The sequence below is a fragment of the Nocardioides oceani genome, assembly GCF_030412965.1.
Taxonomy (GTDB): domain Bacteria; phylum Actinomycetota; class Actinomycetes; order Propionibacteriales; family Nocardioidaceae; genus Nocardioides; species Nocardioides oceani.
Genome location: NZ_JAUHJQ010000001.1, coordinates 1 through 55433, shown reverse-complemented (window position 1 = coordinate 55433; position 55433 = coordinate 1). Strand labels below are relative to the sequence as shown.

The 55433-nt window shown below is 72.4% G+C and carries 59 protein-coding genes and 1 pseudogene (1 of these 60 running past the window's edge); 34 read left to right on the top strand and 26 right to left on the bottom strand.

All coding sequences use genetic code 11. From position 1 onward, the window contains the following. Both QWY28_RS00295 and ilvA read left to right on the top strand, forming a co-directional pair. Positions 1–308, top strand: partial view of an AI-2E family transporter gene (locus QWY28_RS00295; RefSeq protein WP_300950303.1) — the 3' end only. 1066 nt of this gene lie to the left of the window's left edge; 308 of the gene's 1374 nt are visible here — the last part of the coding sequence; its start codon lies beyond the left edge, outside the window; its stop codon occupies positions 306–308. Next, the gene (gene ilvA, locus QWY28_RS00290) at positions 305–1525 is read left to right on the top strand and encodes a threonine ammonia-lyase (RefSeq protein WP_300950302.1); all 1221 of its coding nucleotides are present in this window, start codon (positions 305–307) and stop codon (positions 1523–1525) included. Before QWY28_RS00295 ends, ilvA begins: the two co-directional genes overlap by 4 nt. A 198-nt stretch (positions 1526–1723) precedes the next feature. Here ilvA and greA read toward each other — a convergent pair whose 3' ends face one another. Beyond that, entirely contained in the window at positions 1724–2227 is a 504-nt protein-coding gene (greA, locus tag QWY28_RS00285) for a transcription elongation factor GreA (RefSeq protein WP_300950301.1), read from the bottom strand. Between the two features lie 207 nt (positions 2228–2434). After that, entirely contained in the window at positions 2435–2839 is a 405-nt protein-coding gene (locus QWY28_RS00280; protein WP_300950300.1) for a DUF4307 domain-containing protein, read from the bottom strand. A 57-nt stretch (positions 2840–2896) separates the two neighbouring features. On the opposite strand from QWY28_RS00280, the gene mca reads away from it, so the two are divergent. The 5 genes from mca (at position 2897) to QWY28_RS00255 (ending at position 7257) form a co-directional block, all read left to right on the top strand. Next, positions 2897–3790, top strand: coding sequence for a mycothiol conjugate amidase Mca (gene mca, locus QWY28_RS00275; RefSeq protein WP_300950299.1), 894 nt, complete (start codon positions 2897–2899; stop codon positions 3788–3790). A gap of 13 nt (positions 3791–3803) precedes the next feature. Further along, positions 3804–4178 carry a hypothetical protein gene (locus QWY28_RS00270; protein WP_300950298.1) on the top strand — a complete coding sequence of 125 codons (375 nt, stop codon included), beginning with the start codon at positions 3804–3806 and terminating at the stop codon, positions 4176–4178. Positions 4179–4278: 100 nt separating this feature from the next. Then, positions 4279–5175: an endonuclease/exonuclease/phosphatase family protein gene (locus QWY28_RS00265; RefSeq protein WP_300950297.1), complete on the top strand. Its 897-nt coding sequence runs from the start codon at positions 4279–4281 to the stop codon at positions 5173–5175. Between the two features lie 64 nt (positions 5176–5239). Further along, positions 5240–6163: an endonuclease/exonuclease/phosphatase family protein gene (locus QWY28_RS00260; protein WP_300950296.1), complete on the top strand. Its 924-nt coding sequence runs from the start codon at positions 5240–5242 to the stop codon at positions 6161–6163. A 26-nt stretch (positions 6164–6189) separates the two neighbouring features. After that, positions 6190–7257 (top strand): endonuclease/exonuclease/phosphatase family protein, encoded by a 1068-nt coding sequence (locus QWY28_RS00255; protein ID WP_300950295.1) that lies wholly within the window; start codon positions 6190–6192, stop codon positions 7255–7257. Positions 7258–7266: 9 nt separating this feature from the next. Here QWY28_RS00255 and QWY28_RS00250 read toward each other — a convergent pair whose 3' ends face one another. Then, positions 7267–7953 carry a class I SAM-dependent methyltransferase gene (locus tag QWY28_RS00250; protein WP_300950294.1) on the bottom strand — a complete coding sequence of 229 codons (687 nt, stop codon included), beginning with the start codon at positions 7951–7953 and terminating at the stop codon, positions 7267–7269. A 116-nt stretch (positions 7954–8069) separates the two neighbouring features. Between QWY28_RS00250 and QWY28_RS00245 the strand changes: the two genes are divergently transcribed. Continuing rightward, a complete protein-coding gene (locus tag QWY28_RS00245; RefSeq protein WP_300950293.1) occupies positions 8070–8573 on the top strand; it encodes a CAP domain-containing protein in 504 nt (167 codons plus the stop codon). Positions 8574–8641: 68 nt separating this feature from the next. Here the strand turns inward: QWY28_RS00245 and QWY28_RS00240 are convergent, their stop codons facing one another. Next, positions 8642–9019 (bottom strand): thioredoxin family protein, encoded by a 378-nt coding sequence (locus QWY28_RS00240; protein ID WP_300950292.1) that lies wholly within the window; start codon positions 9017–9019, stop codon positions 8642–8644. 228 nt (positions 9020–9247) lie between these two features. Between QWY28_RS00240 and QWY28_RS00235 the strand changes: the two genes are divergently transcribed. The 4 genes from QWY28_RS00235 to QWY28_RS00220 all read left to right on the top strand — a co-directional run bounded on the left by QWY28_RS00235 (position 9248) and on the right by QWY28_RS00220 (position 13705). Then, positions 9248–10624: an ABC transporter substrate-binding protein gene (locus QWY28_RS00235; RefSeq protein WP_300950291.1), complete on the top strand. Its 1377-nt coding sequence runs from the start codon at positions 9248–9250 to the stop codon at positions 10622–10624. Positions 10625–10765: 141 nt separating this feature from the next. Beyond that, a complete protein-coding gene (locus QWY28_RS00230) occupies positions 10766–11728 on the top strand; it encodes a carbohydrate ABC transporter permease (protein ID WP_300950290.1) in 963 nt (320 codons plus the stop codon). Beyond that, positions 11725–12660, top strand: coding sequence for a carbohydrate ABC transporter permease (locus QWY28_RS00225; protein WP_300950289.1), 936 nt, complete (start codon positions 11725–11727; stop codon positions 12658–12660). The genes QWY28_RS00230 and QWY28_RS00225 overlap by 4 nt, the downstream gene beginning before the upstream one ends. A gap of 22 nt (positions 12661–12682) precedes the next feature. After that, positions 12683–13705 (top strand): LacI family DNA-binding transcriptional regulator, encoded by a 1023-nt coding sequence (locus tag QWY28_RS00220; RefSeq protein WP_300950288.1) that lies wholly within the window; start codon positions 12683–12685, stop codon positions 13703–13705. 33 nt (positions 13706–13738) lie between these two features. Here QWY28_RS00220 and trhA read toward each other — a convergent pair whose 3' ends face one another. Further along, a complete protein-coding gene (trhA, locus tag QWY28_RS00215) occupies positions 13739–14476 on the bottom strand; it encodes a PAQR family membrane homeostasis protein TrhA (RefSeq protein ID WP_300950287.1) in 738 nt (245 codons plus the stop codon). A gap of 92 nt (positions 14477–14568) precedes the next feature. Between trhA and QWY28_RS00210 the strand changes: the two genes are divergently transcribed. The 3 genes from QWY28_RS00210 to QWY28_RS00200 all read left to right on the top strand — a co-directional run bounded on the left by QWY28_RS00210 (position 14569) and on the right by QWY28_RS00200 (position 17825). After that, on the top strand, positions 14569–15345 hold the full coding sequence (locus QWY28_RS00210; RefSeq protein ID WP_300950286.1) for an isoprenyl transferase: 777 nt from the start codon (positions 14569–14571) through the stop codon (positions 15343–15345). Positions 15346–15720: 375 nt separating this feature from the next. Continuing rightward, positions 15721–17001: an RNA 5'-3' helicase PhoH2 gene (gene phoH2 / locus QWY28_RS00205; protein WP_300951283.1), complete on the top strand. Its 1281-nt coding sequence runs from the start codon at positions 15721–15723 to the stop codon at positions 16999–17001. Positions 17002–17147: 146 nt separating this feature from the next. Further along, positions 17148–17825, top strand: coding sequence for an aggregation-promoting factor C-terminal-like domain-containing protein (locus QWY28_RS00200; protein WP_300950285.1), 678 nt, complete (start codon positions 17148–17150; stop codon positions 17823–17825). Positions 17826–17902: 77 nt separating this feature from the next. On the opposite strand, the gene QWY28_RS00195 is transcribed toward QWY28_RS00200, so the two are convergent. Then, complete coding sequence (locus tag QWY28_RS00195) at positions 17903–19315, bottom strand: class II fumarate hydratase (protein ID WP_300950284.1); 1413 nt, start codon at positions 19313–19315, stop codon at positions 17903–17905. Then, positions 19312–20022 carry a spermine/spermidine synthase domain-containing protein gene (locus QWY28_RS00190; RefSeq protein WP_300950283.1) on the bottom strand — a complete coding sequence of 237 codons (711 nt, stop codon included), beginning with the start codon at positions 20020–20022 and terminating at the stop codon, positions 19312–19314. Before QWY28_RS00190 ends, QWY28_RS00195 begins: the two co-directional genes overlap by 4 nt. A gap of 81 nt (positions 20023–20103) precedes the next feature. Between QWY28_RS00190 and QWY28_RS00185 the strand changes: the two genes are divergently transcribed. Then, complete coding sequence (locus QWY28_RS00185; protein WP_300950282.1) at positions 20104–20535, top strand: hypothetical protein; 432 nt, start codon at positions 20104–20106, stop codon at positions 20533–20535. Positions 20536–20592: 57 nt separating this feature from the next. Then, a complete protein-coding gene (locus QWY28_RS00180; protein WP_300950281.1) occupies positions 20593–20793 on the top strand; it encodes a hypothetical protein in 201 nt (66 codons plus the stop codon). Between the two features lie 477 nt (positions 20794–21270). On the opposite strand, the gene QWY28_RS00175 is transcribed toward QWY28_RS00180, so the two are convergent. Continuing rightward, positions 21271–22959 (bottom strand): fumarate hydratase, encoded by a 1689-nt coding sequence (locus tag QWY28_RS00175; RefSeq protein WP_300950280.1) that lies wholly within the window; start codon positions 22957–22959, stop codon positions 21271–21273. 149 nt (positions 22960–23108) lie between these two features. On the opposite strand from QWY28_RS00175, the gene QWY28_RS00170 reads away from it, so the two are divergent. The 6 genes from QWY28_RS00170 to QWY28_RS00145 all read left to right on the top strand — a co-directional run bounded on the left by QWY28_RS00170 (position 23109) and on the right by QWY28_RS00145 (position 28861). After that, entirely contained in the window at positions 23109–24230 is a 1122-nt protein-coding gene (locus tag QWY28_RS00170; RefSeq protein ID WP_300950279.1) for an ABC transporter substrate-binding protein, read from the top strand. A gap of 137 nt (positions 24231–24367) precedes the next feature. Further along, positions 24368–25138, top strand: a complete 771-nt coding sequence (locus tag QWY28_RS00165) for an ABC transporter permease (protein ID WP_300950278.1) — start codon at positions 24368–24370, stop codon at positions 25136–25138. Then, positions 25135–25911 carry an ABC transporter permease gene (locus QWY28_RS00160; protein WP_300950277.1) on the top strand — a complete coding sequence of 259 codons (777 nt, stop codon included), beginning with the start codon at positions 25135–25137 and terminating at the stop codon, positions 25909–25911. Before QWY28_RS00165 ends, QWY28_RS00160 begins: the two co-directional genes overlap by 4 nt. 2 nt (positions 25912–25913) lie before the next feature. After that, the gene (locus QWY28_RS00155) at positions 25914–26969 is read left to right on the top strand and encodes an ABC transporter ATP-binding protein (protein ID WP_300950276.1); all 1056 of its coding nucleotides are present in this window, start codon (positions 25914–25916) and stop codon (positions 26967–26969) included. 22 nt (positions 26970–26991) lie between these two features. Further along, a complete protein-coding gene (locus tag QWY28_RS00150) occupies positions 26992–27678 on the top strand; it encodes a DUF1707 SHOCT-like domain-containing protein (protein ID WP_300950275.1) in 687 nt (228 codons plus the stop codon). A gap of 100 nt (positions 27679–27778) precedes the next feature. After that, positions 27779–28861 (top strand): ABC transporter ATP-binding protein, encoded by a 1083-nt coding sequence (locus QWY28_RS00145; RefSeq protein WP_300950274.1) that lies wholly within the window; start codon positions 27779–27781, stop codon positions 28859–28861. Positions 28862–29047: 186 nt separating this feature from the next. On the opposite strand, the gene QWY28_RS00140 is transcribed toward QWY28_RS00145, so the two are convergent. Continuing rightward, a complete protein-coding gene (locus QWY28_RS00140; protein ID WP_300950273.1) occupies positions 29048–29980 on the bottom strand; it encodes an alpha/beta fold hydrolase in 933 nt (310 codons plus the stop codon). 83 nt (positions 29981–30063) lie between these two features. On the opposite strand from QWY28_RS00140, the gene QWY28_RS00135 reads away from it, so the two are divergent. After that, positions 30064–30900 carry an esterase/lipase family protein gene (locus QWY28_RS00135; RefSeq protein WP_300950272.1) on the top strand — a complete coding sequence of 279 codons (837 nt, stop codon included), beginning with the start codon at positions 30064–30066 and terminating at the stop codon, positions 30898–30900. Here the strand turns inward: QWY28_RS00135 and glpX are convergent. From glpX to QWY28_RS00110, 5 genes are all read right to left on the bottom strand, one after another. Then, positions 30865–31869, bottom strand: coding sequence for a class II fructose-bisphosphatase (gene glpX, locus QWY28_RS00130; protein ID WP_300950271.1), 1005 nt, complete (start codon positions 31867–31869; stop codon positions 30865–30867). The two genes, QWY28_RS00135 and glpX, sit on opposite strands and share 36 nt — an antisense overlap. A gap of 79 nt (positions 31870–31948) precedes the next feature. Continuing rightward, the gene (locus tag QWY28_RS00125; protein ID WP_300950270.1) at positions 31949–32986 is read right to left on the bottom strand and encodes a sulfate/molybdate ABC transporter ATP-binding protein; all 1038 of its coding nucleotides are present in this window, start codon (positions 32984–32986) and stop codon (positions 31949–31951) included. Continuing rightward, positions 32983–33765 carry an ABC transporter permease gene (locus QWY28_RS00120; protein WP_300950269.1) on the bottom strand — a complete coding sequence of 261 codons (783 nt, stop codon included), beginning with the start codon at positions 33763–33765 and terminating at the stop codon, positions 32983–32985. The genes QWY28_RS00125 and QWY28_RS00120 overlap by 4 nt, the downstream gene beginning before the upstream one ends. Further along, positions 33762–34553: a molybdate ABC transporter substrate-binding protein gene (modA, locus tag QWY28_RS00115; protein WP_300950268.1), complete on the bottom strand. Its 792-nt coding sequence runs from the start codon at positions 34551–34553 to the stop codon at positions 33762–33764. The genes QWY28_RS00120 and modA overlap by 4 nt, the downstream gene beginning before the upstream one ends. Next, the gene (locus QWY28_RS00110) at positions 34550–34945 is read right to left on the bottom strand and encodes a TOBE domain-containing protein (protein WP_300950267.1); all 396 of its coding nucleotides are present in this window, start codon (positions 34943–34945) and stop codon (positions 34550–34552) included. The genes modA and QWY28_RS00110 overlap by 4 nt, the downstream gene beginning before the upstream one ends. A 120-nt stretch (positions 34946–35065) precedes the next feature. Here QWY28_RS00110 and QWY28_RS00105 point away from each other — a divergent pair, with 120 nt between their 5' ends. Continuing rightward, positions 35066–35635 carry a DUF4245 family protein gene (locus QWY28_RS00105; RefSeq protein ID WP_300950266.1) on the top strand — a complete coding sequence of 190 codons (570 nt, stop codon included), beginning with the start codon at positions 35066–35068 and terminating at the stop codon, positions 35633–35635. A 9-nt stretch (positions 35636–35644) separates the two neighbouring features. Here the strand turns inward: QWY28_RS00105 and QWY28_RS00100 are convergent, their stop codons facing one another. Both QWY28_RS00100 and xseA read right to left on the bottom strand, forming a co-directional pair. Continuing rightward, positions 35645–35854: an exodeoxyribonuclease VII small subunit gene (locus QWY28_RS00100; RefSeq protein ID WP_300950265.1), complete on the bottom strand. Its 210-nt coding sequence runs from the start codon at positions 35852–35854 to the stop codon at positions 35645–35647. Beyond that, positions 35847–37097: an exodeoxyribonuclease VII large subunit gene (gene xseA / locus QWY28_RS00095; protein WP_300950264.1), complete on the bottom strand. Its 1251-nt coding sequence runs from the start codon at positions 37095–37097 to the stop codon at positions 35847–35849. Before xseA ends, QWY28_RS00100 begins: the two co-directional genes overlap by 8 nt. Positions 37098–37142: 45 nt before the next feature. Between xseA and QWY28_RS00090 the strand changes: the two genes are divergently transcribed. Beyond that, positions 37143–38147 (top strand): 4-hydroxy-3-methylbut-2-enyl diphosphate reductase, encoded by a 1005-nt coding sequence (locus tag QWY28_RS00090; protein WP_300950263.1) that lies wholly within the window; start codon positions 37143–37145, stop codon positions 38145–38147. On the opposite strand, the gene QWY28_RS00085 is transcribed toward QWY28_RS00090, so the two are convergent. After that, the gene (locus tag QWY28_RS00085; protein WP_300950262.1) at positions 38122–40044 is read right to left on the bottom strand and encodes a cellulose biosynthesis cyclic di-GMP-binding regulatory protein BcsB; all 1923 of its coding nucleotides are present in this window, start codon (positions 40042–40044) and stop codon (positions 38122–38124) included. The genes QWY28_RS00090 and QWY28_RS00085 overlap by 26 nt on opposite strands. 132 nt (positions 40045–40176) lie before the next feature. On the opposite strand from QWY28_RS00085, the gene QWY28_RS00080 reads away from it, so the two are divergent. Then, positions 40177–40800 carry an L-threonylcarbamoyladenylate synthase gene (locus tag QWY28_RS00080; protein WP_300950261.1) on the top strand — a complete coding sequence of 208 codons (624 nt, stop codon included), beginning with the start codon at positions 40177–40179 and terminating at the stop codon, positions 40798–40800. Positions 40801–40966: 166 nt separating this feature from the next. Here the strand turns inward: QWY28_RS00080 and QWY28_RS00075 are convergent, their stop codons facing one another. Together QWY28_RS00075 and QWY28_RS00070 are read right to left on the bottom strand one after the other, a co-directional pair. After that, positions 40967–41395, bottom strand: coding sequence for a DUF6542 domain-containing protein (locus tag QWY28_RS00075; RefSeq protein ID WP_300950260.1), 429 nt, complete (start codon positions 41393–41395; stop codon positions 40967–40969). A gap of 41 nt (positions 41396–41436) precedes the next feature. Continuing rightward, complete coding sequence (locus QWY28_RS00070) at positions 41437–42465, bottom strand: DNA recombination protein RmuC (RefSeq protein WP_300950259.1); 1029 nt, start codon at positions 42463–42465, stop codon at positions 41437–41439. A gap of 147 nt (positions 42466–42612) precedes the next feature. Between QWY28_RS00070 and QWY28_RS00065 the strand changes: the two genes are divergently transcribed. After that, positions 42613–43083 carry a hypothetical protein gene (locus tag QWY28_RS00065; protein ID WP_300950258.1) on the top strand — a complete coding sequence of 157 codons (471 nt, stop codon included), beginning with the start codon at positions 42613–42615 and terminating at the stop codon, positions 43081–43083. Positions 43084–43101: 18 nt separating this feature from the next. On the opposite strand, the gene QWY28_RS00060 is transcribed toward QWY28_RS00065, so the two are convergent. Next, positions 43102–43878: an exodeoxyribonuclease III gene (locus QWY28_RS00060; RefSeq protein ID WP_300950257.1), complete on the bottom strand. Its 777-nt coding sequence runs from the start codon at positions 43876–43878 to the stop codon at positions 43102–43104. Positions 43879–43912: 34 nt separating this feature from the next. On the opposite strand from QWY28_RS00060, the gene QWY28_RS00055 reads away from it, so the two are divergent. After that, complete coding sequence (locus tag QWY28_RS00055) at positions 43913–44626, top strand: CDP-alcohol phosphatidyltransferase family protein (protein WP_300950256.1); 714 nt, start codon at positions 43913–43915, stop codon at positions 44624–44626. Positions 44627–44628: 2 nt separating this feature from the next. Here QWY28_RS00055 and QWY28_RS00050 read toward each other — a convergent pair whose 3' ends face one another. Next, positions 44629–45834: a cysteine desulfurase-like protein gene (locus QWY28_RS00050; protein WP_300950255.1), complete on the bottom strand. Its 1206-nt coding sequence runs from the start codon at positions 45832–45834 to the stop codon at positions 44629–44631. Between the two features lie 88 nt (positions 45835–45922). Here QWY28_RS00050 and QWY28_RS00045 point away from each other — a divergent pair, with 88 nt between their 5' ends. Then, positions 45923–46117, top strand: coding sequence for a hypothetical protein (locus tag QWY28_RS00045; RefSeq protein WP_300950254.1), 195 nt, complete (start codon positions 45923–45925; stop codon positions 46115–46117). Positions 46118–46187: 70 nt separating this feature from the next. Then, positions 46188–47264 carry a redox-regulated ATPase YchF gene (gene ychF / locus QWY28_RS00040; RefSeq protein ID WP_300950253.1) on the top strand — a complete coding sequence of 359 codons (1077 nt, stop codon included), beginning with the start codon at positions 46188–46190 and terminating at the stop codon, positions 47262–47264. A 42-nt stretch (positions 47265–47306) separates the two neighbouring features. On the opposite strand, the gene QWY28_RS00035 is transcribed toward ychF, so the two are convergent. After that, on the bottom strand, positions 47307–48422 hold the full coding sequence (locus QWY28_RS00035; protein WP_300950252.1) for a tyrosine-type recombinase/integrase: 1116 nt from the start codon (positions 48420–48422) through the stop codon (positions 47307–47309). Positions 48423–48776: 354 nt separating this feature from the next. On the opposite strand from QWY28_RS00035, the gene QWY28_RS00030 reads away from it, so the two are divergent. The 3 genes from QWY28_RS00030 (at position 48777) to QWY28_RS00020 (ending at position 51683) form a co-directional block, all read left to right on the top strand. After that, the gene (locus tag QWY28_RS00030; RefSeq protein ID WP_300950251.1) at positions 48777–48959 is read left to right on the top strand and encodes a helix-turn-helix transcriptional regulator; all 183 of its coding nucleotides are present in this window, start codon (positions 48777–48779) and stop codon (positions 48957–48959) included. Between the two features lie 175 nt (positions 48960–49134). Next, entirely contained in the window at positions 49135–50535 is a 1401-nt protein-coding gene (locus tag QWY28_RS00025) for an RNA-directed DNA polymerase (protein ID WP_300950250.1), read from the top strand. Positions 50536–50609: 74 nt separating this feature from the next. After that, positions 50610–51683, top strand: coding sequence for a hypothetical protein (locus tag QWY28_RS00020; protein ID WP_300950249.1), 1074 nt, complete (start codon positions 50610–50612; stop codon positions 51681–51683). Positions 51684–52577: 894 nt separating this feature from the next. Here QWY28_RS00020 and QWY28_RS00015 read toward each other — a convergent pair. From QWY28_RS00015 to QWY28_RS00005, 4 genes and pseudogenes are all read right to left on the bottom strand, one after another. Further along, positions 52578–53189 (bottom strand): transposase, encoded by a 612-nt coding sequence (locus tag QWY28_RS00015; RefSeq protein ID WP_300950248.1) that lies wholly within the window; start codon positions 53187–53189, stop codon positions 52578–52580. Positions 53190–53236: 47 nt separating this feature from the next. Further along, positions 53237–53542: pseudogene (locus QWY28_RS24410) on the bottom strand (IS110 family transposase); the annotation flags it as partial. Positions 53543–53846: 304 nt separating this feature from the next. Next, positions 53847–55010, bottom strand: a complete 1164-nt coding sequence (locus QWY28_RS00010; RefSeq protein WP_300950247.1) for a putative endonuclease domain-containing protein — start codon at positions 55008–55010, stop codon at positions 53847–53849. A gap of 3 nt (positions 55011–55013) precedes the next feature. Beyond that, positions 55014–55433, bottom strand: a 420-nt coding sequence (locus QWY28_RS00005) for a DUF1889 family protein (protein ID WP_300950246.1), incomplete at its 5' end; no start/stop codon positions are given.

The following is a 55433-nucleotide window of genomic DNA, read 5'->3' as shown; positions in this document are numbered from 1 at the left end:
TGCTGATGCTCGCCGGCGTCATCGTCGTCCAACAGGTCGAGGGCCACGTGCTGCAGCCGTTCCTGCTGGGCCGCTGGGTCTCGGTGCACCCGCTGGCGGTCATCGTCGCGATCGCCGGCGGCGTCGTGGTCGCCGGCGTGGCAGGCGCGCTGGTCGCGGTGCCGCTCGCGGCGGCCGGCAACGCGGTGGTCCAGCACCTGGCGACGTACACCGCTCCCGGCGACGACCCCGTCGAGGAGCTCGCGGAGGACTACGAGGAGACCGGGGCGCAGGTCGAGGCGCCGGAGGACCCGGAGAGCCCGCTGTGACCGCACCGGTGACCCTCGAGGACGTGGCGGCCGCGCGCGACCTGCTCGACGGGGTCGCGGTCCGCACGCCGATGGAGGAGTCGCGCTGGCTCTCCGACCTCGCCGGCGGCCCCGTGCACCTCAAGTGCGAGAACCTCCAGCGCACCGGCTCGTTCAAGGCCCGTGGCGCCTACGTCCGCATCGCGCGGCTGACCGACGAGGAGCGGGCGCGCGGCGTCGTCGCGGCCTCCGCCGGCAACCACGCCCAGGGGGTCGCGCTCGCCGCGCGGATGCTGGGCACGCGGGCGACGGTGTTCATGCCCGAGGGCGCGCCCATCAACAAGGAGCGCGCCACCCGGGGGTACGGCGCGGAGGTGGTCTTCGAGGGCCGGTTCCTCGAGGACTCCCTGGCCGCGGCGCGGCGCTTCGAGGCCGAGACCGGTGCCGTGCTCATCCACCCCTTCGACCACCACGACATCGTCGTCGGCCAGGCCACGGCCGGGCTCGAGGTGCTCGAGCAGGCACCGGACGTGCGGACCGTGCTGGTCCCCACCGGCGGGGGAGGCCTGCTCGCGGGCATCGCGATCGCGGTCAAGGCGGCGCGTCCCGACGTGCGCGTCGTCGGCGTGCAGGCGGCCGGCGCGGCGGCGTACCCCGCCTCGCTGGAGCAGGGCCGGCCGATCGCCCTGGAGTCGATGACCACCATGGCCGACGGGATCGCGGTGGGACTGCCGGGGGAGATCACCTTCGCGGCCGTCCGCGACCACGTCGACGAGATCCGCACGGTCTCCGAGGACTCCCTGTCGCGGGCGCTGCTCGCGCTCGTCGAGCGCGCCAAGATGGTGGTCGAGCCGGCCGGGGCGGCCGCCGTGGCCGCTCTCCTCGACGACCCCACCGGCTTCCCGACGCCCGCGGTGGCCGTCCTCTCCGGCGGCAACATCGACCCGCTGCTGCTCGGCAAGGTGATCCGCCACGGCATGGCCGCCGCGGGGCGGTACGTCAACCTCACCCTCACCATCCCCGACGTCCCCGGCGGGCTGGCGCAGCTGCTCGCCGAGGTCAGCGCCGCCGGCGCCAACGTGCTCGAGGTCGTCCACGAGCGGATCTCCCCGTCGCTGCACCTCGACGAGGTCGAGGTGCACCTGCAGCTGGAGACCCGCGGCGCCGCGCAGACCGAGCAGCTGCGCGCCCGGCTCCAGGAGCGCGGCTACCAGGTCGTCACCCGGCGCAGCGTGTGACGCGCTGTCCGGTGACCTGCCGCGCCGTCGACGACTGCCGCGCCGTTCGACGGTCCACCGCGCCGACGGGTCGGCGCGGTAGCTGCACGGACAGCGCGTTACCGGTCGGACCAGCCCGCCGGCCCACGCGCCGTGCCCCGGGAACGCCGACGCCCCCGGCCGGAGCGGCCGGGGGCGTGCGTGCGACAGGGGGAGCGGTCAGCCGGTGTACGGCTTCGCGTCGACGATGACCACCTCGAGGGTCTTGCCGTTGGGCGCCTCGTAGGCGACGGTGTCGCCCTTCTTCTTGCCGTTGATGGCGGCGCCGAGCGGCGACTGCGGGGAGTAGACGGTGAGCCCCTCGGGCTCGATCTCGCGGGCGCCGAGGAGGAAGGTCTCGATCTCGTCGTCGTCGTCACCCACGAACTTGTAGGTCACGATCATGCCGGGCTCGACGACGCCGTCGTCGGGCGGCGTCTCGCCGATCTCGGCGCGGCGCAGCATGTCCTCGAGCTGGCGGATCCGGCCCTCGACGCGGCCCTGCTCCTCGCGGGCGGCGTGGTAGCCGCCGTTCTCCTTGAGGTCGCCCTCGTCGCGGGCGGCGGCGATCCGCTCGATGACCTCCTGGCGGACGGGGCCCTTGAGGTTCTCCAGCTCCGCCTGCAGCTTGTCGTAGGCGTCCTGGGTCAGCCAGACGGTGCTCTGCTCGGTCGACTGCGTCATGGGTGCTCCTGAGAGTGCGTGCGGGTACGGCGGGTGGTGCCCGCCGGGCGTACGAGGACCGGTCCTGCACAGGTGGCGCCGAGGGTGTGCTCGTACGCCGCGGCACTGCTGCTGACGCCGTGGGCCGGCGTCTCGGGCCCTCCTCTGGACGGCCCGGGCGGGACGGTCAGATCGGCCACTGTAACAAGGGGCCGGGGCTTTCGCAGGTCAGCGGTACCGGCTCTGCCCGTCGGCGCGGCAGCCGACCAGCTCCAGCGCCGTCGCGCGCCGCTCGGTCCGCACCGACTGCTCCTGGCGGCTCCCGAGGTCGGGGTCGGGAACGAACTCCAGCTCGCCCACGGTGCTGTGGTCCTCGGCGAACGCGCGCAGCAGGCAGGTCGGGTCCTCGGCGCCGTCGCGCACGGTCACGACCACGACGGCGTCGACGGTGTGCTCGCCGACGATCTCGTAGGTCTCCAGCTCCGAGGACACCTCGGGGGTCGAGTGGGCGAACGCCGTCCACGCCAGCCACCCCAGGAAGACGACCGCCAGCGCGGCGCAGCCGGCCACGGCCGCGCGTCGCCGCCAGGGCGCCGGGGCGCCGTACCGCTCGGCCAGGACGTCGCTGCTCATGCCCGCCATGGTCCCACCCGTCCGGTGGCCCGGGGTGGGCGACCTAGGATCGGCGCCATGTCGCACCACGGGTCGCAGCCCCGGTCGGGCCTCCGGCTGATGCACGTCCACGCCCACCCCGACGACGAGTCGAGCAAGGGCGCCGCCTCGACGGCGATGTACGTCGCGCAGGGCGTCGACGTGCACGTCGTGACGTGCACCGGCGGCGAGCGGGGGTCGATCCTCAACCCGAAGATGGACCGCCCCGACATCCTCGCCAACATCACCGAGATCCGCCGCCAGGAGATGGAGCGCGCCCGGGACATCCTCGGCGTGACCCAGGACTGGCTCGGCTTCGTCGACTCCGGCTGGCCCGAGGGCGACCCGAAGCCGCCGCTGCCGGAGGGCTGCTTCGCGCTCGTGCCGCTGGAGGAGGCGGCCGCCCCGCTCGTGCGGCTCATCCGCGAGCAGCGACCGCACGTCGTCACGACGTACGACGAGCGCGGGGGCTACCCGCACCCCGACCACATCAAGTGCCACCAGGTGAGCGTCGCGGCGTTCGAGGCGGCCGGCGACCCGGAGCGCTACCCCGACCTGGGGGAGCCGTGGCAGCCGCTGAAGCTCTACTACCACCACGGCTTCAACCGCCCGAAGACCCAGGCAATCCACGACGCCATGCTCGCCCACGGGCTGGAGTCGCCCTACGTCGAGCGGCTGCAGGACTGGAAGCCGGAGCCGGAGTGGGACGCGCGGATCACCACGCGGGTGCCCTGCTCGGAGTACTTCGGCGTCCGCGACCAGGCGCTGCTCGCCCACGCCACCCAGATCGACCCCGACGGCATGTGGTTCGCCGTGCCGCGGGAGATCCAGGAGGAGGTGTGGCCGACCGAGGACTTCGAACTGGTCGTGAGCCACGTCCCCTCCGAGCTGCCGGAGAGCGACCTGTTCGCCGGCATCACCGACCCCGCCTGAGAGGATGGGCGCCATGGCCCTGCACCTCGTCCCGCTGCTCGCCGACGCCGTCGTCCGCGCGGCCGAGCAGGCGCCCGAGCCCGAGGACGTCAAGGCGGGCTGGCTGGCCTTCGCGATCTTCATCGCGCTCGCGGTGGCCGTCGGCCTGCTCGGCTGGAGCCTGACCCACCGGCTGCGCAACGCGCAGTCCTCCGCCGACGCCGGCCGCTACGACCCCTCCGACCGCCGGCCGCGCTCGGAGGAGCCGTTCGCGCGCACCCAGCAGGACCCGGCCCCGACCGACGCGACCGGCAGCACCGAGGCCCCCGGCAGCACGGGCAGCACCGGCAGCACTGGCAGCACCGAGGCGCCCGGGTCGTCCGGCTCGCACGGCGCGTCCTCCGACTGACCGACCCCGCGATGGCCCGCCCGGGTCATCCTCACCGACGTCCGGTCGCGCCTGCCGCGATGCCGTCGTACGTCGCCGGCGACCTGCCTACCGTCACCCGGTGCACTCCACCAGACCAGCGCTCGGGCGCCGCGTCGCGGCCGTCGTCCTGACCCTCCTCACCACCGTCGCCCTGCTCGGCGCGACCACGGGCCGCTCGGCGGGCACCTCCTCCGGCACGTCCGGGGGCACCCCCGCAGCCGCCACCCGGCCGACGAGCCCCGACTTCGAGATCGCCACGTTCAACCAGCTCGGCAGCCAGCACACCCGCGGTCGCGGGGGCTGGGGACCGGGCCGCGTCCGCGCCGCGATCACCGCCGGCCTCGTCGAGCGCAAGGGGATCGACGTCGTCGGCTTCCAGGAGGTCCAGGCCGACCAGCTCCAGGTGCTCCAGCGCAAGCTCGACGGGTACGCCGTGTGGCCGGGGACCGCGCTCGGCGGCGGCGGGCTCCGCCTGCAGATCGCGTGGAAGTCGTGGATGTTCCGCCTGCTCGACCACGGCAGCATCCGGACGCCGTTCGACCGGCAGGTCCGCCCGGTGCCGTGGGTGCTGCTCGAGCACCGCGCGACCGGCCGCAAGCTCTACGTCGTCGACAACCACAACAGCCCGCGGGGGCTGGAGTCCGAGCGGGACGCCGCCACCCGCAAGATCGTGCGGCTCGTGCGGAACCTGCGCGAGACCGGTCGCGCGGTCTTCGTGGTCGGCGACATGAACGAGCACGTCGAGACGTTCTGCCGGATCGTCGGGGCCACCGACCTGGTCGCGCCGAACGGCGGCTCGGCGTCCTCGCCGGGCTCGTGCTCGACCCCGCCGGGACGGCTGGCGATCGACTGGATCTTCGGCGCCGGGCCGATGACGTTCTCGCGCTACGGGCTCTTCGAAGGCACGTCCGTACGGCTCGCCAGCGACCACCCGCTCGTGCGGGCGACGGTCACGATGCGGCCACGCCGGCGCTGAACCGCCGCCCGGTCGGCGGGCCGACGAGTTGCTGGTCTGGACCAGTTCTGACTACCGTCCGCGGATGCTCCGAGCACGACAGGCACCGATCGAAGCAACGACCACCGACCCCGCGCCGACCGGCGCACGCGGCCCCCGCCGGGCCCGCACCGTCCCCGTGACGGCCGCCCTGGCGCTGGTCCTGGCCGTCAGCCTCCTCGTCGGCGCGCCCGCCCGCGCGGCGGTCGAGCCGCACCGCAAGCCGACCGGGTTCGGGTTCAAGATCGGCACGTTCAACGTGCTCGGCAGCCAGCACACGCGCGGGCGCGGCGGCTTCGCCCCGGGCACCCAGCGGGCCCGCTGGACCGCGGGCTCGATCGCCCAGCGCGGCATCGACGTCATCGGCCTCCAGGAGGTCCAGCGCGACCAGCTCCGCGTGCTGCGCAACCGGCTGCCGCGCTACCGGATCTGGCCCGGCACCTCGCTCGGCAACCAGGGCGTCCGCCTCCAGATCGCCTTCCGCAAGAACCAGTTCCGCATGGTCGGCCACGGCCACGTGATGACCCGCTTCCACCGCCAGACCCGGCCGATCCCGTGGGTCCAGCTGCGCGACCGGCGCACCGACCGCCGCTTCTTCGTCGTCGACGTCCACAACTCGCCCAAGGGCCTGGAGCGCGAGCGCGACTCGGCCACCGCGAAGCAGGTGCGGCTCGTCCAGCGGCTGCGTCGGAAGGGCAAGCCGGTCTTCCTCACCGCCGACGCCAACGAGAAGCGCGAGTTCTACTGCAAGATGACGGCCCGGACCGACCTGCGCGCCGCCAACGGCGGCAAGCCGCGCGCCCGCGGGTGCGAGCCGCCGCGCCGCCGGCTGCGGATCGACTGGGTGCTCGGCGGTCGCCGGGTCGCCTTCTCGCACTACCGCGAGGACCGGGGCCCGCGGGTGCGCCGCTCCAGCGACCACGAGCTCGTCCACGCCCGGGTGCGGGTCCGTCCGCTGCGGCGCGGCTGAGCCGCGCACACCGGTACCCTGCTCCGGTGCGTCGCCGTCCCGCCCCCCTCGTGACCCTCGCGGTGGCCGTGCTCCTGACCGGCCTCGCTGTCGTCGCCGGCCTCGGCCTGGCCCCGCGTGAGGTGCGCGTCCCGATCGCGGTCGGCGCGCCCGCCGAGGTCGCCGGAGCCCGCGTGACTGCTCGCGCCGAGCAGGCCTCGCGCTCGGCGACCCGCCCGCCCGCGGCGTCCCGCGCGCGGGTCGAGGCCGCCTCCGCGCTGGCCCCGCCGCCCGCGCCGCCGTACCGCCTCCACCGCGCCGGCGCCCCGCTGGAGCGGGCGTCCCGCACCCCCGCGGCCGGCCGCGCGGTGGCCGCCGGCGCCGCGACCGGTGAGGCGTTCACCTTCCAGGTGGGCACGCTCAACGTCCAGGGCAGCCAGCACCGCCCCAACGGCACCGGCCGAGCAGCCATGCACGCGAGCACGGTCCTGGGCCGCGGCGTCGACCTCGTCGGGTTCCAGGAGGTCCAGGACGACCAGCTCGCCGTCCTCCGCGCCCGCCTGCCCGGCTGGACGATCTGGCCCGGCCAGGGCCTGGGCAACCAGGGCGTGCGGCTGCAGATCGGCTGGCGCGACGACCTCTTCGAGCTCGCCGACACCGGCAGCATCATCACGACGTTCGACCACCAGCAGCGGCCGATCCCCTACGTCCTGCTCCGCGAGCGCGCCACGGGCGGGGAGTTCTGGGTCATCGACCTGCACAACTCCCCGCGCGACCAGGAGGTCGACCGCGACTCCGCGACCGGCGCCCAGATCGCGCTGGTGCAGCGGCTGCAGGCGACCGGCCGGCCGGTGCTGCTGATGGGCGACACCAACGAGAAGACCGAGTTCGGCTGCCGCGTCGCCGCCGCGACCGGCATGGTCGGCTCCAACGGGGCGACGCCGACCTCCTGCGTCGGCGCCGGCCCGGTCAAGATCGACAAGATCATGGGCGTCGGCGGAGTGACCTTCAGCGGCCACGTCGTCGACTACGGCGCCCCCGTGCGGGCCGCCACCGACCACGCCTTCGTGCACGCGACGGTCACGATCAGCCCGTCGGTGGTGCCGGGCGGCTGAGCCGGGCGCTCAGGCCTGCTCCACGACCAGCCCGACCACCCGGTCCACCCGGACGACCCGGACGACGCAGTCCCACGCGGTGCGGACCGCGGCGTCGTCCGCACCGTGACCGGGCTCGACCGCGCGGCCCGCGCGCTCCGCCCGCTCGACCCGGTGGGGGAGGCCCGCGAGGTCGGCGAGGACGTCCTCGGCGCTCATCAGCACCTCGGGGTCCCGCGGTCCGCCGACGCCGTCGGTGAGGTTCGTGCGGTCGTGCGCCACGACGAGCAGCGTGCCGCCGGGCGCGAGGGCGGCGTACGCCGCGCGGACGGCCGCGCGGCGCTCCGCCGGCGGCAGCTGGAGGTAGGCCAGCAGCGCGAGGTCGTACGTCGCCGCGTCGGCCGGCCGCCAGGTGGTCGCGTCCGCGTGGACCCACGTCACCGCGTCGGCCGGCACCGGCTCGCCTGCGTCACCCGCGTCGCGGCGCCCCTCGGCGACCCGACGTCCCTTGTCCAGCGCGACCGCGGAGAAGTCGACCGCCGTCACCCGCCAGCCGCGGCGGGCCAGCCACAGCGCGTGCCGGCCCTCGCCGGCGGCCAGGTCGACCGCCCGGCCCGGAGGCAGCGTCGCGCACTCGGCCTCGACGAACACGTTCGGCCCGGCCGACCAGACCAGGTCGGTGGCGGCGTACCGCTCGTCCCACGCCCCGGCGTCCACGCCACGATCCAAGCACGCCGCCCGCGGCCCGGGGTATCGACCGCGGCCGCTCGGGGTAGGACGCAGGTGATCCATCGCCGACGCGGTCGCTGACCGCAGAAACGAGGTGACCGTTTGTGCATCGTACGAAGCAGCAGACGACCGGGCGGACGACCCAGCGCACCGTGCTGGGAGCCGCCACCACGGCCCTGGGCGTCGCCCTGACCGTGGCCGGACCTGCGGCACCCTCCGCGGCCGCGACCACCACGGGAGCCGCCGGCTACGCCGGTGACGCCCGGGTCGCGACCAACGCCCAGCGAGCCGACCACGGCCGCGCGCGGGTGGGCAGCGACGGCTGCCTCCAGCGCATGGCCGCGCGTCAGGCCGACCGCATGGCCCGGGCGGGCCGCATGTGGCACCAGGACCTGCAACGGGTCCTGCGGGACTGCGACATGCGGCTCGTCGGCGAGAACGTCGCCCAGGGCTACGCGAGCGGCCGGGCCACGGTCGACCGCGGGTGGATGAGGTCGGCAGGCCACCGTCGCAACATCCTGGACCCGGACTTCCGGGCCATGGGGCTCGCCGCCCGCCAGGGCGAGGGCGGACGGTGGTACGTCGCGCAGGTCCTCGGCGCCCGGTAGCAGCCGAGGACGGGACACGACCGGAGCCGGGCCCGGGACCACGAAGGTGGTCCCGGGCCCGGTGTGCGTCAGGCCGAGGCGCCGTCCTGGCCGGCCGCGGCCGCCTGGCGGCGTACGTCGTCCATGTCGAGCTCGCGCACCGCACCGATGAGCTGCTCGAGGCCCTGGGGCGGCAGCGCGCCCGGCTGGGCGTAGACCAGGATCCCCTCACGGAAGGCCATCAGCGTCGGGATCGAGGTGATCCGGGCCGCCGCGGCGAGCTCCTGCTGGGCCTCCGTGTCGACCGAGCCGAAGGTGATGTCGCCGTGCTGCTCGGAGGCAGCCTCGTAGGTGGGGGCGAACTGCCGGCAGGGCCCGCACCAGCTCGCCCAGAAGTCGACGAGGAGGATGTCGTTGCCCGCGACGTTCTGCTCGAAGTTCGCAGCGGTCAGCTCGATGGTCGCCATGTCCCCACGGTACGTCGCGGCGGGGAACGGTCCGACGGGAGAGCGGTCCAGACCAGTGGAAGCGTTTCCACTCTCGTGGTCCACGGATCACGCTCGCGTTACAGAATCGTGACGCGACGCCCCGCCGGTGACCTTGACCACAGGGTGCGCAAGCGCTTGCATCGGTCCCGGCACGGTCGCCGCGAGTCCGACGCGGCGACCGACCACGGGACTAGATAGGGAGAACGCATGCGTTCACTGAAGAGATCCGGCCTCGCAGGCGCGGCCGTCCTGCTCGCCGCCAGCGCGGCGCTCGCAGGCTGCGCCGACGACAGCGAGGGCGGCGGCAGCGCCGGCGGCACCGCGCCGGGCGACGGCAAGGCGGAGTGCGAGGGCCTGACCGAGTGGGGCGACCTCAGCGGTCGCGACGTCACGGTCTACACCTCGATCGTCGCCCCCGAGGACCAGCCCCACATCGACTCCTGGAAGGTCTTCGAGGACTGCACCGGGGCCGACGTGAAGTACGAGGGCTCCAAGGAGTTCGAGGCGCAGCTGCAGGTGCGCGTGCAGGCGGGCAACCCGCCGGACATCGCCTACATCCCGCAGCCCGGCCTGCTCAAGACCCTCGTCGGCACCGGCAAGGTCGTCGAGGCGCCCGAGGGCGTCTCCTCGAACGTCGACGAGTTCTTCGGTGAGGACTGGAAGGCCTACGGCACGGTCGACGAGACGTTCTACGCCGCCCCGCTCGGCGGCAACGTGAAGTCGTTCGTCTGGTACTCCCCGAAGATGTTCTCCGACAACGGCTGGGAGGTCCCGGAGACCTGGGACGACATGATCGCCCTGTCCGACCAGATCGCCGAGGCCGGCGACATCAAGCCGTGGTGCGCGGGCATCGAGTCCGGCGAGGCCACCGGCTGGCCGGCCACCGACTGGCTCGAGGACGTCCTGCTCCGCACCGGCGGCCCGGACGTCTACGACCAGTGGGTCAACCACGAGATCCCCTTCGACGACCCGGCGGTCGTCGAGGGCCTCGACACCGTCGGCGAGATCCTCAAGAACGAGGACTACGTCAACGGCGGCATCGGCGACGTGAAGTCGATCGCGACCACCCCCTTCCAGGAGGGCGGCCTGCCGATCCTCGACGGCGAGTGCGCGCTGCACCGCCAGGCGAGCTTCTACGCCGCCAACTGGCCCGAGGGCACCGAGGTGGCCGAGGACGGCGACGTCTTCGCCTTCTACCTCCCCGCCATCGGTGACGAGTTCGGCACGCCGGTCCTGGGCGGTGGCGAGTTCGTCGCCGCGTTCTCCGACGAGCCGGAGGTCCAGGCCTTCCAGACCTTCCTGTCCAGCGACCTCTGGGCCAACGAGAAGGCCAAGGCCACCCCGGGCGGCGGCTGGGTCAGCGCCAACACCGGTCTGGAGATCTCCAACCTCGCCAGCCCGATCGACCAGCTGGCCGCGGAGATCTTCCAGGACCCCGAGGCGGTCTTCCGCTTCGACGGCTCCGACCAGATGCCCGGTGCCGTCGGCGCCGGCTCCTTCTGGACCGAGATGACCGCCTGGATCGCGCAGGACCAGAGCACCGAGGACTCCCTCGCCAAGATCGAGGAGTCCTGGGAGGACTGACCTCCGCAGGTGATGCGACCCTCCCGGTCGGCCGTCCGGCCGGCCGGGAGGGCCTCGTCCGTCACCGGCAGCGTCCCGCCCCGTCGTACGTCGTCCGGCCGATGAGCCCCCGCGCCCGGCCCGAGCCCTCCGGAGAGCCCCATGTCCACCGGTGAGAAGTTCACCCAGATGGTGATCGCGATCGCGGTGTTCTTCGCCGTGGTCGCGCTGATCCTCCTGCTGACCCAGCGGCTCCGGTCGCGCCGCGGCGAGCTGGTGCAGTCGGCCGCGTTCGTCCTGCCGGCGATCCTGCTGATCGCCGTCGGCCTGCTCTACCCGGCCCTGACGAGCATCTACCAGTCCTTCAAGGACAACACCGGCAGCGAGTTCGTCGGCCTCGAGAACTACCAGACGATCTTCACCGACGGCGACCAGGTGCGCGTGCTGCTCAACACCGCGGCCTGGGTCATCCTCGTCCCGCTCGTCTCCACGATCGTCGGCCTCGTCTACGCCGTGCTGGTGGACCGCTCGCGCTTCGAGAAGGTCGCCAAGGCCCTGATCTTCCTGCCCATGGCGATCTCGCTGGTGGGCGCCTCGATCATCTGGAAGTTCGTCTACGACTACCGCGACAGCGAGAAGTCCCAGATCGGCCTGGCCAACCAGCTGCTCAACTGGCTGGGCTTCGACTCCTACCGCTTCCTGCTGACCGACCCGTGGAACACCGTGTTCTTGATCATCATCCTGATCTGGGTCCAGGCCGGCTTCGCGATGACGATCCTCTCGGCGTCGATCAAGGCGATCCCCGAGGACATCATCGAGGCCGCCCGGCTCGACGGCGTGGGCGGCCTGAAGATGTTCCGCCACATCACGATCCCGAGCATCCGCCCCTCGCTGATCGTCGTGCTCACCACGATCAGCATCACGACGCTCAAGGCCTTCGACATCGTCCGCACCACCACGGGCGGCAACTTCGACACCAGCGTGCTGGCCTACCAGTTCTACGTGGAGTACTTCCGCTCCTACGACCAGGGCATGGCCACCGCGATCGCGGTCCTGATCTTCGTGCTCGTCATGCCGATCGTGATCTACAACGTCCGTCAGATGCGCAAGCTGGAGGCACGATGACCGTCATCCCGGAGGAGAAGGGCGTCGAGGCGATCGTCGCCCAGGAGTCGGTCGCCGCCACGGCCAAGCGCGGGCTCAGCTCGCCGTGGGCCTCGCTCGCCGCGGTCGTCATCGCGGTGCTGTGGACCATCCCGACGTTCGGCCTGCTGGTCACGTCGTTCCGACCGCAGGGCGACATCACGCGCAGCGGCTGGTGGACGTTCTTCACCGACCCCGGCTTCACGCTCGACAACTACGACGAGGTGCTCAACGGCTCGAGCACCAACCTGGCGACGTACTTCATCAACTCGATCGTCATCACGGTCCCGTCGGTGCTGATCCCGATCAGCATCGCGACGATGGCGGCGTACGCCTTCGCCTGGATGAAGTTCCCCGGCCGCGACTTCCTGTTCGTGGCGATCTTCGCGCTGCAGATCGTGCCGATCCAGGTCACCATGATCCCGCTGCTCAAGCTCTACGTGCAGCCGCCGTTCGACCTGATGCCGCTCGCGGGCTCCGACGCGCCGGGTGGTGGCTTCTACACGATCTGGCTCTCGCACGCGATCTTCGCGCTGCCGCTGGCGATCTACCTGCTGCACAACTTCATGAGCCAGATCCCCGGCGAGCTGATCGAGTCCGCGCGGGTCGACGGCGCCGGCCACGTGCAGATCTTCACCCGCGTGATGCTGCCGCTCATGGCCCCGGCGATCGCGGCGTTCGGCATCTTCCAGTTCCTGTGGGTCTGGAACGACCTGCTGGTCGCCCTGGTCTTCGGCAGCTCGGAGAACGCGCCGCTGACCGCCCGCCTCGCGGAGCTCTCCGGCACCCGTGGCCAGGACTGGTACCTGCTCTCGGCCGGCGCGTTCGTCTCGCTCGTCGTGCCGCTGGTGGTCTTCCTCGCCCTGCAGCGCTACTTCGTCCGCGGCCTGCTGGCCGGGAGCGTCAAGGGGTGACCGGCCCGCGGGTGGGGGCCCGGTGACCAGCATCGACGACCTCGCCCGCGAGGTGGGGGTCTCCACGGCCACCGTCTCCCGAGCGCTGCGCGGCCTGCCGCGGGTCTCGGAGGAGACCCGCGGCCGGGTCGTGGAGGCCGCGGTGCGGCTGGGCTACGTGCCCAGCGCCAGCGCCAGCGGCCTGGCCACCGGGCGCACCCGGACGGTGGCGGTGGTGGTGCCGTTCGTGACCCGGTGGTTCTTCGGCACGGTCGTGCACGGCGCCGAGCAGGTGCTGCGCGAGCGCGGCTACGACCTGCTGCTCTACAACCTCGCCGGCGACCCCGCGGCCCGGCACCGGGTCTTCGGCACCGGCCTGCTGACCAAGCGCGCCGACGCGGTGCTCGTCCTCGGCCTGACGCCCACCGCCGAGGAGGTCCGCCAGCTGCGGCGCGGCGGCCGACCCGTCGGCCTCGTCGGCGCCACCGTGGAGGGCTGGCCGAGCGTGCGGATCGACGACCACGCCACCGCCCGGTCGGCCGTCGAGCACCTGCTCTCCCTCGGCCACCGCCGGATCGGGTACGTCGGCGGGCTGGGCGCCGGCCCGGTCGACTCCGCCGTGCCGACCGCCCGGCGCGAGGGCTACCGCGCGGCGCTGGCCGACGCCGGGGTGGAGGCCGACCCGGCGCTCGAGGTCGAGGGCCGGTTCACCATGACCGGCGGGCTCGCCGCGGGCCGGCTGCTGCTTGCGGCCCAGGACCCGCCGACGGCGGTCTTCGCCGCGTCGGACGAGATGGCGATCGGCGTGCTCCGCGCGGCCCGCGAGCTCGGTCGCGCGGTCCCTCACGACCTCTCGGTCATCGGGATCGACGACCACGAGGCCGCACCGTTCTTCGACCTCTCCACGGTCCGGCAGCCGGTCGACGAGCAGGGCCGCACCGCCGCCCGCCAGGTGCTCGCCCGGCTCGGCGAGGCGCCTGCGGACCTGCCGGCCGACCTGCCCGAGGACGTCGTGCTGCCGACCGAGGTCGTGCTGCGGGCGACGACGGCGCCGCGGCGGCGCTGAGCCCCCCTGCCCGGGGGCCAGCCGCCCGCGTGGTCAGCGCAGGGAGTACGTCGCCAGCGAGACGCCGACGTAGTGCGCGGCGAAGGCCAGGATCGTGAAGGTGTGGAACACCTCGTGGAAGCCGAACCACCGCGGCCACGGGTTCGGCCGCTTGAAGCCGTACACGACCCCGCCGAGGGTGTAGAGCATCCCGCCGACCACGATCATCACGAACGTCGCGACGCCGATCCCCACGCCGAGGTCGAGCGCGCCCTCGAGCAGGTCGGGGATGAAGAACACCGCCGCCCAGCCGAGGGCGATGTAGATCGGCACGTAGAGCCAGCGCGGCGCGTCGGCCCAGAAGACCCGGAAGCCGACCCCGAGCAGCGCTCCGCCCCACACGGCGCTGAGCAGCGCGGTGCGCTGGGTCCCCTCGAGCAGCATCAGCGCGAACGGCGTGTAGGAGCCGGCGATGAGCAGGAAGATGTTGGAGTGGTCGAAGCGGCGGAGGAACGCCCACGTCCTCGGCGACCACGTGCCGGTGTGGTAGATCGCGGAGACGGTGAAGAGCAGCAGGCCCGTCCCCACGAACACCGCCGACCCGACCCGGGTGGTGGCGTCGGGGGACAGGACCACCAGCACGATCCCCGCTGCGAGGGTCAGCGGGGCGCTGGCCAGGTGCAGCCAGCCGCGCAGCCGGGGCTTGATCTCGGCGAGGGTGTCGTGGATCGAGTCGCCGAGGTGCTCGAGACGGTGCTCGAGGCCGGCGCGCACGTCGTCGGATCGGCTCATGGCACGACGCTACCGAGCGCCGGCCCGCGAGCGGAGCCCGCCGGGGTGTGACGGTGGACGTCACGCCCGCCATCCGGCGTACCCTGCTCCCCGTGGCGGACTGGAAGCGTGGCCTGCGCCGGGTGCTCTACCCGGCCTACGAGGCCCGGATGCTCCGTCGGCTGCCCGGCGAGGAGCTGCCCAAGCACGTCGGCGTCATGCTCGACGGCAACCGCCGCTGGGCGCGGGCCGTCGGCCGCGACACCGCGCACGGCCACCGCGCCGGCGCGGCCAACATCGAGCCGCTGCTCGGCTGGTGCGACGAGGTCGGCATCGAGGTGGTCACGCTGTGGCTGCTGTCCACCGACAACCTCAACCGGCCGGCGGCCGAGCTCGCGCCGCTGCTGGAGATCATCGAGGACGCCGTCGACAGCCTGGCCGCGCAGCAGCGGTGGCGGCTGCACCCCGTGGGCGCGCTCGACCTGCTGCCCGCGCGGACCGCCGAGCGGCTCAAGGCCGCCGAGGAGGCCACGCGCGACGTCGACGGCATGCTCGTCAACGTCGCCGTGGGGTACGGCGGGCGCCGGGAGATCGCCGACGCCGTCCGGTCGCTGCTCCAGGAGCACGCCGAGCGGGGGACCACCCTCGAGGAGCTCGCCGGCCAGATCGACGTCGAGCACATCGCCGACCACCTCTACACCAAGGGTCAGCCCGACCCCGACCTCGTCATCCGCACCTCGGGCGAGCAGCGGCTCGGCGGCTTCCTGCTCTGGCAGAGCGCCAAGTCGGAGTTCTACTTCTGCGAGGCCTACTGGCCCGACTTCCGCCGCGTCGACTTCCTGCGCGCGATCCGCGCCTACGCCCACCGCGAGCGACGCTTCGGCGCGTAGCCCGTCGTCCCGGCGGTCGTGTTTCCTGATGTTCACCCCGCGGACGGGCGTGTCGCTGCCGGCGGCGACGAGCGCGGCGTACGTTCCGGAGCAGCGGGCGGTGGGGAAGCCGCCCGCGTCGGGAGGTCGGCTCGTGAGCGATCACGACTGCAGTGCACGCCAGGTCGAGGCCTGCCGTGCGCGAGGGGGCCGGCACTCCGGCCTGCCGGCCCGGTCCCGGTCCCACCGTGTGAGCTAGGACCGGGGCGTCGAGTGCGCGTGCCGTTCCGTGAGGGGTGAACCGTGCCGACGACGGCCAAGAAGACCCGGACCACCAGCAGCACCCGCACCGACCGCAGCACCGCCGCGAGCACCGCGGCGGCCGCCCGGACCTACGTGCTCGACACCAGCGTCCTGCTGGCCGACCCCGGCGCGATCCGCCGGTTCGCCGAGCACGAGGTCGTCCTCCCGGTGGTCGTGATCACCGAGCTGGAGGGCAAGCGGCACCACCCGGAGCTGGGCTTCTTCGCCCGGAGCGCGCTGCGGATGCTCGACGAGCTGCGGATCACCCACGGCCGGCTCGACGAGCCGGTGCCCGTCGGCGACGAGGGCGGGACGGTGCGGGTCGAGCTCAACCACACCGACCCCACCTCGCTGCCCTCCGGCTTCCGCCTCGGCGACAACGACACGCGCATCCTGGCCGTCGCCACGAACCTCGCGGCCGAGGGCCACGCGGTCACCCTGGTCTCCAAGGACCTCCCGCTGCGGATCAAGGCCTCCGCGGTCGGCCTCGGCGCGGAGGAGTACCGCGCGGAGGCGGTCAGCGACTCCGACACCGGCTACTCGGGGATGGCCGAGCTCGAGGTGACCGCCGGCGAGCTCGACGAGCTGTACGACGACAGCGTGCTCGACCTCGACGAGGCCCGTGACCTGCCGTGCCACCAGGGTCTGGTGCTGCTCTCCGACCGCGGCACCGCCCTCGGGCGGGTCGGCCCGGACAAGCGGGTCCACCTGGTGCGCGGCGACCGGGAGGCGTTCGGCGTCCACGGGCGCTCCGCGGAGCAGCGGATCGCGCTGGAGATGCTGCTCGACCCGGAGGTCGGCATCGTCTCCCTGGGCGGCCGGGCCGGCACGGGCAAGTCCGCGATGGCGCTGTGCGCCGGCCTCGAGGCGGTCCTCGAGCGCGGACAGCACCAGAAGGTCGTGGTCTTCCGGCCGCTGTTCGCGGTCGGCGGCCAGGAGCTGGGCTACCTGCCGGGCTCGGAGGCGGAGAAGATGGGGCCCTGGGCCCAGGCGGTCTTCGACACCCTCGGCGCGGTGACCTCCAAGGAGGTCATCGAGGAGGTGCTGGTCCGCGGCATGCTCGAGGTGCTGCCGCTGACCCACATCCGTGGCCGGTCGCTGCACGACGCGTTCGTCATCGTGGACGAGGCGCAGTCGCTGGAGCGCAACGTCCTGCTGACGGTGCTGTCCCGGATCGGGGCGAACTCCAAGGTGGTGCTCACCCACGACGTCGCCCAGCGCGACAACCTGCGGGTCGGGCGGCACGACGGCATCGTCGCGGTGATCGAGAAGCTCAAGGGCCACCCGCTCTTCGCCCACGTCACCCTGACCCGCTCCGAGCGCTCGCCGATCGCTGCGCTGGTCACCGAGATGCTGGAGAACGTGACCTTGTAGCCACCGGTCTGGACCGCTGTGGCCGGCGGGGCTGCTGTGACGCATGTGTCACCAGCCCCGCCGGTCCGCGTCCGAGGCCGGTGCGTCGCTTTTGCGGGCTCCGCGGATGTCGTGCATGGTGTCCGGGATTCCCTGGCCTCTACCTCGTGGATGACTCCCCTGTGTCGAAGCACGTCAAGCACGTCCCGAAGCACCGTCGCGCTCCCGAGCCCCGGCTCACGCGTGCCCCGCGGCAGGCGCTGCGCACCACCGCCGTCCTGTCCGGCGTCGCCGTCGCGACGACCGGCGCCGCGGTCGCCGGCGGTGTCCTCAACGGACCCACGGCCGTCAGCGCGGCCGCCGGCGACGTCGCCTCCGTGGCCGACGCCGCCCGGCTGAGCGGCTCCGCGCTCGCCGAGGAGCGGGCCTCCGCGGTGAGCCGGTCCTCGGACCGCCGCGAGCGGACCGACCCCGCCAAGCAGGCGACGCTGGGGGAGGGCATGGACGAGGGCGCCACCCAGGCGATCACCCGCTCCGAGGACCTCTCCGAGGCGGACCCGCGCGACATCGCCCGTGCGATGCTGGGCGAGTTCGGGTTCTCCGCCGACCAGTTCTCCTGCCTCGACTCGCTGTGGGTCAGCGAGAGCGACTGGCGCATCGACGCCGACAACCCGACGTCCTCGGCGTACGGCATCCCGCAGGCGCTCACCCAGCTGCACGACCTCCCGGCCGACTACATGACCTCGGCCGCCTCGCAGATCCGCTGGGGCCTGGAGTACATCCGCGACTCCTACGGCTCTCCGTGCAACGCCTGGTCGTTCAAGCAGGGCAACAACTGGTACTGACCGCCTCGTCGACCGTCTCGTGATGCCGAGCGTGCGCCCTGGCGCACGCTCGGCATCACAAGACGCGAGGCGGGCCGTCAGGGGTGGGTCATCGACTCCACGTCGAGCGCCTCGTCCAGCTGCGCCTCGGTGACCTCGCCGCGCTCGACGAACCCCATCGCGATGACCGTCTCGCGGATCGTCGCCCCGTCGGCGAGCGCCTGCTTGGCCACCTTCGCGGCGTTCTCGTAGCCGATGTGCTTGTTCAGCGGGGTGACCACCGAGGGTGAGGACTCCGCGTACTGCCGCATCCGGTCGGCGTCGGCGGTGATGCCGTCGACGCAGCGCCGCGCGAGCACCGTCGAGGACGTCGCCAGCAGCCGCACCGACTCCAGGACGTTGCGCGCCATCACCGGCATCGCGACGTTGAGCTCGAAGCTGCCGCTCGCGCCGGCGAAGCCGACGGCCGCGTCGTTGCCGATCACCTGGGCGCACACCATCAGCGTCGCCTCGGGGAGCACGGGGTTGACCTTGCCGGGCATGATGCTCGACCCCGGCTGCAGGTCGGGAAGGTGGATCTCGGCCAGGCCGGTCGTCGGGCCCGAGGACATCCAGCGCAGGTCGTTGCAGATCTTGGTCAGGCCGACCGCGATCGTGCGGAGCACCCCGGAGAGCTCGACGAGGGAGTCGCGGGTGCCCTGGGCCTCGAAGTGGTTGCGGGCCTCGGTGAACGGCTGGCCGGTGCGCTCGCCGAGCACCTCGATCACCCGGGCCGCGAAGCCGGGCGGGGTGTTGATCCCGGTGCCGACGGCGGTGCCGCCCAGCGGCAGCTCGCGGACGCGGGGGAGGACCGACTCCAGCCGCTCGGCGGCGTACCGCACAGTGGCGGCGTAGCCGGAGAACTCCTGCCCGAGCATCACCGGCGTGGCGTCCATGAGGTGGGTGCGACCGGACTTCACCAGCCCGCCGAACTCCTCGGCCTTGCCCTCCAGGCTCGTGGCCAGCACGGCGAGGGCCGGCAGCAGCTGGTCGGCGACCGCCAGCGCGGCCGCGACGTGGATCGCGGTCGGGAAGGTGTCGTTGCTGGACTGGCTGGCGTTGACGTGGTCGTTGGGGTGCACCTCGGTGCCGGCGCGGGCCGCCAGGGAGGCGATCACCTCGTTGGCGTTCATGTTCGAGCTGGTGCCGGAGCCGGTCTGGAAGACGTCGACGGGGAACTCCCCGTCGTGGCGGCCCTCGGCCACCTCGGTCGCGGCCGCGACGACCGCGCCGGCCTTCTCCTGGTCGAGCACGCCGAGCTCGCCGTTGGTGGTCGCGGCGGCTGCCTTCACCAGGCCGATGGCGTGGATGAGCGCCGGCTCGATCGGGGTGCCGGAGATCGGGAAGTTCTCCACGGCACGCTGGGTCTGCGCCCGCCACAGGGCGTCGCGAGGCACCTGGACCTCGCCCATGCTGTCGCGTTCGGTGCGGTAATCGGTGTGGTCCTCGGACTGCTGCTGCACGTCGGTCACGCGGGGGCCGGTACCCGCGCGGCGTAGAGCCAATAGTGCTCCTCGCGCTCCTGCAGCCGGACCTCGTGCGGGTGCGCCCGGGCCGAGCCGAACGCCGCCGCCATCGCGGCCTCCAGATCCGGGGCCTCCGCGGCCGACCACACCACGAGCACCCCGCCGGGGCGCAGGGCCGCGCGGGCGGTGCGCAGGAACGGCTCGCGATAGATCGCCGCGTTCGCGTCGTGCACGAGGTAGCCCGGGCCGTTGTCGACGTCCAGCAGCACCAGGTCGTACGTCGCCGGGCGGGCCTCCGCGAGCGCGACGGCCACGTCGGCGACGACCAGCTGCACCCGCTCGTCCGCGAGCAGCGCCGGCCCGTGGGGGATCGTGCCGTCGCGCATCCACCCGACGAGCGCCTCCTCGATCTCCACGACCGCGCAGCGCTCGACCCGGCTGTCGGCGAGCACCTCGTGCATGGTGAAGCCGAGGCCGAGCCCGCCGACGACGACCGCCCGCGGGTGCTCCACCAGCGCGAGCGCGGCCGTGGCCAGCGCCCGCTCGGTGCTGGTCTCCAGGGTGTCCATGACGAAGACGCCGTTGACCCGCAGCTCCAGCGAGGTCGGACCCTGCTCCGGGTGCCGCTCGCGCAGCACCAGCTCGCCGCGCTCGGACTCCGCGCGCGCCACCTCGACGTGCTCCACGTGGTCGTGCTCGTTCGGGGTCGACATCGAGGCGTTGCTCCTCCGCCGGTCGCTCGTTGTACCTCCGCGGGTCCGGCCGGCCCGCGCACGCTCGGACAAGGAGTCATCGTGGCACGCATCCTCCGGACCCTCGTGGCGCTGGTCCTGCTGGTGGTCCCCACCGTCGGGCTCGTCGCCTCCACCTCGACCAGCGCGAGCGCCGCTCCGACGTACGGACCGTGGAGCAGCGAGGTCGTCGGCCTCCAGGGCCGCGTCTCGCCGCCGTCGGCGAAGCAGCCCCGCGCCTACCTGCAGTTCCGCCGCACCCAGTCCTCCGAGGGCGACCGGCAGGTCCGCATGGCCTACCGGATCGGGGACCGGAAGCGGGTCACCCTGCCGGCACGCTCGCTGGCGCCGGGGGACCGGACGCAGTTCCGCTCGGCGCGCGTGCCGTGCGGCAAGCGCGTGGTGGTCATCGCGCAGGGCCGCTACCGGATGGACTCCTCGGCATCGTGGACCAAGTGGTACTCCGTCAGCGCCCGGTTCACCCGGTCCTGCTGAGCACCCGGTGATCCGCCCTCCTTCGGGTACTGGTCGCACCGACCCGAAGGAGAGTGCATGAGCGAGAACAAGGACCAGTCCGAGGGCCAGGTCTCGGAGGCCGCCTCGATGGACCCCGACGCCCGGGACCAGCCGATCTCCGACGACCAGGGCGTCGCCGGCAACCCCGACCAGCCCGTCGGTCAGGACGGCGAGGGAGTCGAGGCCGGACCCAACGCCAAGCCGCGCGCCAATATGGAGTCCAACCGGAACGACTGACCCGCTCGCTGGTCGAGCAGGAGGGCCGCCAGGCCCGACGGTGTCGAGACCCGGTGAGGGATGCAGGGCCTGGGGGCCGTGGGTCGCTCGCCGGGTCTCGACGACGCTCGCTGGCGCTCGCTGCTCGACCAGCAGAGGCCGGCGCTCGCTGCTCGACCAGCAGAGGCCGGCGCTCGCTGGTCGAGCAGGAGGGCCGCCAGGCCCGACGGTGTCGAGACCCTGTGAGGGATGCAGGGCCTGAGGGCCGTGGGTCGCTTGCTGGGTCTCGACGACGCTCGCTGGCGCTCGCTGCTCGACCAGCGGAGGCCGGCGCTCGCTGGTCGAGCAGGAGGGCCGCCAGGCCCGACGGTGTCGAGACCCTGTGAGGGATGCAGGGCCTGAGGGCCGTGGGTCGCTCGCTGGGTCTCGACGACGCTCGCTGGCGCTCGCTGCTCGACCAGCGGAGCTGGCGCTCGCTGCTCGACCAGCGGAGGCGGGCTACTGCGCGGAGCGGACCCGAAGCCCCGTGAGCGGGATGGTGGTGGTCCCGGCGGGGTCGGTGAAGAAGTCGTTGCCCTGGTCGTCGACGACGATGAAGGCGGGGAAGTCCTCGACCTCGATCTTCCAGACCGCCTCCATGCCCAGCTCGGGGTACTCGATGACCTCCTGGGACCGGATGCAGTCCTGGGCCAGGCGGGCGGCCGGGCCGCCGATCGAGCCGAGGTAGAACCCGCCGTGGGCGGCGCAGGCGTCCGTGACGGCCTTGGAGCGGTTGCCCTTGGCCAGCATCACCATCGAGCCACCGGCGGCCTGGAACTGCTCGACGTAGGAGTCCATCCGTCCGGCCGTGGTCGGGCCGAAGGAGCCCGACGCCATGCCCTCGGGCGTCTTGGCCGGCCCGGCGTAGTACACCGGGTGGTCGCGGAGGTACTGCGGCATCTCCTCGCCCGCGTCGAGCCGCTCCTTGATCTTGGCGTGCGCGATGTCGCGGGCCACGACGAGCGGGCCGGTGAGCGAGAGCCGGGTCTTGACCGGGTGCTTGCGCAGCTCGGCGAGGATGTCGGCCATCGGCATGGTCAGGTCGATGGGGACGACCTCGCCGCTGGCGATGTCGTCGGCGACGCCGGCGTCGGGCATGTACTGCGCGGGGTCGGTCTCGAGCTGCTCGAGGAAGACGCCCTCCGGCGTGATCTTGCCCAGCGCCTGGCGGTCCGCGGAGCAGGAGACCGCGATCGCGACGGGGCAGGACGCGCCGTGGCGGGGGAGCCGGACCACGCGGACGTCGTGGCAGAAGTACTTGCCGCCGAACTGCGCGCCGATGCCGAAGGACTCGGTCAGCTCGAAGACCTGCTGCTCCAGCTCGAGGTCACGGAAGCCGTGCGCGGACATCGAGCCCTCGGTCGGCAGGTCGTCGAGGTAGTGCGCCGAGGCGTACTTCGCGGTCTTGAGTGCGAACTCCGCCGACGTGCCGCCGATGACGACGGCCAGGTGATACGGCGGGCAGGCGGCCGTGCCGAGCGAGCGGATCTTCTCGTCGAGGAACGACAGCATCCGCTGCGGGTTGAGGATCGCCTTGGTCTCCTGGAACAGGAACGACTTGTTCGCCGAGCCCCCGCCCTTGGCCATGAACAGGAACTTGTACTCCGGCTTCCCCGAGGTCTGGGGGGTGGAGTAGATCTCGATCTGCGCCGGCAGGTTGGTGCCGGTGTTCTTCTCCTCGTACGTCGTCAGCGGCGCCAGCTGGGAGTAGCGCAGGTTCAGCTGGGTGTAGGCGTCGTACACGCCCTGGCTGACGACCTCGCCGTCGTCGACGCCGGTGATCACGCCCTCGGACTTCTTGCCCATGACGATCGCGGTGCCGGTGTCCTGGCACATCGGCAGCACGCCGCCGGCGGAGATGTTGACGTTCTTGAGCAGGTCCAGCGCGACGAAGCGGTCGTTCCCGGACGCCTCCGGGTCATCGATGATCCGCCGCAGCTGCGCGAGGTGCGCGGGCCGCAGGTAGTGGGCGATGTCGTGCATCGCCTCGCGGGTCAGCAGGCGGATCGCCTCGGGGGAGACCTTGAGGAACGTCTGCCCGTCCACCTCGACGGTGGAGACGCCCTCGGTGGTCAGCAGCCGGTACGGCGTGCGGTCCGGACCGAGGGGCAGCAGGTCGGAGTAGCGGAACTCGGGATCGCTCGACACGAGCGCCCAGGGTACGCCGCTGGGACGCCGCGCCCGACGCCGGGAGTTCACGGGTCGTCCCCGTCGGGGCCGCGGGATAGTAACGTCCGCGACGGTCGTGCCCACAACGGTGCGCGAGGCGCGACCGCGCCTCGCCTCAGGAGGTAGACGTGAAGGTTCGTAAGTGGTTCGTCGTGCTCGCCGCGACGTCGGCGTTGGCGGCGTGTGCGCCCCCGGCCGACGACGAGGACGACTCCGGCTCGGCGAGCGGCGGCACCGATGCCGCCACCGCCACGTCGGCGGAGGACTTCGGCGGCATGGAGGGCCTGGTCGAGGCCGCCCAGGAGGAGGGCACGCTCAACGTCATCGCGCTGCCCCCGGACTGGGCGAACTACGGCGAGATCATCGCGACGTTCGAGGAGAAGTACGACATCGAGGTGGACTCGGCCCAGCCGGACGCCGCGAGCCAGGACGAGATCAACGCCGCCAACCAGCTCGAGGGCACCGACCGCGCGCCGGACGTCTTCGACCTGAGCCAGTCGGTCGCGCTCGCCAACACCGACATGTACGCGCCGTACCAGGTCGAGGGCTTCGACGAGATCCCCGAGGAGTTCAAGGACCCGGACGGCGCGTGGGTCAACGACTACGGCGGCTACATGTCGGTCGGCTACGACTCCTCGGTCGTGCCGGAGATCGACTCGCTGGAGGACCTGCTCGGTCCGGAGTTCCGCGGAAAGGTCGCGCTCAACGGTGACCCGACCCAGGCGGGCGCGGCGTTCAGCGGCGTCGTCATGGCCTCGGTCGCCAACGGCGGCTCCGCCGACGACATCGCCCCCGGCGTCGAGTTCTTCGAGAAGCTCAAGGACGCCGGCAACTTCCTGCCGGTCGACCCGACGCCGGCCACGATCGAGTCCGGCCAGACCCCGGTCGTCATCGACTGGGACTACCTCAACGCCGTCGAGTCCGAGAAGCTCGACAGCTGGGAGGTCTTCGTGCCCGAGGACGCCGTCGTGGCGGGCTACTACTTCCAGGCCATCAACAAGGACGCCCCGCACCCCGCGGCCGCCCGCCTGTGGCAGGAGTTCCTCTACAGCGACGAGGGCCAGAACCTCTGGCTCGCCGGCGGAGCCCGACCGGTCCGCGCCGAGGCGATGGCCGAGGCCGGCACGATCGACACCGAGCTCTACGACGCGCTGCCCGAGGTCACCGGCGACCCGGTGATCCCGACCAACGAGCAGACCGAGTCGATGGCGGCGTACCTCGCCGACACCTGGGCGAAGGCGATCGGCTGAGCACCGTCGCCCCCGTCACGGGCACGTCGACCACGACGTCCCGGGCACCGCGGTCGGCCCGACGCCTCGGCGTCGGGCCGGCCGTCGGCCTGCTCCCGTTCCTGGTCTACGTCACGATCTTCCTGGTCGTCCCGACCGTGACGGTCCTGGTCGGCGCCTTCTCCGGCGACGACGGCGGCTTCACGCTCGAGCGGGTCCGCGCGCTCGGCGAGGAGACGCCGCTGCGGGCCCTGCGCGAGAGCGTGCTGCTCTCCTTCCTCTCCGCCGCGATCGGCGCCGTGCTCGGCGCCGTGCTGGCGCAGCTGGTCCTCAGCGCCCCGCCCAGGAGCGTCGTACGCCGCGTGGTGACCGCGCTGTGCGGCGTGCTGGCCCAGTTCGGCGGGGTCACGCTGGCCTTCGCCTGGCTGGCGACCCTCGGCTTCGGCGGGCTGCTCACCGAGCTGCTCGCCAGCACCCTCGGCACCTCCGACGCCGGCGCGGCCTGGCTCTACGAGCTCCCCGGGCTGGTGCTCGTCTACACCTACTTCCAGATCCCGCTGATGGTGATCGTCTTCCTCCCCGCGCTCGAGGGCCTGCGCCCGCAGTGGCGCGAGGCCGCGGTCAACCTGGGCGCGACGCCGTGGCAGTACTGGACCCGCGTCGCCGTGCCGCTCCTGCGCCCGGCGTTCCTCGGCTCCGCGCTGCTGCTGTTCGCCAATGCCTTCGCGGCGTACGCCACCGCCGCCGCCCTGGTCAGCCAGGGTGCCCCGATCACCCCGCTCCTCATCCGGTCCGCGCTGACCTCCGAGATCGTGCTCGGACAGCAGGACTTCGGCTTCGCGCTCGCGCTGGAGATGGTCGCGGTCGTCGCGGTCGTCATGGCGCTCTACGCCTGGCTGCTGCGTCGCACGTCGGGGTGGCTGCGGTGAGCGCCGTCGTGGGCCGCACGGTCCGCTACCTGCTCCTGCTGGCCTTCGCGGCGTTCTTCCTGCTGCCCCTGGTCGCGCTGCTCGACTTCAGCACCACCGACCTGCGCACCGGCGACCGCACCGGCGCGGCCTGGGCCTCGCTGGTGGAGGACCCGACGCTGACCGAGGCCATCCGCACCTCGCTGCTGCTCGCGGCGCTCACGGTCGTCGGGATGGTCGTGCTGCTGGTGCCCACGATGGTTTGGGTCCGGCTGCGCGTGCCGCGGGCGACCCGGCTGGTGGAGTTCCTCTGCCTGCTGCCGCTGACCATCCCGGCGCTGGTCATCGTCGTGGGCCTCAGCAACGTCTACGCCTGGGTCGACTACCTCGTCGGCGACTCCCCGCTCACCCTCGCGTTCGTGTACGTCGTCCTCGTCCTGCCCTACGCCTACCGCTCGATCGACGTGGCGCTGTCCGCCATCGACTCCACCACGCTGTCGGAGGCGGCCCGCTCCCTCGGCGCGGGCTGGACCACGGTGATCACCCGCGTCGTGGTGCCCAACATCTGGCCCGGCGTGCTCGGCGCGGCGTTCATCTCCGTGGCGCTGGTGCTCGGGGAGTTCACGGTCGCCTCGCTGCTCAACTTCGACACCCTGCCGGTCGTGCTCGTCCTGCTTCAGAAGAGCGACGCCCCGGCTTCGATGGCGGCCGCGCTCGCCTCGATCCTGTTCGCCGCCCTGCTGCTGGTCGGACTCTCGCTGCTCGACCGCCGGCCCACCTCCCGGAGGAACTGATCATGGACACAGCTGCGCACACCCCCAGCGGGGTGGCCGTCGAGCTGGCCGGCCTGCGCCGCTCCTACGGCGACGTGCACGCCCTGGACGGCCTCGACCTGCGGCTCGAGCCGGGCGAGCTGGTCGTGCTGCTCGGCCCGTCCGGCTGCGGCAAGACGACCGCGCTGCGGATCCTCGCCGGCCTCGAGCGCCCCGACGCCGGCACGGTGTCGGTCGGTGGCCGCGACCTCACGCGGGTGCCGCCGAACAAGCGGGACATGGGCATGGTCTTCCAGGCCTACAGCCTCTTCCCGCACCTCACGGTGCTCGACAACGTCGCCTTCGGGCTCAAGCTGCGGGGCCGCTCGCGCGCCGAGCGTCGCCGCCGCGCCGGCGACATGCTCGACCTCGTCGGCCTCGGCCAGCACCACGACCGCTACGCCCACCAGCTCTCCGGGGGCCAGCAGCAGCGTGTGGCGCTGGCCCGCGCGCTGGCGATCGAGCCCGCCGTGCTGCTGCTCGACGAGCCCCTCTCGGCGCTCGACGCCAAGGTCCGCGTCCAGCTGCGCGACGAGATCCGCCGCGTCCAGCTCGACGTGGGGACCACGACGCTGTTCGTCACCCACGACCAGGAGGAGGCGCTCGCCGTCGCCGACCGGGTGGGCGTGATGAACGCCGGACGGCTCGAGCAGATCGCGGCGCCGGCGCAGCTGTACGACGCCCCCGCCACGCCGTTCGTCGGCTCCTTCGTCGGCCTCAGCAACCGGCTGCCGGCCCAGGTCGTCGACGGCCGCGCGCGCGTGCTCGACGCGACCGTCGACGTGCTGCCCGGTTCGGCGACCGGCGCAGGCGTCGCGCTGGTCCGGCCCGAGGCGGTGCTGCTCGACCGCGACCCGGCCGGCGAGGGCACGGTCGCGTCGGTGGCCTTCCTCGGGCCGGTGTCGAGGGCGACGGTGACGCTGGCCGACGGCACCCTCCTGACCGCCCAGCTCCCCAGCGCGCAGGCCACCGCCCTGCAGGTGGGGGAGCGGGTCCGGGTCGGCGTGGACCCGGTGCCGGTCCTCGTGGTCTCCGACTGAGCGCAGGCCTAGGCTGACCGGCATGGAGCGCAGCCCCGAGCACGGATCCGCGGACCCCTCGCGCCTGCGCGTCTCCGACGCCGACCGCCACCGCACCGCCGAGGTGCTGCGCGAGGCGGCCGGCGAGGGCCGGCTCGACCTCGACGAGCTCTCCGAGCGCCTCGAGGCGGCGTACGCCGCCAAGGTGTACGCCGACCTCGTCCCCCTCGTGAGCGACCTGCCCACGACGCCCGGCGCGGCCCCGGGCATGCCGGCGGCCACACCGGTGCCCGCGCCGGAGCCGGTCGCCGGCGGCGTACCCCAGCTCGCGACGCGGCACGACCTGTCGGTGGCGATCATGGGCGCCTGCGACCGCAAGGGCGTGTGGCAGGTGGGGCCGACCCACCAGGCCTACGCGCTGATGGGCGGGGTGGAGATCGACCTGCGCGAGGCGGTCTTCACCAGCCGGGAGACCGTGATCACCTGCGGGGCGTTCTGGGCGGGGATCGACATCGTCGTCGACGAGCGCACCCAGGTCGTCGTCGAGGGCATCGGGATCATGGGCGCCTTCGAGCACGGCCGCGACCAGGTGGCGGCCCGGCTCGACGCCGACTCCCCGGTGGTGCGGGTCAAGGGCGTGGCCCTGATGGCGGGTGTGACCGTGGTGCGCAAGGGCCCGCCGCAGTCCCGCCTCGGCCGTCGCGGCGGCGGACGCACCGAGCTTCCCTGACCCGTGACCGCCACCGGCGGCCCGGACGGTCTAGTGTGAACGGCGTCACCCCACAACGGATCGTCCGGCACGTACCTGCCGGTGGAGGAGATCGAAGAACATGGCAACAGTGACGTTCGAAGGCGCTCAGCGCTGGTACCCCGGCGCGGACAAGCCCGCCGTGCCCGGCATCGACCTGGAGATCAACGACGGCGAGTTCATGGTGCTCGTCGGCCCCTCCGGGTGCGGCAAGTCCACCACCCTGCGCATGCTCGCGGGGCTGGAGGAGGTCAACGCCGGCAAGATCTACATCGGGGACCGGGAGATCACCCACACCCCGCCGAAGGACCGGGACATCGCGATGGTGTTCCAGAACTACGCGCTCTACCCGCACATGTCGGTCGCCGACAACATGGGCTTCGCGCTGAAGATGGCCAAGGTGCCGACCGAGGAGCGCCGCAAGCGCGTCGAGGAGGCGGCCCGGATCCTCGGGCTCACCGACTACCTCGACCGCAAGCCGAAGGCGCTCTCCGGCGGCCAGCGCCAGCGCGTCGCCATGGGCCGCGCGATCGTGCGCAGCCCGCAGGTCTTCTGCATGGACGAGCCGCTGTCGAACCTCGACGCCAAGATGCGCGTCCAGACCCGCACCGACATCGCCAAGCTGCAGGCCGACCTCGGCGTCACCACCGTCTACGTCACCCACGACCAGGTCGAGGCGATGACCATGGGCGACCGGGTCGCGGTGATGAAGGAGGGCATCCTCCAGCAGGTCGACAGCCCGCTGCGGCTCTACGACAAGCCGGTCAACCTCTTCGTCGCCGGCTTCATCGGGTCGCCGCAGATGAACCTCATCGAGGCCACCGCGGCCGACGGCCACGCCAAGATCGGGGAGTACCTCGTCCCCGTCGACCCCACCGCCGCCAAGACCATGCAGGGCCGGATCACCGTCGGCGTCCGCCCCGAGGCGTGGCGGCTCGTCTCCGCCGAGCAGGGCGGCCTGCCGGTCCAGGTCACGGTCGTCGAGGAGCTCGGCTCCGACGCGTTCGTCTACGGCACCAGCGGTGTCGAGGGCACCCCGCACAACATCATCGTGCGGGTCTCCGGGCGCGACAAGGTGCGCAAGGGCGAGACGATCCACGTCACCACCGACCCCGAGAACGTGCACGTCTTCGACACCGACACCGGCGAGCGTCTCTCGGATTGATCGATCGCGCCGTGCCGGGGTAGTCACGGACGAAAACGTCCTCGGGGACCGTCCGGGAGGACGAAAACGTCCGTGACTACCCCGCCGCCGCGGGGCGAGGCAGGGCGGCGACCGTGGTGGTCGCCGCCCTGCTGCGTCTCATCGGGCCTCGCTCGACCTCCGCGAGCTACGACTCGCGCTCGTTCCTCACGCGCCGCTGCTCGCACGGTCCGCCGTACGCCGGATGGCGGCGACGAACGTGTCGTGGAGCGCCGGCGGCAGGTCGTGGCCCATGCCGTCGACGAGGAGCAGCTCGGCGCCGGGGACCGCCCGGGCCGTGGCGCGGCCGCCGGATACGTGCACCATCCGGTCGGCGAGGCCGTGGACGACCGTCGTGGGGACGCGCACGCTGCGCAGCCGGGTGCTCCGGTCGGGCTGGGTGAGGATCGCGAGCATCTGGCGCATCGTGCCGGAGGCGCTGATCCCGCGGTCCCAGGTGTCCTCCGCGCGCTTGCGGGTGACCTCCTCGGGCTCGGGGTAGCCCGGCGAGCCGATCAGGCGCCACATCTGGCGGCTGGCCTTGACGTAGGCCTCGCGGGAGCTGCGCTTGTTGCCGATGAGCGCCGGCAGCAGGTTGGGGTGCTGCCAGCCGACGGTGCGCTTGCCGGTGGTCGACATGATGCTGGTCATCGACCGCACCCGGCGCGGCTGGGCGATCGCCATCGTCTGCACGATCATCCCGCCCATCGACACGCCGGCGACGTGCGCGGACTCGATGCCGAGGTGGTCGAGCAGGCCGAAGGCGTCGTCGGCGAGGTCGGCCATGGTGTACGGCGGGCGGACCCGGCGCCCGGTGAAGGCGCGCACGAGCGACACCCGGGTGACGCGGCCCTCGAGGCGGGAGGAGCGACCGGTGTCGCGGTTGTCGTAGCGGATGACGTGGAAGCCGCTGGCCGCGAGCAGCCGGCACAGCTCCTCGTCCCACCAGATCATCGGCCCGCCCAGGCCCATGACGAGGAGCAGCGGCTCGTCGTCGGGGTCGCCGAAGGTCTGGTAGCACAGCTCCACGTCGGGTCGGACCGGCGCGAACAGCTCGGCGGACACGGCCACCCCGGACGGCTCCGGCGATCTGGCAGACATGCCTGTCAGTCAACCAGACCCTCGTCGGACGCAGATCGTCCGGTTTGCCGGTGGTGTGGGTCACTTGTGGGTAACGTCTCAGTGTGAGCCAGCCGACCATGGGAGCGTTCCTGCTCCCCGAGGGCTTCGCGCCCCCTCCGCTCGTCGCCCTCGTGCGTGAGGGCAGCATCCTGGGTGAGGCCAGCCGCTACGCCCTGCGCAGCCGCGCCGAGCGCCGGACCCGCCGCGCCACGCCGTACGTCGGCCGCGTGCCCGCCCGCCTCGCCGACCCGGTCCTGCTGGTCCCGGGCTTCCTCGCCGGCGACACGTCGCTGTCGTTCATGGGCCGGGCGCTGCGGGCGCAGGGCTACCGCACCTACCGCTCGACCATCCGCGCCAACATCGGCTGCACGCTCGACGCGGCGACCCAGCTCGAGGCGCGGCTGGAGTCGATCGCGGCCCGTCGTGGCAGCCGGGTGCAGGTCGTCGGGCACAGCCTCGGCGGCATGCTGGCGCGCGGCGTCGCCGTCCGGCGCCCCGACCTGGTCTCCGGCATCGTCACGATGGGCAGCCCGATGATGGCGCCGGGCGCCCACCACGGGGTGCTGACCCGCAGCGTCGACGTGCTGGTGCGGCTCAGCCGGGCCGGGCTGCCCGGCCTGATGTCGGAGGACTGCGTCGCGGGCGACTGCGCGCGCCAGTCCTTCGAGGAGAGCCGGCACCCGCTCGCCGAGGACATCGGCTTCACCGCGATCTACTCCAGGCGCGACGGCATCGTCGACTGGCGCGCCTGCATCGACCCGGTCGCCGAGGCGGTCGAGGTGACCGCGTCGCACGTCGGGATGGCCGTCGACCCGCGGGTCATCGACCACGTCATCGGCGCGCTGCGCCGCCGTACGGTCGACTCAGCGGTCGAAGTCGATCGCGGAGTAAGCGCGTAGCTTCTCCAGGCGGTGCTCGCTCGTGATGGAGCGGATGGTGCCGCTGCGCGACCGCATGACCAGCGAGTGCGTGGTCGCGCCGCCGGAGCGGTAGCGCACGCCGCGCAGCAGCTCGCCGTCGGTGATGCCGGTGGCGACGAAGAAGCAGTCGTCGCCGGTGACCAGCTCGTCGGTGGTCAGCACGGCGTCGAGGTCCAGGCCGGCGTCGACCGCCCGCTGGCGCTCGGCGTCGTCGGTCGGCCAGAGCTTGCCCTGGATCGTCCCGCCGAGGCACTTCATGGCGCAGGCGGTGATGATGCCCTCGGGAGTGCCGCCCACGCCGAGCAGCAGGTCGATGCCGGTGTCGGGGCGGGCGGCCATGATCGCGCCGGCCACGTCGCCGTCGCTGATGAACTTGATGCGCGCGCCGGTGGCCCGGATCTCCTCGACCAGGTCCGCGTGGCGGGGCCGGTCCAGGACGACGACGGTCACGTCGCTCGCGCTGCTGCCCTTGGCCTTGGCGACGGCGTGGACGTTCTCGGCGACCGACTGGCGGATGTCGACGACGTCGGCGGCCTCGGGGCCGGCCACCAGCTTGTCCATGTAGAAGACGGCCGAGGGGTCGTACATCGTGCCGCGGGGCGCCACCGCCAGCACCGAGACCGCGTTGGTCATGCCCTTCGCGGTCAGCGTGGTGCCGTCGATCGGGTCGACGGCGACGTCGCACTCCGGACCGGTGCCGTCGCCGACCTCCTCGCCGTTGTAGAGCATCGGGGCGTTGTCCTTCTCGCCCTCGCCGATGACCACGGTGCCCTGCATGCCGATCGTCGAGATCATCACGCGCATCGCGTTGACCGCGACGCCGTCGGCGCCGTTCTTGTCGCCCTTGCCGACCCACCGGCCCGCGGCCATCGCGGCCGCCTCGGTGACGCGGACGAGCTCGAGGGCGAGGTTGCGGTCGGGCGACTCCGGTGCGACGTCCAGGCTCATGTCCCGAACCCTAGTGGTCTGCTCCACCTGCCCGGCACACCCGCTCGGCGCCCGGAACGTCGCGCCGCGGGCGGTCGGCTCATTGGGCGTAGACGTCGACCTCGGTGGCCTTGACCGCGAACGTGACCGGGACGCCGGGTGCGAGGTCGAGCTCGGCGGCGGCGTGGACGGTGACGTCGGCGGCGAGGTCCCCGGCCCGCACGCGCACCTGGTCGCCGTGCGGCTCGAGGTCGGTGACGACGACGTCCAGGGCGGTGCGGGGGCTGCCGCCGGGTGCGTGGCGGAACACCGAGACCGCGCGGGGCCGGAAGACCGCCACGGCCGCGTCCCCCTCGCGCAGGGCCGGCCCGGAGGGCGAGCCGGCGACCGCCCGGCCGTCGTCGGCACGGACGGCGCCGGCCGACCAGCGGCCGCGGACCATGTTGAGCCCGGCGACCCGGGCGGCGAACGCGCTGCGGGGTCGGGCGAGCACCTCCGCGGTCGGGCCGTGCTCCACGACCCGGCCGCGGTCGAGCACGACCACCCGGTCGGCCAGCAGCAGTGCGTCCAGCACGTCGTGCGTGACCAGGAGGGTGGTGCGGCCCTCGAGCACCCGCTTCAGGGTCTGGCGCAGGGCCGGCGCGACCGCGACGTCGAGGGCCGCCATCGGCTCGTCGAGCAGCAGCAGCCGCGGGTCGGCGGCCAGCGCCCGGGCGATCGCCACCCGTTGGGCCTGCCCACCGCTGAGCCGGCCGGGACGCCGCCCGGCCAGGTCGTCCGCGCCGACCTCGGCGAGCCAGCCGCGGGCGCGGTCGCGGGCCGCCCGGCGACGTACCCCTGCGGAGCGGGGGCCGAAGGCGACGTTCTCCAGCGCGGTCAGGTGGGGGAAGAGCAGCGGGTCCTGGGCGAGGAGGGCGGTACGCCGCGCGTGCGGCGGCACCAGGCGGCGGCCGGTCAGCTCCTCGCCGTCGAGGACGACCCGACCGCGGTCGGGGCGCAGCAGGCCGGCGGCGACCGCGAGCACGGTCGACTTGCCGGTGCCGTTCGGGCCGAGCAGCGCGACCGTCTCGCCGTCGGCGACCTCCAGGGCGACCTCGACGTCGCGGTCGGTGACCGTGGCGGCGAGCTCGAGCGTCACAGCGCGCCGCCCGGCCGGCCCCGGTGCGCGACGCCGATCACGAGCACCGCGACGACGACCAGCGCCAGCGAGAGCGCGACGGCGCCGTCGGCGTCGGTCTCCCGGAGCAGGTAGATCTGGGTGGGCATCGTGCGGGTGACGCCCTGGAGGCTGCCGGCGAAGGTGACGGTCGCCCCGAACTCGCCCAGCGCGCGGGCGAAGGCCAGCACCGCGCCGGACGCCAGGCCGGGGAGCACCAGCGGGAGCGTGACCCGGCGGAAGACCGTCGTCGGCCGGGCGCCGAGGGTGGCCGCGACCAGCTCGTACCGCTCGCCGGCCGTCCGCAGCGCACCCTCGAGGCTGACGACGAGGAACGGCAGCGCGACGAAGGTCTGCGCCATCACCACCGCCGCGGTCGAGAAGGCGACCTGGACCCCGAGCACCTCGAGCGTCTCGCCGAGCAGCCCCCGGCGGCCGAAGGTGTAGAGCAGCGCGAGCCCGCCGACCACCGGCGGCAGCACGAGCGGCAGCAGCACCAGCGACCGGAGGACCCGCTGGCCGGGGAAGGAGGTGCGCGCGAGCACGACCGCCATCGGGACGCCCAGCACGACGCACAGCACGGTGCTGGCCGCCGAGGTCCGCAGGCTCAGGGACAGCGCGTCGCGCGACGCATCGGACCCGATCAGCGTGCCGACGTCCGTCCACGGCACGCGGGCGATGATCGCGACGAGCGGCAGGAGCACGAACGCCGCGCCCAGCGCGGCGGGCACCAGGACCCAGCGCGGGACGCCGGGCCTCACGGCGCCCCGAAGCCCGCGGTGTCGAGCACCTCGCGCCCGGTCGCGCCGAGCACGAGCTGGACGAACTCCCGCGCCAGGTCGGCCTCGTCGCTGTCGGCGAGGGTGGCGACGGGGTACTCGTTGACGACCTGGTCGGCCTCGGGGACCGCGATGCCCTCGACGGCGTCGCCGGCCGCGCGCACGTCGGTGACGTAGACCAGGCCGGCGTCGGCCTCGCCGGAGGTGACCTTGCCGAGCACGTCGGTGACCGACTGCTCCTCGCTGACGGGGGAGAGGCGTACGCCGGCCACCTCCGCGAGGCGGACGGCCGCGGCGCCGCAGGGCACCTCCGGGGCGCAGACGACCAGGTCGACGTCCTCGGCGGCGGAGCCGGCGCCGGTGCTGCTGCCGGTGTCGAGGTCGGCGAGGCCGCGGACCCCGGCGGGGTTGCCGGCGGGGACGGCGAGCTGGAGGACGTTGGTCGCGAACACCTCGGGGGCGCCGTCGGTGAGCCCCTCGGTCACCAGCCGGTCCATCGTCGCGGTGTCGGCGGTGGCGAGCACGTCGGCAGGCGCGCCCTCCTGCACCTGCGCGACGAGGTCGGCGGACCCGCCGAAGGACAGCTGGACGTCGACCCCCTCGTGCGTGCGCTCGAACTCCGCGGCGAGCTCCTCGAACGTGCTCGACAGCGATGCCGCGGCCAGCACGCGCAGGCGGGTCCCGTCGTCCTCGCCCGCCGAGCAGCCGGCGGCCGCGCCGGTGAGGGCGCCGGTGAGGGCGAGGGCGAGCCCCGCCGCCGCGCGCCTCACGGACGCTCCACGACGACGTTGGTGGACTTGACCGAGGCGATCGCGCGCACGCCGGGCTCCAGGCCCAGCTCGTCGGCGGCCTCGGTGCTCATCAGCGACACCAGCCGGTAGGGGCCGCACACCACCTCCACCTGGGACATCACCCGGTCGCGCACGACCCGGGTGACGATCCCCGAGAGCCGGTTGCGGGCGCTGACCGACGCCGCGCGGTTCTGCTCGCGGTCCGGCGAGTCGGCGAGGGACTCCGCGAGCGCGGCGAGGCCGGCGCCGGGGACGACCGTGCGGCCTCCCTCGGTGGCGGTGCTGAGCCGGCCGGCCTCGACCCAGCGGCGCAGGGTGTCGTCGCTGACGCCGAGGAGGGCGGCGGCCTCGGAGACGCGGTACGTCGTCATGGCGGCAGATCATGCCGCACCTGCGGGCTCCTGCGCCATGATTCTGCCGCAGGTGCGGTTCGATCCGGGTGGCGGGGCCCGCGCGGTCGGCCCGCTCGGAGCGGCTGAGAGGATGAGCCCGTGAGTGAGACCGGCAAGCCTGGCCGCTACCAGCGCACGACGAACGGCCTCATCGGCTCGATGATCGTCGTGGTGGTGGCCGTCATCGGCGTCGTGGTCTTCCGCTCGGTGTTCCGCAACGAGCTCGAGGTCGAGCCCGAGCCGGTCGACTACCTCGACGCCGTCGCGGCGGTCCAGACCGCGGGGCGCGAGCCCGCCTACCCGCCGGCCCTGCCGGCCGGCTGGATCGCGACCAACGTCGAGGCGTCGTCGGCGGGCCAGCGGCCGGAGTTCTTCCTCGCCGTCCTCACCGACGACGGCCGGTTCATCGGCCTGCGCCAGGAGGAGGACAGCGTCGAGGACCTGCTCGAGGAGCACGTCGACGAGGACACCGAGGAGGAGGCCCCGCTCGAGCTGGACTCGGGCGTCGCCCGGACCTGGGAGGCCTACAGCGACGAGGGTGGGGACCACGCGTACGTCGCCGAGCTCGGCGAGGAGACCGTGCTGGTCTACGGCTCGGCCCCCGAGGAGGACCTCGCCCTGTTCGCCGGCCTCCTCGTCACCGATCCGGTGGCGGGCTCCGCCGGCTGACCCGAGGGGTCAGGCGTCGTCCTCGAGGGCGCTGTCGAGGCGCTGCCGCGCGCCGTCGAGCCACTGCTGGCAGGCGGTGGCGAGGTGCTCGCCCCGCTCCCAGAGCGCGAGCGACTCCTCGAGCGTGGTGCCGCCGGCCTCCAGCCGGCGCACGACCTCGATCAGCTCCTCCCGGGCGGCCTCGTAGGACAGCTCCTGCTGGGGCGTGGGGTCAGCCATCGGTTCCTCCGGTGGTCTCCAGGGGGTCGGCCTCGACCCCGGTGGTGGTGGCGTGCACCCGGCCGTCGGCCACCCGCACGCTCACCGGCGCCCCGGTCGCGAGGGCGGTCACGGACGTGACGACGTGGCCGTCGGCGTCCTGCAGCACGGCGTAGCCCCGCTCGAGGGTCGCCAGCGGCGAGAGCGCCCGGGCGCGGGCGCGCTGGTGGCCGATGTCGTCGGCGGCCCGGTCGAGGCGGTGGCCCAGCGTGCGGCGCGCCCGGTCGCGCAGCTGCTCGACCTCGGCGACCCGCGCGTCGACCAGCGAGCGCGGGTCGGCCAGCGCGGGACGCGAGCGCAGCGCGTCCAGACCGGCCTGCTCCCGGGCGATCCAGCCGGCGAGCACCGAGCGGAGCCGGTCCCGCGCCGCCGCGACGCCGCGCAGCTCGTCGGCGACGTCGGGCACGACCAGCTTCGCGGCGTCGGTGGGCGTCGACGCGCGGACGTCGGCCACCAGGTCGAGCAGCGGCTGGTCCGGCTCGTGGCCGATCGCGGAGACCACCGGTGTGCGGGTGGCGGCCACGGCACGCACGAGCGCCTCGTCGGAGAACGGCAGGAGGTCCTCGACCGAGCCGCCCCCGCGGGCGACCACGATGACGTCGACCTCCGGGTGCCGGTCGAGCCGGTCGAGCGCCTCCATGACCTCCGCGCACGCGCGGGTGCCCTGCATGGCGGCGTACGCGACCTCGAAGCGGACGGCGGGCCAGCGGCGGCGGGCGTTCTCCAGGACGTCGCGCTCGGCGGCGCTGTTGGGCGCGGTCACCAGCCCCACGCGCGTGGGCAGGAACGGCAGCGGGCGCTTGAGCTGGCGCTCGAAGAGGCCCTCGGCCGCCAGCAGCTGGCGGCGGCGCTCGAGGCGCGCGAGCAGCTCGCCGAGCCCGACCATGCGGATCTCGCGGGCGGCCAGGGACAGGGTGCCGCGGTTGGCGTAGTAGGACGGCTTGGCGTGGATGACGACGCTCGCGCCCTCGACGAGCGGCGGGTTGAGCCCGTCGAAGAGGACCCGCGAGCAGGTGACCGGCACCGAGATGTCGGCGACCGCGTCGCGCAGCGTCATGAAGACGGTGCCCATGCCGGGGCGGCGGCTGACCTGGGCCACCTGGCCCTCGACCCACACCGCGCCGAGGCGGTCGACCCAGCCCGCGATCGCGTTGGCGATCTGCCGCACGGGCGCCGGCGCCGCGGGCGAGGTCTCCAGGGCCATGGCCGCGAGATTAGGGGATGCCACCGACGTCCCTATCCTGGTGGCATGAGCACCGACATGGGCATGCCCCCGATCCTGTCGCCGGAGGAGGCCGAGAAGGCCGTCCTCCTCGCGGCACCGCGGGGCTACTGCGCCGGTGTCGACCGCGCGGTCGTCACCGTCGAGCAGGCCCTGGACCTGTACGGCGCCCCGGTCTACGTGCGCAAGCAGATCGTCCACAACAAGCACGTGGTGGCCGACCTCGAGCGCCGCGGCGCGATCTTCGTCGAGGAGCTCGACGAGGTCCCGACCGGCCGCACGGTCGTCTTCTCCGCGCACGGCGTGAGCCCCGAGGTGCACCGCCAGGCCGCCGAGCGCGAGCTGAAGACGATCGACGCGACCTGCCCGCTGGTGACCAAGGTGCACCACGAGGCGAAGCGGTTCGCCGCCGAGGACTACGACATCCTGCTCATCGGCCACGAGGGCCACGAGGAGGTCGAGGGGACCGCCGGCGAGGCGCCCGACCACATCCAGCTCGTCCAGGGCCCCGAGGACGTCGCCGGCATCGTCGTGCGCGACCCGGCTCGCGTCGCCTGGCTCTCCCAGACCACGCTCAGCGTCGACGAGACGCTCGAGACCGTGGCCGCGATCCGCGAGCGGTTCCCGCTGCTGCTCGACCCGCCGAGCGACGACATCTGCTATGCCACGCAGAACCGCCAGCTCGCGGTCAAGGAGATCGCCCTCGGCGCCGACCTGGTCATCGTCGTGGGGTCGGGGAACTCCTCGAACTCCGTGCGCCTGGTCGAGGTCGCCCTCGAGGCCGGCGCCAAGGCGTCGTACCGCGTCGACGACGCCTCCGAGATCGACGAGGCCTGGCTCGACGGGGTCCGCACCGTGAGCGTGACCTCCGGCGCGAGCGTCCCGGAGTCGCTGGTCGACGGCGTCCTGGCCTACCTGGCCGAGCGGGGCTACCCGGACGCCAAGGCCGTGCACACCGCCGAGGAGAGCCTGATCTTCGCGCTGCCCAAGGAGCTGCGGCGCGACCTCAAGGCCGCGGCGCAGACCCGCTGACCGACGTCGCGGAGCCGCGCGGCGCCGCCGTCCCGGGAGCCCGGGCCGCGCGCCGACGCAGGGTCGCGGCGAGCTGCAGGCCGAGGAGCAGCAGCAGCACCACGATGCCGGCCGCGAACCAGCCCACGTAGGACCGCCCCTCCCCGTCCGGGGCCAGGTCCGGCACGTCCTGGGCCGCCTCGCCGGGCACGGCCCGCGGGTCCAGGGCGACCAGCGGGCGCGCGGCGCCGCCGTCGCTGACCAGCGCGTCGCCGGTCAGCCCGTCCCAGCCGTCACGGGCCGTCTGCTCGGCGACCCATGTGCGCAGCACGCCGGAACGGGCGCCGAGCGTGCCGAGGACCAGCAGCGGGGCCTCGTCGTCGCCGGCCGCCTGGAGGGCTGCGCCGCGGGGGCCGTCGGTGTCGGGCCGCAGGCGCGCACCGGCCGCGACGGTGTCGGCCCAGGTGGCGCCCACGAGCAGCCCCGGCCCGTCGGCGAGCAGCGCCTCGGGGGAGACGAGCCCGACCTCGAGGGGGTACGCCGCGGCGCGCTGCAGGCTCGCGACCACCTGCGCCGCGTCGGCCGCCGCGGCGGTCCGGGCGGCTTCTCCACCGCGCAGCGCCACCGGCAGCCGGCCCGCGAGCACCTGCGGGAACGCCTCGAGGCCGGCGTCCGGCCCACCGGCGACCTCGGCGCTCAGCGCCGAGTCGTCGCGGTCCAGCTGCACCTCCAGGGGCAGCAGCGTGCCGGCGGTGCAGCCGTCCTCGGGCACCGCGGTCAGCACCAGCTCGAGCTCGGCGGTGGAGGCGAGCCGTGAGCCGGGCACGCTGGTCTCGACGGCGAAGGTCCCGCCGTCGCCCAGCGTGCGGGAGTCGACGAGCCGGTCGTCGAGGTAGGTGTCGAGCCGCGCCTGGCTGCCGGTGGGGACGCTGGTGTGGGCGCCGGCGAGGCTGAGGTCCAGCCGGTCGACCGGTCCGCCGAACGCGTCCTGCCGGATGCGCAGCAGGCTGGCGGTGCGGCCGTACCCGCTCAGCTCCGCGTCGGCGGCGCGGGCCCCCAGCTCCGCGAGCGTGCGGGTGACGGTCGAGCCCGGCTCCGCCTCGGGGCGGGTGCCGGTCGCGGTGTCCTCGGCGTCCGCGGCGTCCTCGCCGATGAGGTCGAGGACCGCGCTGCGCAGCTCGTCCCCGGAGCCGGTCACCGTGAGGCTCGGCAGGCCGAACCGGACCTCGGCGGTCGGCTCGGCGGTCGTCGGGCCGGGCGAGATCCGGAGGACCCGCTGGCCGGCGCCGGTGCGGGGAAGGACCACGTCGGCGGTGGTGAGGCCGACCGGGACGCCCGCCGGGTAGCGCGCGGCCAGGGCGGCCACGGCGGCCAGCCCGGCCGACAGCACGTCGTCGGAGGCCTCCCGCGGGACGACGACGTCGACCCGGGAGGCGGCGGCCGGGAGGAACCGCGCCGGGTCGAGGTCGACCCGCTCAGTGCCCTGGTGCAGCAGCGCGAGGTTGGTGAGCCGGACGTCGTACGGCTCGAGCGGCCGGCAGCCGGTCCGCTCGCCCTCCGGCCGGAACCGCACGCCGAGGCTCACCGTTCCGTCGGGCCCGACGTCGTCGCGGCCGACCGGGAGCGCGACCCGCTGCCACGGCCGGGCGGCCGCGCTGCGGACGACCCGGCCGTCCACGAGCAGCAGCACGGTGCCACGGGCGCCGTCGGCCACGGTCAGCGCGCCGGTCACCCAGCGCGGGTCCACCCCGGCGGGCACCGGCACCTGCACCGTCGAGGTCTGCAGGGCACGCGTGTCGAGCGTCGCCGGCAGGTCGGTGCGGGCGGCGTGGGCCGTCGCGCCGAGCGACGGCACGGCGGCCGGCGCGAGCACGCCGGTCACCACGGCGGCCGCAGCCACCGCGGCGGCGTACCTCATCCGGCGCAGACCTGTCCCCACGAGCACACACACCCCCCAGTCCCGGCTCACGGACCCGCGCCAGCCTGCCCGCCGGGAGGCGTCGGCAAACGCGGGGGAGGGCTCCGGTCTGGACGGGTCTAGGCTCCAGCGGTGGCCCGTTTCGTCGACATCCACCCCGACAACCCCCAGCCCCGCCTCCTGCAGCAGGTGGTGGACGCGCTGCACGACGACGCGCTCATCGCCTACCCGACCGACTCCGGCTACGCGCTCGGCTGCCGCATCGGCAACCGCGACGGTCGGGACCGCATCCTGCGGATCCGCGGCCTCGACGACCGGCACCACTTCACGCTGGTGTGCCGGGACTTCTCCCAGCTCGGGCAGCTCGTCCACGTCGACAACGCGGCGTTCCGCGCGATCCGGGCGGCCACGCCGGGGCCCTACACCTTCATCCTCCCCGGCATGCCGGAGGTGCCGCGTCGGCTCCTGCACCCGAAGAAGAAGACCGTCGGCGTGCGGATCCCCGACCACGTCTTCGTCCAGGCGCTGCTCGAGCAGCTCGGCGAGCCGCTGCTGTCCAGCACGCTCATCCTCCCCGGCGAGACCGAGGCCCGCACGATGGGCTGGGAGATCAAGGAGGACCTCGACCACGAGGTCGACCTCGTCGTCGAGTGCGGCGAGACCCCGGCGGAGCCCACGACGGTCGTCGACTGGTCCGACGGCGTCCCCGAGGTCGTACGTCGCGGCGCCGGCGACCCCGACCGCTTCGAGGCCTGAGGTTGTCCGACCTGGCCGGCCCGGTGATGGGCGCGGCCGGCTGACGGGGTAGTCACGGACGTTTTCGTCCTCCCCGGTGGCCCTGGAGGACGTTTTCGTCCGTGACTATCCCCCCATCGGGCGCTCCGGTGGCGGACTACCCGGTGACCGGCCCGGGGCGGGGCGATCAGGAGCCGAGCAGGTCCGTGGGTCGGCCGTGGGCGGCGAGCACGCGCTGGCGGACGAACAGGCAGGCAAGGCACAGCAGGTAGCCGCTGACGAGGGCGGCGCTGTGGGTGGAGAGCCCGGAGACGACCGCCTGGACGGCGCCGTCGTGGGGCTCGGCGATCGCGTCGGGACGGGTGCTGCCGAGCAGGACGAACACGGTGAGCATCAGCAGCGGTGGGAGCACCCCGACCACGAAGAAGTCCGTGGGGCGCACCCGCAGGGCGAGCGCCACGCAGAGGGCGACGAAGCAGAGGTCGAACAGCAGGCCGACGTCGTCGAAGAGCCAGACGTCGAGGACGACCGCGGTCAGCGCGACGGCGAGGCCGAGCGCGACGACTCCGGAGGCGGGCTCGTGGCCCTCCTCCCACACCGTCCTGGCACGCTCCACGACTCCTCCTCGGCGCCGGTGCTCCGCGGGACCGAGGCGCCTCAGGCCACGGTAGGGCCGCGGTCGGCGTCGTCGGGGACGGCACGCCGGTCCACCGCCCGCAGCTCGACGGCCCGCGGGGCCGGCAGCTCGTCGTCGGTGACGGCGAGGTCGGTGAACCGGCGCGCCGCGACCAGGACCCGGGACTCCAGCGAGCCGACCGCGCCGTTGTAGTGCCCGACGGCGGCGTTGAGCGAGCGGCCGACCGCATCGAGGTGCCCGCCGAACGTCCCGAGCCGGGCATGCAGGTCGCGTCCGAGCCGGTGGATCTCCCGGGCCTGGTCGGCCAGCGCCTCGTGGGTCCATCCGTGGGCGACGGTGCGGAGCAGTGCGATCAGTGTGGTGGGGGAGGCCAGCACGACCTGCTTGGCGGCGGCGTGCTCGAGCAGCCCGCCGTCGGTCTCCAGCGCGGCGGCCAGGAACGACTCGGCCGGCACGAAGAGCACCACGAACTCCGGGGTCTCCGGCAACGAGCGCCAGTAGGCCTTGGAGCCGAGCTGCTCGACGTGGGTGCGCAGCTGGCGGGCGTGCCGCGCGAGGTGGTGGCGACGCTCGGCGTCGTCGTCGGTCGAGGTGGCGTCGAGGTAGGCGTCCAACGGCACCTTGGCGTCGACGACCACCCGCCGTCCGCCGACCAGGTTGACGACGAGGTCCGGCCGCAGCGCCCCGTCGTCGAGGCGGACCTGCTCGGTGAAGTCGCACCGGTCGACCAGGCCGGCCAGCTCGACCGCGCGGCGCAGGTGCAGCTCGCCCCACCGGCCCCGGACCTGGGGCTTGCGCAGGGCGGTGGCGAGCGACTGGGTCTCCCGGCGCAGGTCGTCGACCTGCTGGTGCAGCCGGCCGGTCCACCCCTCGCGCTGCAGGTCCAGGTGGCGCAGCTGGTCGCTGAGCCGGTCCAGGCCCTGCATCACCTCCGCGGACTCGAGCGCCCCCTCGACCGCCGCCGGCCGCGAGCGCGCCCAGAGCACGCCGACCACCGCACCGAGCGCGAGCCCCACCGCCAGCGCGAGGAACAACGTCACCGTCTGCATGGGTCGCAGCATGACCGGCGGCACCGACAGTGGCCGGGAGGCCCGCGCGGCGTACGCCGTGGCGCCGGCGGAGATTGACCTCGCCCGGCCGTGGTCACTGGCGAAGGGTCACCGGCGAAGAGCCCGTCCCCGACCGAGGAGCCACCCGTGAACCTGACCCATGTCCCGCTCCGCGCCGCCACCGGCGCGTTCATCCTCAACTCCGGCATCGGGAAGCTCGGCGCCGACGAGGGGACGGCGGCGTACCTCCACGGCGCCGCGGCCGCGACGTACCCCGCGGTGTTCAAGGACATGAAGCCGACGAGCTTCACCCAGCTGCTGGCCTACAGCGAGATCGCGGTCGGCGCGGCACTGCTGACGCCGAAGGTGTCCTCGACGGTCGCCGGGGGCGCGCTGACGGCGTTCGGCGCCAGCCTGCTGGGGATGTACCTCAAGACCCCCTCGATGACCCTCGACGACGGCATCCGGCCCAGCCAGGAGGGCATCGGCGTCGCCAAGGACGTGTGGCTGGTCGGTGCGGGCCTGACGCTGCTGACCCAGGGCATCACCGGCGCGGCGAAGTCGGGCGTCAAGTCGACCAAGCGTGCGGTGAAGAAGGCCAACCCGATCGGGGGCTGAGCGACCGGGCCCGCGGGATCAGTCCAGGTCGACGACGACCGGGGCGTGGTCCGAGGCGCCCTGGCCGGCGCGTTCCTCACGGTCGATGAACGCGCCGGTCACCCGCTCGGCGAAGGGCGCCGAGCCGAGCACGAAGTCGATGCGCAGGCCGCGGTTGCGCTCGAAGCGCTGCCGGTAGTAGTCCCAGTAGGTGTAGACCTCCGGTCCCGGCGCGTGCGGCCGGACGACGTCGACGTACCCGTCGTCGAGGAAGCCCTGGAACGCCGCACGCTCGCGCGGGGTGACGTGGGTGGAGGTCGCGAACTGCCGGGGGTCGAAGACGTCCTCGTCGGTCGGGGCGATGTTCCAGTCGCCGACGAGCGCCGTCGGCGTCCCGCGCCACTCCTGGGCGGCCTCGCGCAGGCGACCGAGCCAGTCGAGCTTGTAGTGGTAGTGCGGGTCGTCGACCTTGCGGCCGTTCGGGACGTAGAGGGACCACACCCGCACGCCGCCGCAGGTCGCGCCGATCGCGCGCGCCTCGGACTCCGCCGGGTCGCCCCAGCCGGGCTGGCCGGGGAAGCCGACCTCGACGTCCTCGAGGCCGACCCGGCTGAGCACCGCGACGCCGTTCCACTGGTTGGTGCCGGCGTACGCCACCTCGTAGCCCATCGACTGCAGGCCCATGAGCGGCACCTGCTCCTCGCGGGCCTTGGTCTCCTGCAGCGCGAGCACGTCGACGTCGTGCCGCTCGAGGAACGCCTCGACGCGGGCGATGCGGGAGCGGAGGGAGTTGACGTTCCACGTGGCGATGCGCACGCACGCCAGCCTAGGCAGCGCCTAGGGTCGAGCCATGGCCCGGGCTGCTGCGTGGATGGTGCACGCGTACACGACGACCGGGGTGGTGCTGGGCCTGCTCATGGTCCACCTGTCCTACGACGGACGCGTCGAGGCGGTGCTCTGGCTCTTCCTCGTCGCGATGCTGGTCGACGGCACCGACGGGTTCCTGGCGCGGCGGTTCCGCGTCAAGGAGGTCGTGCCGGAGCTCGACGGGGCGCTGCTGGACAACATCGTCGACTACCTGACCTACGCCTTCGCCCCGATGGTGCTGCTGTGGGCGACCGGCCGGCTCCCCGACGGCGCGTGGGGCGGCGTCGTGGCGGCGCTGCCGCTGGTGGCGTCGTGCTACCAGTTCTGCCGCAGCGACGCGAAGACCGAGGACCACTTCTTCCGCGGGTTCCCGAGCTACTGGAACATCGTGGCCTTCCACGTCTTCGTGCTCGACCTGTCGGTGACGGCCACGGTGGTGCTGCTGCTCGTGCTCGCGGTGCTGGTCTTCGTGCCGGTGCGCTACGTCTACCCCTCGCGCACCGAGGCGCTGTGGGGGCTCAACATGACGCTGGCGACCGCCTGGCTGGGCGTCTACGCGCTGCTCGTGATCGACCTGCCCGACCCCGCGCCGCTGCTGGTCGCGGCCTCCCTGGCGTACGTCGCCTACTACGCCGCCGTCAGCGGCTGGCTGACCTGGTCGGGCCGTCGGGCCGAGGCGGTGCCCTCGACGGCGTGACCTCAGGCGCGCGCCAGCTCCGCGACGCCGGCGACGAGCCGGTCGACGTCCTTGACGGTGGTGTACGCCGCCAGGCCGGCCCGCACGCCACCGGTGTCCCCGAGCCCGGCGTGCCGCGACGCCTCGAGTGCGTAGAAATGGCCCGCCGGCGCGTTCACGCCCACCGAGGCGAGGTGCCGGGCGACGTCCGCCGGGGCGTGGCCCGCCAGCGTGAGCAGCACGGTCGGCGTGCGCCGGGCCCCGGGGGCGACGGCCGCGCCGTGCAGGGTCACCCCCGGGACCGCGCGGAGCCCGTCGAGCAGGTGGTCGAGCAGCGCGTCCTCGTGCGCCTCGAGGGCGGTCATCGAGGCGACCAGCCGCTCGCGACGCGTGCCCGTCGCGCCCGGCTCGAGGCCGGCCATGAAGTCGACCGCCGCGGTCACGCCGGCCAGCAGCTCGTGGGGGAGCGTGCCGAGCTCGAACCGCTCGGGCACCGCGTCGGTCGAGGGCAGCAGCTTGTCGGGGTGCAGGGTCTCCAGGAACGCCGGGTCCGCGGCGAGCACGCCCAGGTGGGGCCCGAAGAACTTGTACGGCGAGCACGCGAGCAGGTCGGCCCCGAGCGCCACCCGGTCGACCGGCGCGTGCGGAGCCAGGTGCACCGCGTCGAGGTGCACCAGGGCGCCGACCTCGTGGGCCGCGTCCGCCAGGCGGCGTACGTCCGGGCGGGTGCCGAGCAGGTTGGACGCCGCCGTGAACGCGACGAGCCGGGTGCGCTCGGAGAGCAGGGGAGCGAGGTCGTCGAGCTGTGCGGTCGCGGGGTCGAAGCCGAGCCAGCGGACCGTCGCCCCGGCGCGCTCGGCGGCGATCACCCACGGCCGGATGTTCGCGTCGTGGTCGAGCCGGGTCACGACGACCTCGTCGCCGGGCCCCCATGCCCGCGCGAGGGTGCGCGCCAGGTCGAAGGTCAGCTGGGTCATCGAGCGGCCGAGGACGACCCCGCGGGGGTCGGTGCCCAGCAGGTCGCCGGCGGCCGTGCGGGCCTCGGCGACGACGCGCTCGGTGCGGGCCTCGGCCTCGGTGGTGGTGCCGCGGTTGCCCAGCCCGGCGGTCATGGCGGCTGCGACCGCGTCGGCGACCTGCCGCGGCACCTGCGACCCGCCCGGCCCGTCGAAGTGGGCGGCCCCCAGGTCGAGGGCGGGGAAGCAGGCACGGATCCGGTCGACGTCCACGCGGCGATGCTGCCACCCCGCCGGCGGGCCGGTTGCGCCGGCTCCACGCGGGCACCGGAGGTGTCCAGCACCGAGGGAGGAGATCGAGATGGGCGTGTTGAACCAGGTCGTGAGCAGGGTCGCCGGCGGAGCGCGTCGTACGCCGCGTGCCGGGGGTGTCGGCACCGGCGTCGGCACCGGCGGGCTCGGCGCGGGGCGGCGGACGCCCGGCGGCACCGGTCGTCGTACGCAGGACGAGGCGATCGGCCGCGGCGTGCGCGGACTGCTGCGCCGCTTCCGCTGACGCGGCAGCATCTGGAGGGACCCGGTCGTGATTCGGCCGGGTCCCTCGCCGCTCCGTAGACTCGCCGCCCGTGGCTCTCACCATCGGCATCGTCGGGCTCCCCAACGCGGGCAAGTCCACCCTCTTCAACGCCCTGACCAAGAACGACGTCCTCGCGGCGAACTACCCGTTCGCCACCATCGAGCCGAACGTCGGGGTCGTGGGCGTGCCGGACGAGCGGCTGCCGGTGCTCGCGGAGATCTTCGGCAGCGCCAAGGTGCTGCCGGCGACCGTGGAGTTCGTCGACATCGCGGGCATCGTCCGCGGCGCGTCGGAGGGCGAGGGCCTGGGCAACAAGTTCCTCTCCCACATCCGGGAGTCAGCGGCGATCTGCCAGGTCACGCGCGTGTTCCGCGACGAGGACGTCACCCACGTCGACGGCGAGGTCAACCCCGCCAACGACATCTCCACCATCCAGACCGAGCTGATCCTCGCGGACCTCCAGACGGTCGAGAAGGCGATCCCGCGGCTGGAGAAGGAGGCGCGCGGCAACAAGTCGCTCGTCGCCAACCTCGACGCCGCCAAGGAGGCGCTGGGCCACCTCGAGGCCGGCACCCCGGTCATCGCCACCTCGGTGGACCGCGAGCTGGTGCGCGAGCTGTCGCTGCTGACCGCCAAGCCGTTCATCTACGTCTTCAACTGCGACGCCGACGAGCTGGCCGACGAGGCGCTCAAGGACCGGATGCGCGCGATCGTCGCCCCGGCCGAGGCGATCTTCCTCGACGCCAAGTTCGAGTCCGAGCTGGTCGAGCTCGACGACGACGAGGAGGCCCGCGCGATGCTGGCCGAGATGGGCGTCGAGGAGCCGGGCCTCGACGTCCTCGCCCGGGTCGGCTTCGACACCCTCGGCCTGCAGACCTACCTGACCGCCGGCCCCAAGGAGACCCGGGCCTGGACGATCAAGAAGGGCGCCACCGCCCCCGAGGCCGCCGGCGTCATCCACACCGACTTCCAGCGCGGCTTCATCAAGGCCGAGATCGTCTCCTTCGCCGACCTCGTCGAGGCCGGCTCCATGCAGAAGGCCAAGGAGGCCGGCAAGGTCCGCATGGAGGGCAAGGACTACGTGATGGCCGACGGCGACGTGGTGGAGTTCCGCTTCAACGTGTGAGCGAGCGCTGTTTGCGCAGGTCAGACGAGGTGTTGAGTCCTTTCAGGGCCGTTCTGCCCTCACAGTGCCCTCACTAGAGCCGGCGACTTCGGTGAACAGTTGCGCCGCGGCGTCGCGCACCCGGTCCTCCGCGGAGGGCCACAGGTGCGCGTAGGTGGTCAGCGTCGTGGTCGACTTCGCGTGGCCTAAGGCACGCTGGACGGCGACCACGTCGCAGCCCGCGGCGATCAGCCCGGAGGCGTAGAAGTGCCGTAGGTCGTGCAGCCGGACACCGGTGACCCCCGCCCTCGTCAGGGTGGTGCGCCACCGGTGACCGACGGTGTTTTGGTGCGGCGGGACGTCCTCCACCTCGGCGAACAGCCAGTCGTAGGGCAGCCCCAGCGCAACGTGCTCCGAGAGCATCTCCAGCAGTGCGTCCGGGACATGGACGGTGCGCTCGGAGTTGTACTTCGGCAACCGGATCTCGACCGCGCCGTCGAGACGTTGGACCTGCCGGCGCACGTGCACCTGCCGGCGCAGGAAGTCGACGTCGCCGACTTGAAGCGCGGCAGCCTCTCCCAGCCGCAGGCCGGCGAAGGCGCACAGCCCGACGAAGGCGCGGAACCGCGGCGCCGAGCCCTCGAGGACTGCTCGGACGACCTCGGGGGAGGGAATCGTCATCGCCGCCTCCCGCTTGCGCAGCCGGGGAAGGCGGACCTGGGCGGTCGGGTCGAGGGCGATCATGCCGTCACGAACGGCTGCGCGGAACACGGACCGGACGTTGACGAACCGGGTCTTGATTGTGCCCGGCGCGAGAGGGCGCGGTCTGGTTGCAGTGGCCACCGTCATCGACTTCACCCACGCCTCGACGTGGCTAGGACGAATCAGACGCAGGTCGACTTCAGCGAAGGTCGTGGACCGGGCGGCCAGCGACATCGCCTTCCGCGTGCCATCGGTCCACAGCTGGTCTCGACCCCAGGCCTCGAAGTAGGCCAGGAACGACACCTTGCCCGCCTCGGGATCGACCCAGCGGCCACGGTCCAGGGCGTCGAGCTGCTGCCGGCGCCAGCGGACCGCGTCGACCTGCTTGTCGAATGACCGCTCGTGCTGGCGACCGGTCTCGGGGTTGCGGTAGCGAGCCCGCCAAGAGTCGCCGCGACGGCTGATTCCCTCAGGCATGGACGGCCCCCGGTGGCTGCGCCATAAACGCCATGGCCTTCCTCTCTGACCCGATCACGGTAACCGCGCCGCCCGACAACGGTCGAGGCCGACGACTAGTGCCATTCCATCGGTCGTGGTCCCTTGCGGTCGCTGAGGGAAACGGGACCCGAACTACTCGAGGTGATCGCCCGCGGGTGGTCGCCGCCCTTTGGTGACTAGCGAGCCGCAACCACCATCGACCTCGGGAGATCCGACGCTATGCGACACAACAAGAAGGCCCAGGACCAGCCGACCCTCTGGGACCAGCCGCGGGACAGCCGCCCGCCAGTCCCGACGCCGCCTCCGCTGCCGACTCACCGTCCGACCAAGCCGATGGAGCACCAGGAGCTGTGGAACATCGAAGACGTGGCGAACTACCTCGGAGTGCCCAAGCAGACCGTCTATGCCTGGCGAACGACGGGGTACGGGCCTCAAGGTTTCCGCGTCGGGAAGCATCTCCGCTGGCGCGCCACGACGGTGATCACCTGGACGCTGGGACTGGAGCAGCAGCGGTAGAGAGACCCGAAGCGACGACGCCTGGACACGGGCATCGCGCCCAGAATGACGCCGTCCGAATCGCAGAGGCAGCGCGTCCTGCAGTCCGACATTCGCGGAGCGCCCGAGCCGGCGCGAGGACCGACCCGTGCACCGGGTCCGGCCCACTGTCGGTCGCGGGCCTTAGGCTCCGGGCATGCGGCTGATAGAACGACGCGTGCATAGCGATCTCCTGGTCGATCTTGCTGAGGATCTGGCGACTCGGTGGGTGCCGGACGTTCTTGCAGACGTCGACCTGGGCGAGGCGGTCCTGGACCCGCGTGTTGCTAAGGAGGACGTGCGGCTGACGGACGTTCCGCGGGTCGGCGGAGGCGTACGGCGAGCACCCGTCCTGAGCGGTTCGGCGCTCAGCGCATTGAGGAGCGCGGTCCAACCGCTGCGGGAAGTCAGCGATGAGGTCCTCGACCCGGCCGTCTGTGGCTACCGGCTCGGCGCGACCGGCGACGTCTCTTACAGCGAAGAATATCGCCGGTTTCGCGCGTTCGCTGAGGCCCTGAGCGAACAGAGCTCGTGGGTCGTCGTCGCTGATGTCAGCAACTTCTTCGACTCAGTGTCTCCGCATGCGGTCCGCCTTGCGCTGCGATCCGACTTCGAGTCGGCCATCGAACCGATGGTCGACCTCCTCCTCCAGTTCCGACGCAGGGGGGTGGCCGGGCTACCCGCCGGCTACGGCGACGCCCGGCTCATCGCCAACGCCGTTCTGGCCCCAGTTGACCGAGCCCTGGGCGTTCCGTTCACGCGATGGATCGATGACTACCGCATCTTCACCTCGACCAGGGCGGAGGCCGACCGCGTGGTCCAATCGCTTCGCAATGCGCTGGGGCAGCTCGACATGAGGTTGAACGACGCGAAGCTCGAGATCATGCCCACGCTGGAGTACCGACGCACCCGGCACGGGGTCCCGCTCGACAGCGTCTACCACCCTCAGGACGAGCCGGAGAATGCCGTTAGCGCAGCACTGCGCTCGGTGTTTATCAGTGCGGTTTCAACCGGTGACCGACGACGACTGCGGTTCGTCCTCCCCCGGCTCGCGCGGGAACTTGACCCCTCGGCGATTGACTACGCCTTCGCGGCTCTGCACGCGAACAGCATCGACGCCCCACGACTCGTCCACTACCTCAGCGCGTTCGCGTCCGACGACGCCGTGGCCGCGCGCATCCGGGCCCTCGCTTCCGAGCCTGCGCTCTCGGATTGGGTGCTTATGCGGATTGTCCCGCTTCTGTGCCGGATTGACCTCGACGAGGGAGCGTTCAGCGCTATCAGGAAGCGCGCCACCACCACCGATTCGTCTCTGCTTTGGGGACTGCTGATCCGCACCCTCGCGGTCCACCATCACGCGCCGACGTTGAACTTCCTGACTCGCCCCGAAGGCGTCCAGGACTCCCGCGCGGCCGCCGCTGCCCTCATGGATCTCGGCTCGGAGGTTCCGGGTTGGATGCGAACCGCCGCCTCGGAAGCGACGATTCGGGCGCTGGAACGGCGAGCAGGGGACGGGTCGGGCGGTGCGCCGCTGCCTAAGGTCGAGTCTCTACTCTGATGTCGACAATCGGAGAAGTGGCGCCTGGCTCATTCGATAGCTACGAGGGAATCCGGATTGTCATCCCCGGCCTGGTGACCTTCGCCACGGGGACGGCCGCATTCACGACCGTTGCCCCTGACGAGGACCTCGGGCTCGCCAGCGACGCGTTCGTAGGCCTCGTGTCGGCGTTGGCGGTGGGACTGTTCCTGTACTTCTGGGACATCCCCGCGCGGTCAGCGGCATTCAACGAGAACCAGCCGACCGACTACCTTGAGCGGCAGTTTCCGGACGTCAAGCCCTCCGAGCTGTTAACTGCCTACCTCTTACTGCTGAACACGAAGATGCCGAGCAACACTCGGAACCGGTCTCTCTACATGGGATCGATGTACCGGATTGGCTTGGAGATGATCCTCGCGCTGGGCATCGCGACCTACTTGGTGTTCGGCTCCTCGCTCCTCGCCTACGGGCCTTCTGTCCATCACGGCTCCCACTGGCCGCGTCTCATCTCCGCAGCCACACTCATTCTCAGCTTCGGGCTCTCGCTCGTGATCAGCCATGGCTATGAGCGCCGATCAGCCGAGAAGAGTCGCGAGTCCGCAACTCGCATGGGTCGAACAGTGCGCCAGGACCTCATGCGGCTGTCGACCCTGATCTACCTCGCCGGGCTCGTCCTGATGGTGACGCCCAATCTCACGGTACTGATCGAAGCTTGGGGCGCCGATGTGTGCCGGGCGCTAGTAACTGTCGGGATGGCCGTCTGCTTCTTCTACTGGGTGTATCGGTACGTCCGCGGCTATAGCGTCGACCCGGAGACGCCTCGCAAGCGCAAGCGGTTCCATTCGGCGACGTCCGGACTCCTTTTCGTTGTCCCGATCGTCGTCTCGCTTGTGATCTACGGCGCAGAAGACCAGAGTGTGCTGGGGCGGACGAACCTGATGGTCGCATGGACGGGTGCGGCGTGGGTGGTACTGATGTCGGTGGTCATCCGCGGGCACGAACGGAAACTTCACGGCGTGTACGTCGGGCAGACGCGCTGGCTGAAGGAGAATCCCCAGGCGATGAGCAGCGTCCTCGAGCCGCGGCAGGCAGCAAGCCCGCGGGGCGCCGCTACTCCGGATGGCGTGGAGACGAGCACCAGCCCAGTCGAGCTGGGACCAAGCGGCTGAGCACTGGGGCTTGACGTGCCCGGGCGCCGCCGCAATGTTCGCGTCACGGAAAGCCATTACTGCCGCCTGTGCGGTCGGAGGACGCGACTCATGCCGATGAGCGGCCGTCCACTATTAGCCTCGTAGGTTGATCCCGTGCCGCATCCCAACTACAGCCGCCGCGTGGGCGTGAAGGTTGCGTGCTCGGGCGCCAAAGGAAGGAACTACCGTCGAGGGCCCGATTGGCCGGATCGGGCCGATTGGTTCCTAGCGAGGAGGCGTTTGGGCTGCCTCGGCTCGGCCATACGTTCTGACGTATGTGAAGACGTGACCAGATCCGCTCAAAATAGTCGGTGACTGGAAGGCGTCAAACCACGAGCCTTCGGAGGAAGGACCGAGAGACTGTCCACTATCTGACGAACGGGCAACAGCACGCGCTCGACCTCATCAATGGTCATGCGATCTCGGTGCTCGGCGGCATACCTCGAAACCTCGGGGGTTCTGCGATGTCGCTGGATGAACTCGTCGACGCGCTCGACGGACTGCCGAAGCAGCGAACTCGCAGACGGTAGGTCTCTACTCCGGTTTGCCGCGGACGTAGCCGGATCTGCGGCGATGAGGTCTTTCGCAACTGCGTCTTTCCGGCACCCCTCTGTTGTCAACCAGTGCGCGGGAGTACGTCCGGGGACAACGTCTTCCGACCCGAGGAGGTCGCGGCGTAGCGTCTCGGCTGCGGGTCCGGGAGTGGCTGATCCGAAGTGTCGATGTGCGGGAGCAGGTCGACCGCGCTGAATTCGTCAGTCGCCCCGCAGTGCCCTCCCGGGCCCGCCTGCGCCTCGTCGATGACCGATGCGGCGGCAGCCCTACTTGCGTCGGCCACGAGCTGGCGATACACCGCGTCTGAGATCCGTCGCTTCAAGCAGCGCATCGCTTCCAAGTGAGTCTTCCCGGCGGCACGTTTGCGTCGGTAGTAGGCGCGGCCCTCGGTGTCGAGACGGATCTGGCTGGTGGCAGCCATGTGCAGCATGTGGTTGATCTGCGGTTGCCGGCGCGGGACAGCCGGTGTCGGACTTGCTCACCGGAGGAGGCGTCCCGGGGTGCGGTGCCGGTCCAGGATGCGAAGCGGTCGCGATCGGCGAACCGGTTCACGTCTCCGACATCGGCCAGGATCCGGGCGGCGCCGATGGGTCCGATGCCTGGTAGGTCCATCAGAAGTGACCCGGTCGCGAGGACCATCGCCTTCAGTTCTTTATTGATGGCCTTGATCCGGGCATCGACCACGACCAGGTCCTCGACCTGCTCGAGTGCCATTCGCTTGCGGGTCTTCTTGGCCAAGTCCCGTGGTCGGCGCGAGGAGAGAATCGCTTTGGCTTGCAGCGCTGTGAGGTTCGGCTTGGCCTGTCCGGGCAGCAGCTCGGAGAGCAAGCGCTGCAGCCGGTTGACGATCTGGACTCGGTGGCTGATGAGCTCGACGCGCCGCTCGGACAGCATGCGCAGCGCCTCGAGCTCTTGCTCGTAGGCAAGCACTCGAGGTTCTTGGTGCGTACCGCGACCGCGGCGACGGCGTGTGCGTCGTAGGCGTCGGTCTTGCGGTTGTGGCCGCTGTCGAAGAGCCGCACGCGAGCCGACAGCTTTGGCGGGACGTCGACGACGTGTTCGCCGTCGGCGAGCAGCCGCTGTGCCAGGGGCCGGCCTGCGCCGTCGCTTCCCTCAACCGCCCAGACCCGGTCCGGCCACCGTGCGACGTGCTTGCGCATCGCTGCGTAGCCGGCCTTGTCGGTGTCGAACCGGCCGGTGGCCAGCACCTTCTCCTGGGAGTCGACGACCTCGATCGTCGCCGACAGCTTGTGGGGATCGACCCCGATGAACACCCTCGCCATCTGCGCTCCGCCCCTTCTCGCGACATCAAGTGGGACGCGAGGCGGGCACTGCTACTGAGAGCTGGGCAGTCCCCTCTTGAGCCACACCTCGACACGGTGGACGACGGGGACGCAGACCGGAAACGAGCCACACCTGCAACGGGTGGGCAGCCGCATAGAGAGCACCCCGTCGGACACCTGGACCGAGTCTGGCCGGACGCCGGTCCTGCCGGAATCGTCTAGTAGCCGCATCTGAGCGACGTCCCGATCTCGCCGCAAGGAGAGTCCGACGGCGCCGGCGAGCACGTGGAAGCATCTTTGGGTCTTACCCCCGGGGAGCGCGCGTCACGACGACGCGCTGATACGGGCCCCGATAGCCCTGGTTCAGGGTAACGGCGGCGAACCTGTACCCGGCCTCGACGGCCGCCGGGTGCATGGTTGCTAGGGAGCTGCCATCACTGCGATCCAGCGAGTCGTCGGAGAAAGCGCCGATCTGGTCGCCGCTAACCGTGAACCAGAATCCGATGACGTCGATGGTTTGCTTCTCATGATCACTTGCGCCGACGATCGCGGCCGCGACGGGGTCACTGGGGTCGGTCGGTACGAGGAGTAGGTCTCCCCACGGCCACTTGGTCGTGCCGCGAAGATCGGCCGGCGACCTGCCGTCCAGATAGGAGGTCAGTCGCGCCTTCCAGTCGTCGGGGGGAACGAGATCAAGGTCGACTTGGTCTAGAAAGCCTTGGCGGTAAAGGTAGCGGCCGGCCGCCGCGAGCCTGAACGAGTAGTTTTCTGGCTGTTCGAGGTCCGGATACCATGTGAACCAGTAGGTGTCGTCGCTGTAGGGGTCGAGCTTGATGTTGACGATGTGGGACCGCCGCTGGGCTGGCTTTGGACTTTCGCCCTTTTTCACCACGCGAATAGTTGCCGGCCGCCCGTGTTTGAAATCGTCGATGGCGTGAGTCAGTGCGCGTTGTGCTGCCTTAGTGAAGGCTGAGGACTCGACGACCACGTCCCGGTCGCCGATGTGACTGCCCTCGACTGCGCCGAGTCGGAGTCGGATGACTGTCCACCCCACGGCGGCAAGCAGGTCGTTGCGAATCCGGTCCTTAGCTTCCTCGCCCACGTGACTCGATCCGCGGTGCGACGGGCTCGGATCGCATGGGTCCACTTCAACGGCCAAGCGGAGGTCCGCCAGCAAGACGTCGGGGGTGAGGGTCAGGAAGGACCACTTCGGGTCGGTGTGATGACACAGCACGCCAGCCCGGTTCCTCGGGACTTCGTAGCCAGCATCTCGTAGGAAGTCTCGCACCTGCGCCTCGACCTTCGAGGTGGCTGTACTTCGCGTCGGGACCACCTCGCCGAAGGTGCAGCCAGTGCTTGGGTCGACGTCGGGCGACTCGCCACTAGGTGAGCCCTCCGCCCGGTCACCTTCGGGACGCCCGGCGGGGGCGCAGGTCGTATTTCTGGGGTTGGCGTGCTTTCGGGTCATCCGTCAGTCCTCCGGCGTCGCATGTGCCGAGGCCCGAGCACGCCAGTGGGTCAGCACGTCGTCGGCTAAGGGCGCTGACTTCATGCCCTGAATGATGCGGCCCTCGTTGATGCGGGTGGCGACCTCGCGGAGCTTCGCGGCGTTGCTGGCTCGCCACCCGCTAGCGATCGCGTGCGTGTGCAGAGCGCCCGGGTCGAGGGGGTAGCCGGCGTCGCGCAGGATGGTGAGGCCCTTGGCGATCGCCGCCCGGTAGCGCTGGTCGGCTGTCTTGTGTTGACCAACCAAGATCCCGAGTCCATCGACCTGAGGTTCCCCCCGGACCGTAGAGGCATCGACAATGAGGATCGAGATGCCAGAGAAGCGGAAGAAGTACGACCGGGAGTTCCGTGAGGGAGCTGTCCGGATCGTCGAAGAGACCAACAA

What these genes read in the sequence shown, in the direction of transcription:
- greA (WP_300950301.1), bottom strand. Translation starts at nt 2,227, where the DNA reads ATGACGCAGTCGACCGAGCAGAGCACCGTCTGGCTGACCCAGGACGCC.
- QWY28_RS00280 (WP_300950300.1), bottom strand. Translation starts at nt 2,839, where the DNA reads ATGAGCAGCGACGTCCTGGCCGAGCGGTACGGCGCCCCGGCGCCCTGG.
- mca (WP_300950299.1), top strand. Translation starts at nt 2,897, where the DNA reads ATGTCGCACCACGGGTCGCAGCCCCGGTCGGGCCTCCGGCTGATGCAC.
- QWY28_RS00270 (WP_300950298.1), top strand. Translation starts at nt 3,804, where the DNA reads ATGGCCCTGCACCTCGTCCCGCTGCTCGCCGACGCCGTCGTCCGCGCG.
- QWY28_RS00260 (WP_300950296.1), top strand. Translation starts at nt 5,240, where the DNA reads ATGCTCCGAGCACGACAGGCACCGATCGAAGCAACGACCACCGACCCC.
- QWY28_RS00240 (WP_300950292.1), bottom strand. Translation starts at nt 9,019, where the DNA reads ATGGCGACCATCGAGCTGACCGCTGCGAACTTCGAGCAGAACGTCGCG.
- QWY28_RS00235 (WP_300950291.1), top strand. Translation starts at nt 9,248, where the DNA reads ATGCGTTCACTGAAGAGATCCGGCCTCGCAGGCGCGGCCGTCCTGCTC.
- QWY28_RS00230 (WP_300950290.1), top strand. Translation starts at nt 10,766, where the DNA reads ATGTCCACCGGTGAGAAGTTCACCCAGATGGTGATCGCGATCGCGGTG.
- QWY28_RS00225 (WP_300950289.1), top strand. Translation starts at nt 11,725, where the DNA reads ATGACCGTCATCCCGGAGGAGAAGGGCGTCGAGGCGATCGTCGCCCAG.
- trhA (WP_300950287.1), bottom strand. Translation starts at nt 14,476, where the DNA reads ATGAGCCGATCCGACGACGTGCGCGCCGGCCTCGAGCACCGTCTCGAG.
- QWY28_RS00190 (WP_300950283.1), bottom strand. Translation starts at nt 20,022, where the DNA reads ATGTCGACCCCGAACGAGCACGACCACGTGGAGCACGTCGAGGTGGCG.
- QWY28_RS00180 (WP_300950281.1), top strand. Translation starts at nt 20,593, where the DNA reads ATGAGCGAGAACAAGGACCAGTCCGAGGGCCAGGTCTCGGAGGCCGCC.
- QWY28_RS00155 (WP_300950276.1), top strand. Translation starts at nt 25,914, where the DNA reads ATGGACACAGCTGCGCACACCCCCAGCGGGGTGGCCGTCGAGCTGGCC.
- QWY28_RS00150 (WP_300950275.1), top strand. Translation starts at nt 26,992, where the DNA reads ATGGAGCGCAGCCCCGAGCACGGATCCGCGGACCCCTCGCGCCTGCGC.
- QWY28_RS00145 (WP_300950274.1), top strand. Translation starts at nt 27,779, where the DNA reads ATGGCAACAGTGACGTTCGAAGGCGCTCAGCGCTGGTACCCCGGCGCG.
- QWY28_RS00140 (WP_300950273.1), bottom strand. Translation starts at nt 29,980, where the DNA reads ATGTCTGCCAGATCGCCGGAGCCGTCCGGGGTGGCCGTGTCCGCCGAG.
- glpX (WP_300950271.1), bottom strand. Translation starts at nt 31,869, where the DNA reads ATGAGCCTGGACGTCGCACCGGAGTCGCCCGACCGCAACCTCGCCCTC.
- QWY28_RS00110 (WP_300950267.1), bottom strand. Translation starts at nt 34,945, where the DNA reads ATGACGACGTACCGCGTCTCCGAGGCCGCCGCCCTCCTCGGCGTCAGC.
- QWY28_RS00100 (WP_300950265.1), bottom strand. Translation starts at nt 35,854, where the DNA reads ATGGCTGACCCCACGCCCCAGCAGGAGCTGTCCTACGAGGCCGCCCGG.
- xseA (WP_300950264.1), bottom strand. Translation starts at nt 37,097, where the DNA reads ATGGCCCTGGAGACCTCGCCCGCGGCGCCGGCGCCCGTGCGGCAGATC.
- QWY28_RS00090 (WP_300950263.1), top strand. Translation starts at nt 37,143, where the DNA reads ATGAGCACCGACATGGGCATGCCCCCGATCCTGTCGCCGGAGGAGGCC.
- QWY28_RS00085 (WP_300950262.1), bottom strand. Translation starts at nt 40,044, where the DNA reads ATGAGGTACGCCGCCGCGGTGGCTGCGGCCGCCGTGGTGACCGGCGTG.
- QWY28_RS00070 (WP_300950259.1), bottom strand. Translation starts at nt 42,465, where the DNA reads ATGCAGACGGTGACGTTGTTCCTCGCGCTGGCGGTGGGGCTCGCGCTC.
- QWY28_RS00055 (WP_300950256.1), top strand. Translation starts at nt 43,913, where the DNA reads ATGGCCCGGGCTGCTGCGTGGATGGTGCACGCGTACACGACGACCGGG.
- QWY28_RS00045 (WP_300950254.1), top strand. Translation starts at nt 45,923, where the DNA reads ATGGGCGTGTTGAACCAGGTCGTGAGCAGGGTCGCCGGCGGAGCGCGT.
- QWY28_RS00035 (WP_300950252.1), bottom strand. Translation starts at nt 48,422, where the DNA reads ATGCCTGAGGGAATCAGCCGTCGCGGCGACTCTTGGCGGGCTCGCTAC.
- QWY28_RS00030 (WP_300950251.1), top strand. Translation starts at nt 48,777, where the DNA reads ATGGAGCACCAGGAGCTGTGGAACATCGAAGACGTGGCGAACTACCTC.
- QWY28_RS00025 (WP_300950250.1), top strand. Translation starts at nt 49,135, where the DNA reads ATGCGGCTGATAGAACGACGCGTGCATAGCGATCTCCTGGTCGATCTT.
- QWY28_RS00010 (WP_300950247.1), bottom strand. Translation starts at nt 55,010, where the DNA reads ATGACCCGAAAGCACGCCAACCCCAGAAATACGACCTGCGCCCCCGCC.